50 protein-coding genes (1 of these 50 cut by a window edge) are annotated in these 57,358 nt (G+C 64.7%); 30 read left to right on the forward strand and 20 right to left on the reverse strand.

The genetic code is table 11. From position 1 onward, the window contains the following. Positions 1-1,303 precede the first annotated feature (1,303 nt). The 3 genes from U5805_RS24955 to U5805_RS24965 all read right to left on the reverse strand — a co-directional run bounded on the left by U5805_RS24955 (position 1,304) and on the right by U5805_RS24965 (position 3,902). Positions 1,304-2,104: a hypothetical protein gene (locus U5805_RS24955; RefSeq protein ID WP_322106183.1), complete on the reverse strand. Its 801-nt coding sequence runs from the start codon at positions 2,102-2,104 to the stop codon at positions 1,304-1,306. Then, positions 2,067-2,519, reverse strand: a complete 453-nt coding sequence (locus tag U5805_RS24960) for a zinc-finger-containing protein (protein WP_322106184.1) — start codon at positions 2,517-2,519, stop codon at positions 2,067-2,069. The genes U5805_RS24955 and U5805_RS24960 overlap by 38 nt, the downstream gene beginning before the upstream one ends. Before the next feature lie 126 nt (positions 2,520-2,645). Next, positions 2,646-3,902 carry an MFS transporter gene (locus tag U5805_RS24965; RefSeq protein WP_322106185.1) on the reverse strand — a complete coding sequence of 419 codons (1,257 nt, stop codon included), beginning with the start codon at positions 3,900-3,902 and terminating at the stop codon, positions 2,646-2,648. Between the two features lie 179 nt (positions 3,903-4,081). Here U5805_RS24965 and U5805_RS24970 point away from each other — a divergent pair, with 179 nt between their 5' ends. Next, positions 4,082-4,678, forward strand: a complete 597-nt coding sequence (locus U5805_RS24970; RefSeq protein WP_322106186.1) for a hypothetical protein — start codon at positions 4,082-4,084, stop codon at positions 4,676-4,678. 208 nt (positions 4,679-4,886) lie between these two features. Further along, positions 4,887-6,254 (forward strand): DUF2325 domain-containing protein, encoded by a 1,368-nt coding sequence (locus tag U5805_RS24975; RefSeq protein ID WP_322106187.1) that lies wholly within the window; start codon positions 4,887-4,889, stop codon positions 6,252-6,254. 13 nt (positions 6,255-6,267) lie between these two features. On the opposite strand, the gene U5805_RS24980 is transcribed toward U5805_RS24975, so the two are convergent. The 3 genes from U5805_RS24980 to U5805_RS24990 form a co-directional block, all read right to left on the reverse strand. Next, entirely contained in the window at positions 6,268-6,600 is a 333-nt protein-coding gene (locus tag U5805_RS24980; protein WP_322106238.1) for a winged helix-turn-helix domain-containing protein, read from the reverse strand. Positions 6,601-6,810: 210 nt separating this feature from the next. Further along, a complete protein-coding gene (locus U5805_RS24985) occupies positions 6,811-7,422 on the reverse strand; it encodes a nitrogen fixation protein NifQ (protein ID WP_322106188.1) in 612 nt (203 codons plus the stop codon). 47 nt (positions 7,423-7,469) lie between these two features. Next, the gene (locus U5805_RS24990) at positions 7,470-7,895 is read right to left on the reverse strand and encodes a TOBE domain-containing protein (protein WP_322106189.1); all 426 of its coding nucleotides are present in this window, start codon (positions 7,893-7,895) and stop codon (positions 7,470-7,472) included. 182 nt (positions 7,896-8,077) lie between these two features. On the opposite strand from U5805_RS24990, the gene U5805_RS24995 reads away from it, so the two are divergent. Then, positions 8,078-8,971, forward strand: coding sequence for an extracellular solute-binding protein (locus U5805_RS24995; protein ID WP_415914662.1), 894 nt, complete (start codon positions 8,078-8,080; stop codon positions 8,969-8,971). A gap of 8 nt (positions 8,972-8,979) precedes the next feature. Further along, positions 8,980-10,827, forward strand: a complete 1,848-nt coding sequence (locus tag U5805_RS25000) for an ATP-binding cassette domain-containing protein (protein WP_322106190.1) — start codon at positions 8,980-8,982, stop codon at positions 10,825-10,827. Positions 10,828-11,232: 405 nt separating this feature from the next. Here the strand turns inward: U5805_RS25000 and U5805_RS25005 are convergent, their stop codons facing one another. Beyond that, positions 11,233-12,255: a hypothetical protein gene (locus U5805_RS25005; RefSeq protein WP_322106191.1), complete on the reverse strand. Its 1,023-nt coding sequence runs from the start codon at positions 12,253-12,255 to the stop codon at positions 11,233-11,235. 706 nt (positions 12,256-12,961) lie between these two features. Here U5805_RS25005 and U5805_RS25010 point away from each other — a divergent pair. The 10 genes from U5805_RS25010 (at position 12,962) to U5805_RS25055 (ending at position 24,477) form a co-directional block, all read left to right on the forward strand. After that, complete coding sequence (locus U5805_RS25010) at positions 12,962-14,344, forward strand: DUF2957 domain-containing protein (protein ID WP_322106192.1); 1,383 nt, start codon at positions 12,962-12,964, stop codon at positions 14,342-14,344. A 132-nt stretch (positions 14,345-14,476) separates the two neighbouring features. After that, positions 14,477-15,736 (forward strand): DUF2957 domain-containing protein, encoded by a 1,260-nt coding sequence (locus U5805_RS25015; RefSeq protein ID WP_322106193.1) that lies wholly within the window; start codon positions 14,477-14,479, stop codon positions 15,734-15,736. Positions 15,737-15,891: 155 nt separating this feature from the next. Continuing rightward, entirely contained in the window at positions 15,892-16,716 is an 825-nt protein-coding gene (locus tag U5805_RS25020) for an OmpW/AlkL family protein (RefSeq protein ID WP_322106194.1), read from the forward strand. Positions 16,717-16,827: 111 nt separating this feature from the next. Further along, entirely contained in the window at positions 16,828-17,802 is a 975-nt protein-coding gene (locus U5805_RS25025) for a MerR family transcriptional regulator (protein WP_322106195.1), read from the forward strand. Between the two features lie 208 nt (positions 17,803-18,010). After that, positions 18,011-19,555: an NAD(P)/FAD-dependent oxidoreductase gene (locus tag U5805_RS25030; protein ID WP_322106196.1), complete on the forward strand. Its 1,545-nt coding sequence runs from the start codon at positions 18,011-18,013 to the stop codon at positions 19,553-19,555. A 45-nt stretch (positions 19,556-19,600) separates the two neighbouring features. Continuing rightward, the gene (locus tag U5805_RS25035; protein ID WP_322106197.1) at positions 19,601-20,479 is read left to right on the forward strand and encodes an SDR family NAD(P)-dependent oxidoreductase; all 879 of its coding nucleotides are present in this window, start codon (positions 19,601-19,603) and stop codon (positions 20,477-20,479) included. Positions 20,480-20,530: 51 nt separating this feature from the next. Further along, complete coding sequence (locus U5805_RS25040; RefSeq protein WP_322106198.1) at positions 20,531-21,430, forward strand: metal-dependent hydrolase; 900 nt, start codon at positions 20,531-20,533, stop codon at positions 21,428-21,430. Between the two features lie 8 nt (positions 21,431-21,438). Continuing rightward, positions 21,439-22,332 (forward strand): alpha/beta fold hydrolase, encoded by an 894-nt coding sequence (locus tag U5805_RS25045; RefSeq protein WP_322106240.1) that lies wholly within the window; start codon positions 21,439-21,441, stop codon positions 22,330-22,332. Then, positions 22,329-23,393 (forward strand): alpha/beta hydrolase, encoded by a 1,065-nt coding sequence (locus U5805_RS25050; protein WP_322106199.1) that lies wholly within the window; start codon positions 22,329-22,331, stop codon positions 23,391-23,393. Before U5805_RS25045 ends, U5805_RS25050 begins: the two co-directional genes overlap by 4 nt. A gap of 178 nt (positions 23,394-23,571) precedes the next feature. After that, positions 23,572-24,477, forward strand: coding sequence for a DUF1571 domain-containing protein (locus U5805_RS25055; protein ID WP_322106200.1), 906 nt, complete (start codon positions 23,572-23,574; stop codon positions 24,475-24,477). Positions 24,478-24,626: 149 nt separating this feature from the next. Here U5805_RS25055 and U5805_RS25060 read toward each other — a convergent pair whose 3' ends face one another. The 4 genes from U5805_RS25060 to U5805_RS25075 form a co-directional block, all read right to left on the reverse strand. After that, positions 24,627-25,241 carry a thioredoxin fold domain-containing protein gene (locus U5805_RS25060; protein ID WP_322106201.1) on the reverse strand — a complete coding sequence of 205 codons (615 nt, stop codon included), beginning with the start codon at positions 25,239-25,241 and terminating at the stop codon, positions 24,627-24,629. Between the two features lie 225 nt (positions 25,242-25,466). After that, a complete protein-coding gene (locus tag U5805_RS25065; RefSeq protein ID WP_322106202.1) occupies positions 25,467-26,039 on the reverse strand; it encodes a hypothetical protein in 573 nt (190 codons plus the stop codon). 221 nt (positions 26,040-26,260) lie between these two features. After that, complete coding sequence (locus tag U5805_RS25070) at positions 26,261-26,740, reverse strand: nuclear transport factor 2 family protein (protein ID WP_322106203.1); 480 nt, start codon at positions 26,738-26,740, stop codon at positions 26,261-26,263. Further along, complete coding sequence (locus tag U5805_RS25075; protein WP_322106204.1) at positions 26,733-27,410, reverse strand: TetR/AcrR family transcriptional regulator; 678 nt, start codon at positions 27,408-27,410, stop codon at positions 26,733-26,735. Before U5805_RS25075 ends, U5805_RS25070 begins: the two co-directional genes overlap by 8 nt. 265 nt (positions 27,411-27,675) lie before the next feature. Between U5805_RS25075 and U5805_RS25080 the strand changes: the two genes are divergently transcribed. Continuing rightward, entirely contained in the window at positions 27,676-28,299 is a 624-nt protein-coding gene (locus U5805_RS25080) for a YceI family protein (protein ID WP_322106241.1), read from the forward strand. 7 nt (positions 28,300-28,306) lie between these two features. Here the strand turns inward: U5805_RS25080 and tdh are convergent, their stop codons facing one another. Next, positions 28,307-29,335, reverse strand: a complete 1,029-nt coding sequence (tdh, locus tag U5805_RS25085; protein WP_322106205.1) for an L-threonine 3-dehydrogenase — start codon at positions 29,333-29,335, stop codon at positions 28,307-28,309. A gap of 16 nt (positions 29,336-29,351) precedes the next feature. Continuing rightward, entirely contained in the window at positions 29,352-30,551 is a 1,200-nt protein-coding gene (locus tag U5805_RS25090) for a glycine C-acetyltransferase (RefSeq protein ID WP_322106206.1), read from the reverse strand. Positions 30,552-30,674: 123 nt separating this feature from the next. Here U5805_RS25090 and U5805_RS25095 point away from each other — a divergent pair, with 123 nt between their 5' ends. The 3 genes from U5805_RS25095 (at position 30,675) to U5805_RS25105 (ending at position 32,874) form a co-directional block, all read left to right on the forward strand. Beyond that, positions 30,675-31,295, forward strand: coding sequence for an XRE family transcriptional regulator (locus U5805_RS25095; RefSeq protein ID WP_322106207.1), 621 nt, complete (start codon positions 30,675-30,677; stop codon positions 31,293-31,295). 107 nt (positions 31,296-31,402) lie between these two features. Next, positions 31,403-31,813, forward strand: a complete 411-nt coding sequence (locus tag U5805_RS25100; protein WP_322106208.1) for a DUF2471 family protein — start codon at positions 31,403-31,405, stop codon at positions 31,811-31,813. 71 nt (positions 31,814-31,884) lie between these two features. Then, complete coding sequence (locus tag U5805_RS25105) at positions 31,885-32,874, forward strand: tyrosine-type recombinase/integrase (protein ID WP_322106209.1); 990 nt, start codon at positions 31,885-31,887, stop codon at positions 32,872-32,874. A 94-nt stretch (positions 32,875-32,968) separates the two neighbouring features. On the opposite strand, the gene U5805_RS25110 is transcribed toward U5805_RS25105, so the two are convergent. After that, entirely contained in the window at positions 32,969-34,171 is a 1,203-nt protein-coding gene (locus U5805_RS25110; protein ID WP_322106210.1) for a DNA-binding protein, read from the reverse strand. A gap of 1,805 nt (positions 34,172-35,976) precedes the next feature. Here U5805_RS25110 and U5805_RS25115 point away from each other — a divergent pair. Next, the gene (locus U5805_RS25115; protein ID WP_322106211.1) at positions 35,977-37,332 is read left to right on the forward strand and encodes a replication initiation protein; all 1,356 of its coding nucleotides are present in this window, start codon (positions 35,977-35,979) and stop codon (positions 37,330-37,332) included. A 103-nt stretch (positions 37,333-37,435) separates the two neighbouring features. Here the strand turns inward: U5805_RS25115 and U5805_RS25120 are convergent, their stop codons facing one another. Together U5805_RS25120 and parA are read right to left on the reverse strand one after the other, a co-directional pair. Then, entirely contained in the window at positions 37,436-38,494 is a 1,059-nt protein-coding gene (locus U5805_RS25120; RefSeq protein WP_322106212.1) for a ParB/RepB/Spo0J family partition protein, read from the reverse strand. Positions 38,495-38,519: 25 nt separating this feature from the next. Next, positions 38,520-39,182 carry a ParA family partition ATPase gene (gene parA / locus U5805_RS25125; RefSeq protein ID WP_158952818.1) on the reverse strand — a complete coding sequence of 221 codons (663 nt, stop codon included), beginning with the start codon at positions 39,180-39,182 and terminating at the stop codon, positions 38,520-38,522. Between the two features lie 642 nt (positions 39,183-39,824). On the opposite strand from parA, the gene arsC reads away from it, so the two are divergent. The 3 genes from arsC (at position 39,825) to U5805_RS25140 (ending at position 42,505) form a co-directional block, all read left to right on the forward strand. Then, positions 39,825-40,178, forward strand: coding sequence for an arsenate reductase (glutaredoxin) (gene arsC / locus U5805_RS25130; RefSeq protein WP_322106213.1), 354 nt, complete (start codon positions 39,825-39,827; stop codon positions 40,176-40,178). Between the two features lie 68 nt (positions 40,179-40,246). Beyond that, entirely contained in the window at positions 40,247-41,623 is a 1,377-nt protein-coding gene (locus tag U5805_RS25135) for a gluconate:H+ symporter (RefSeq protein ID WP_322106214.1), read from the forward strand. Between the two features lie 327 nt (positions 41,624-41,950). Then, positions 41,951-42,505 carry an NAD(P)H-dependent oxidoreductase gene (locus tag U5805_RS25140; RefSeq protein ID WP_322106215.1) on the forward strand — a complete coding sequence of 185 codons (555 nt, stop codon included), beginning with the start codon at positions 41,951-41,953 and terminating at the stop codon, positions 42,503-42,505. Between the two features lie 45 nt (positions 42,506-42,550). On the opposite strand, the gene U5805_RS25145 is transcribed toward U5805_RS25140, so the two are convergent. Together U5805_RS25145 and U5805_RS25150 are read right to left on the reverse strand one after the other, a co-directional pair. Continuing rightward, positions 42,551-43,453: a hypothetical protein gene (locus tag U5805_RS25145; protein ID WP_322106216.1), complete on the reverse strand. Its 903-nt coding sequence runs from the start codon at positions 43,451-43,453 to the stop codon at positions 42,551-42,553. 67 nt (positions 43,454-43,520) lie between these two features. Further along, complete coding sequence (locus U5805_RS25150) at positions 43,521-45,785, reverse strand: hybrid sensor histidine kinase/response regulator (RefSeq protein ID WP_322106217.1); 2,265 nt, start codon at positions 45,783-45,785, stop codon at positions 43,521-43,523. A 634-nt stretch (positions 45,786-46,419) separates the two neighbouring features. Between U5805_RS25150 and U5805_RS25155 the strand changes: the two genes are divergently transcribed. The 8 genes from U5805_RS25155 (at position 46,420) to U5805_RS25190 (ending at position 54,187) form a co-directional block, all read left to right on the forward strand. Continuing rightward, complete coding sequence (locus U5805_RS25155) at positions 46,420-46,788, forward strand: response regulator (RefSeq protein ID WP_322106218.1); 369 nt, start codon at positions 46,420-46,422, stop codon at positions 46,786-46,788. Beyond that, entirely contained in the window at positions 46,781-47,404 is a 624-nt protein-coding gene (locus tag U5805_RS25160) for a chemotaxis protein CheC (protein ID WP_322106219.1), read from the forward strand. Before U5805_RS25155 ends, U5805_RS25160 begins: the two co-directional genes overlap by 8 nt. Next, on the forward strand, positions 47,401-48,345 hold the full coding sequence (locus tag U5805_RS25165) for a diguanylate cyclase (protein WP_322106220.1): 945 nt from the start codon (positions 47,401-47,403) through the stop codon (positions 48,343-48,345). Before U5805_RS25160 ends, U5805_RS25165 begins: the two co-directional genes overlap by 4 nt. Before the next feature lie 307 nt (positions 48,346-48,652). Continuing rightward, complete coding sequence (gene hpnD, locus U5805_RS25170) at positions 48,653-49,504, forward strand: presqualene diphosphate synthase HpnD (RefSeq protein WP_322106221.1); 852 nt, start codon at positions 48,653-48,655, stop codon at positions 49,502-49,504. After that, entirely contained in the window at positions 49,504-50,772 is a 1,269-nt protein-coding gene (hpnE, locus tag U5805_RS25175) for a hydroxysqualene dehydroxylase HpnE (RefSeq protein WP_322106222.1), read from the forward strand. Before hpnD ends, hpnE begins: the two co-directional genes overlap by 1 nt. Further along, complete coding sequence (gene shc, locus U5805_RS25180; RefSeq protein WP_322106223.1) at positions 50,769-52,874, forward strand: squalene--hopene cyclase; 2,106 nt, start codon at positions 50,769-50,771, stop codon at positions 52,872-52,874. Before hpnE ends, shc begins: the two co-directional genes overlap by 4 nt. Positions 52,875-52,879: 5 nt before the next feature. Then, positions 52,880-53,599, forward strand: a complete 720-nt coding sequence (locus U5805_RS25185; protein ID WP_322106224.1) for a phosphorylase — start codon at positions 52,880-52,882, stop codon at positions 53,597-53,599. A gap of 114 nt (positions 53,600-53,713) precedes the next feature. Continuing rightward, entirely contained in the window at positions 53,714-54,187 is a 474-nt protein-coding gene (locus U5805_RS25190) for an acyl-CoA thioesterase (RefSeq protein WP_322106225.1), read from the forward strand. A 165-nt stretch (positions 54,188-54,352) separates the two neighbouring features. Here U5805_RS25190 and U5805_RS25195 read toward each other — a convergent pair whose 3' ends face one another. Then, on the reverse strand, positions 54,353-55,372 hold the full coding sequence (locus tag U5805_RS25195; RefSeq protein ID WP_322106226.1) for a VacJ family lipoprotein: 1,020 nt from the start codon (positions 55,370-55,372) through the stop codon (positions 54,353-54,355). Continuing rightward, a protein-coding gene (locus tag U5805_RS25200; protein WP_322106227.1) for an MMPL family transporter crosses the window boundary here: on the reverse strand, positions 55,369-57,358 show its 3' portion. The gene runs 638 nt beyond the window's last position; 1,990 of the gene's 2,628 nt are visible here — the last part of the coding sequence; the start codon falls outside the window, past its right edge; its stop codon occupies positions 55,369-55,371. The genes U5805_RS25195 and U5805_RS25200 overlap by 4 nt, the downstream gene beginning before the upstream one ends.

Below are 57,358 nucleotides of genomic sequence, written 5' to 3' on the forward strand. Positions count from 1 at the left end.
TCTGAACTCCATTAGCGGCCTCCCGTGGCGATGAGCAAAACGGCGGCGAACGGAACGACGCGAATGCGCGCTGCGCGTCGGATCGTTCGCAAATTGCGGTTGAACTGTTTCATGTAAAGCACCGGCGATGAATGGTTGCGCGAAGCCCTCGCGCGGCGCGCACGGTCTGCTCGAAAGCGGAGCGGGCGCGCGGGGATCGGGTTGAGTCGATGCAGCTTCAGACGCGGAACACGCGCGCTCGCACGTCTCGCCAGCGCGCAGCGAGTCGCGAAGTTTCGCGGTTGGGCATCGTCGGCGCGGGCGTGCGGTCACGCGCGCCGATCACATCGGGATGGAGGGAGTGCTGCGTTTGCGGCAGGCGCGGCAGAAGAAGGCCGAAGTTCATGCTGATCTCCACGCGTCGAAAGCGACGCATTGGGAGGAAAGCCAGCAGACCCGGCGGCGCGCTTTCAGCTTATAGGCGGCGCGCCACGGCTCACGTCTGCCCGCTTTCCCCGTTTAAAGTCGAAAGGAAGCGGCATAACGGATAACTGTCACTGTCAGACACGGAACTCCTCCTTATCGTCACGGCGGAGCGCTTCGCGCGGCTCGCTCATTCGGAGCGAAGCGGCGCAGCGCGACGCATGTGTCGATCCGGCCGGCGCGCGCGAAACCGGAACGGAGACGCGGCACAACGATCGGACCGTGCCGCGAAGGCGCGACAAACGGCGGCCCACGGCGCGATATCGGCCGCGCGCTGCACCAGAAAGCCCGAGATGCGGACTGGCGCTGCGACGTCGGTCGACGCTAATTTGAGTGCACGAGGATTGACTGCTGGGCGCGCACCATCTGCCTGGCTGGCAAGACGGCGGCTGAGAGAAAGGGAGCGCGGACGTCCTGCCGGTCAGGCAGCGAAACTGTTCGAAGATCGACTACTGCTACTGTCCAAGGCGTCAGCCCCTTTTGTTAAGACCGGCGAATTTTAGTCACGCCGACTGTCCTAAGTCAACACGATTCGCGCCTGGCGTCAAATCTCGTGCCAATGCCGCCACAGCGCCGACTGGCCGGCTTTCCCGGCAAACCTTCAACGCCCTTTCACTTGCAATTCAATAGAAAGTACAGGACGCGATTCGGGGCGTGGTTTTTGTCGACATGCGTGTTCTTCGCGACTTTTAACGCGGTATTTCGCGCTGCGTTGACGACAACGGCCATCGACATCTCAGCGAAAGTAGCCGCGCCGATTGCGTGACGTTTGCAATCGCCGTGCCCGCTCCTGCGCTTTGGCGTTTGCATTTGCGTTGCGTTGCGTTGCGCTGCGTTGCGTTCAGGCGCGCTTGCACACGCGCTGCTGGCCGAATTCACCCGCGCTCATTCGCTCCAGCCGATCGCTCGCCTCGGCGAGCACCCACATCGGCGCGCTTTGCAACTGCGCGTCGTAGACCGAAATGATTTGCGCGAGCGCCGTGAACGCCGCGGCCTCCAGCCGCCACCCGCCGCCCGCATTGCCTCGGCTGAAGCATTCGAGCAGGGCGGCGTCGGCGGCCTGGATCTGCTCGGCTTCCAACCGGCCATAGCCGGCGTCCGCAATGGATTGCGCGAGGACGTGCGCGTGCAGCAGCGCGCGGGCGTCGTCGGCGCTGCCCCCCGTGCCGTCGGGTCGAACGGCCGCGAGCGCGAGATGCACTTGCAGCGCGAGCTCGTTGGCGGCGACGTGCAGCATCGGCAGCAACAGGGTTTTGCTGCGGCGGCCGCGCGCCTGCGCGCGTTGCGGGAAAGGAATCGGCTTGGCCATGAGGTCGGGCGCGTAAGAATCTGTTCCGTGCAATAACGGCACGACGCGCCGAAGGTTAAGCGGGAAACTTCGGACGAATGTAACTATCGGTGACAGGGATGCGGCGCGCATGGGGGCGGCGGTGCGACGGGTGTCGGTGCGGCGGTATCGGCTCGCCAGTTCGCCGGTTCGCCGGTTCGCCGGTTCGCCGGTTCGCCGATTCGCCGGTTCGCCGGTTCGCCGGTTCGCCGATTCGCCGATTCGCCAGTTCGCCAGTTCGCCGATTCCCCGCCCGCCGAAACGCCGGACGCCGACGTCAGCGCGGCTCGCTTTCCCCGCGCCGGGCGGCGACAAATGCGTCGATATGGCGAATCGCCTGCTCGCATTGGTCGAGCGTCAGCAAATGGATCGACGGATTGGGCAGATCGAAACCCAATTCGCCCGCGAGCCAGCGAATCGCCTTGCCGCGCGCCTCGAACGCGTTCACGTTGTCGCGGCGCATTTTTGCGGCGACAAGCGGCTCCAGCGCATCGTGCAGACGGCTTTTGGCCTCGCGCAATCCGGCGTTGGCAAGCCGGCCGAGCGGCACATTGCGCGTGCTGCGCGCGGGCACGCCGATCCACGCCTCGCACGGCGTGCAAACCCAGAGCGGGCCGTGATCGTCGCGATACGGATAGGTTTCGTCGCCGAAACGCGTGAGCAGCGCTTTCGCGCCGCAGTAATCGCATAGCGGCTGCGGCAGCGCCTTGACCGGCCGGCCTACACGCATGCGGCGCTCCTTTGGACGTGATTCGTCGATGACATGGCGAAGAACATGGCGAAGAGTGACGGCAAGCCGCCATTATCGACGATCGGCGTGCGGCGGTTCGTTGCGCGCGGTCGCGCGCGGCGCGCCCTAACCTGCGCCCGCCGTCGCGCGCGTTTCCTCGCGTTCGAGCGTGCGCGTATCGCGCAGCGCGGGAAAGAGCCGCATCCACAGCAGCGCGACGCAGATCGTCGCCACGCCGCCCACCAGCACGGCGCGCTGCGCGCCCCACCAGCCGGCCGTCAGCCCCGACTCGAATTCGCCCAATTGATTCGAAGTGCCGATGAATAGCGAATTCACGGCGCTCACACGGCCCAGCTTTTCGTCGGGCGTGCGCAACTGCACGAGCGACGTGCGCACGACCACGCTCACGACGTCGGACGCGCCGAGCATCGCGAGCGCGACCAGCGACACGCCGATATGGTGCGAAAGCCCGAACGCGATGGTCGCAAAACCGAACACGATCACGCCGCCGAACATCGCCATGCCGGGGCGGCGGCGCAACGGAAAGTGCGCAAGCCAGATCGAGCCCGCCAGCGCGCCCGCCGCCGACGCCGAGCGCAACAACCCGAGCGCGATCGGGCCCGCGTGCAGGATGTCGCGCGCGAACACGGGCAGCAGCGCCGTCGCCCCGCCGAACAGCACGGCGAACAGATCGAGCGAAAGCGCGCCCAGAATCACGGGCTGCGAGCGAATGAACGCGATCCCCGAAAACACCGATTCGAGCGTGACCGGCGCGCGCGAAGGCGGCTTGGCGCGCAGCGGAATCGTGCCGGAAAGCACGGCCGCCAGCGCGAACGCCACCGTGCAGGCGATGAACGCGTGCGACGGCCCGAGCCCGTACAGCAAGCCGCCGAACGCCGGCCCGACGATGTTCGCCGTCTGATTCGCCGAGGTCGACCACGCCGTGGCGTTCGGCAGTTGCGGACGCGGCACCACGCCCGGCAACAGCGACGAAACCGCCGGAGACTCGAACGCTCGCGCCGCGCCCACGCACGACGCGAGCGCATAAATGATCGGCGCGCTCAGCCAGCCGCCCACCGTGCCCGCCGCGAACATGAGCGCCGCCGCGCATTCGACGACCTGACACGTCGACGCAATGCGCCGCCGGTCATACCGATCCGCCACATGGCCGACGACCAGCGTCAGCAGAAACATCGGCAGAAACTGCGCGAGGCCGACCAGACCGAGCGCGAACGCGCTGTGCGTGAGCGCGTAGATGTGCCACCCCATCGCGACGGCCAGCATCTGAAACGCCAGCGACGACAGCACGCGCGTGCCGTAGAAACGCTGGAAGCCGCGGTTGCGCACGAGGTTGGGCGGAGCGTCGGGGGCGGAAGTGGTCATGAACGGCCGAAAGGGCGTGAAAACGGGCGCGCGATACGCAAGGCCGACAATTTTAGTGCATGCGACACAGCGCCACAGACCTGTCAGCTTTTCGAACACGCGCACGGCTCGCCCGACAACCCGAACCGGTCCGTTCGTTATATCCTATGGAATATAACGAATTGCGGGAACAAATCGGCATGAGCCAGGAAAGATGGGAATGGGCAGGAAGCCGGTGCCCTGCGGGCGCTGCTTCGACGCAAGCGACGAGCGGGGCGGACGGCCTCGCGGCCACGATCAGCACGTTGCGTCCGCTTTCGGGGCACGAACGCGATTACGAGCGGGCAGGGCTGATTCGCGACGTGATCGACGCGTTCCGGCGCTTGCGCAATAGCGTCGAGCGCTTCGAACGCATGCTCGCGCAAGGCGAAGCCACGACGGCGCAGCCGGCCGCTTCGCTGCAACCGCTGCTGCTGGCGCTGTCGAAACGTGCCGATGCCGCGCGTTTCGCGCGTCAGCGCGAACTCAAGCGTGCGATTCGCGACGCGCGCCGACTCGACAAAACGCGCGATGCGTTGTTCGGCGACGCGTTTTGCCTCGATACCGACGCGCTGCGGCGCACTGTCGGCGAGCTGGAGCGGCTCGATGCGGTTTTCGTCGGCCTGGGCGTCGGGCATGTGCTCGAGCAGCACGCCGCGCGCGCCGGCGCGGCCGAGGAAACCCGCGCTTCTACGCGTGAAACACAACGCCCTACTCGCGCGGACACCGCCTTGCGCATACGGGAACCGACCGTTTAAGCGCGCTTTTTTGGCGATTTTTGCCCATTTTTGGATTTTCGCGGTTCGGTCGCTTCGCGACATTCCGCCACCGAATCGGCGTTATATTCCGTGGTATATTGCGATGAGCCGTCGGCTCGCGGCCCTGCGCGGCATCAGGCAAACGCCAGCGCCGAAGCCGCTCCACGCGCATCGACGCTTTGCGTTCCGCAACGGATCAGAGGTCATCATGCACGCACCGCCGTTTCGACTCGCCCGCACGCCCACCGACGCGTCGCCGAACGAAGCCCATCTGCGCGCCTTCGCGCCCGCCGGCTGCTGCGGTCCTTCGCAGGCCGAAATCGCGCGCGCCTCGCGTCAGCGAACGCGCCTCGTCGAACTCGACGCCCATTTGCACTGCTCGATCATCGGCACCTGCCTGAGCACGCACGAACTGCGCAAGCTCGTGCCGAAATTCACTGCGCTCGACGGTCAGCGCGCCAGCGATCTCGACATTCACCACGCCGCCGTGGAACTCGCGATCGAAGGCGGCGCGGGCGGCAAGGCGCTGCAAAAGGCGCTGGACGCGCGTTACGCGGGCGCGGTGCGCCGCTTTTCCTCCGCGCGCGATGCAGAAGCCGTGCTCGCGCTCTGGAACGAAGCGCTCGCCAACGGCGACATTCCGCCCGCTTACTGGGCGCTGATGACGCATCCCGCCACGACGATGGAAGTGCGCCAATCCGCGTTCGGCGAGCTGCATATGCTTTCGCATCTCGTGGGCGCGGCCAATCGCGCGGACTTGCGGCGCCTCGTGGCGCTCGAGAAGGAAAACGCCGGGTTGCAGACCAAAATCGAGCGCCAGCAAACCCGCCTGCACGAGATGAGCCGCGAGCGCGACGCCGCCCGCGAAGCACTCGAAGCACTCGAAGCGCAGACGGCGCGCCACGCCGCGCAGCAGCAAGCCCGCGCGGCAACGCCCGCGCAGGCGCAGATCGACGCGCTTCAGGAAGCGCTGGCGGCGCGCGACGCGCGGGTGGCGCTGCAAACGAGCCGCCGCGAAGCCGCCGAGCAGCGCGCCAACGCCGACGCCGAGGCGCTCAAAACGTTGCGCGCGCAACTCGACGAAGCGCACGCGCTCATCGACGCGCTGCGCGCCGAGGCGCACGCGATGGAACAGGCCGCGCACAGCGAGGGCGACGCGGCAGGTCAGCGTTCGCTCGCGCAAGACGCGCTCAAGGACCGCCGCATCGTGTACGTGGGCGGACGGCCCGGCTCGAATCACGCGCTGCGGCGCTGGGTGTCCGCGGCCGGCGGCGAATTGACGATACACGACGGCGGCCTGGAAGACCGCAAAGGGCTGCTCGCGGCCGCGCTCGCCAATGCCGATCTCGCCGTGTTTCCCGTGGACTGCATCGACCACGATTCGATGAACATGCTCAAGCGCGTGTGCGAACGGCATCAGGTGACGTATCACCCGCTGCGCACTGCGAGCCTCGCCAGCTTCGTCGAACTGATGATGCGGCTCTACGCCGGTCAGGCCAGCGAAACGGGCGCGGCGAACGACGTGCCGGCTTTGAGCGCCGTGCCGCTTTCGCGCTTCTGCCTGCGGCACGGATAAGCGCGCACTCGGCTCATTCGGCCGGGCGCTTGATGAGTTTCGTGAGCGCTTCGATTTCCGTTGCGCATACCGCGGCGGCTTGCGCCTCGATGTTGCGGTACAGGCGAATGATTTCCTCGCCCACGGGCGTGAGCATGCTGCCGCCGCCGCTTTGGCCGCCATGCTCGGAGACCGTGGCCGGCGAAGCCAGCGCGCGATTGAGTTCGTCCATCAATAGCCACGCACGCCGGTACGACATATTCATGCTGCGCGCCGCCGCCGAAATCGACCCGTGTTCGCGCACCGCTTCGAGCAGCGACACCTTGCCCGGCCCGAGCGCGATCGTATCGTCTTGCGTGATGCGCATGCGAAAGCGCACCTGCGGCTCGCCCCTGGCGGCGGCGCCTTTCGCGCGGGCGGCGCCCGCCGTCTCCTGAACAGGCGCGCCCGCTGGCGTGGAGTCTTGAGTGGGTTTTGTCATGCGCGAAAGCATACACGATGGGTGCGGCGCGCCACACCCTGGCCAAACGGCTATAAACGGCTAACGTGGCCGGCCCGGACGGCGGCCGGGACAGCGCTAGCGCGGCGGTTCCGTGCGCGGAAAACAGAAGCCGAAGTCCTCGCAGCCGGGGCATCCTGGAGCGGGACCGGGCGCTTCGCCGCGCGCCCTGGCCAGCTCGCGCGCGAGCAGCTTTTTCCAGCGCAGTCCTTCCACGTTGCGCGCGACGATCGCGGGAAAGAAGCGCTCGAGCATGCGCGTGACGTCGTCGCGACCGCGCAGGCCCAGGTCGCGCCACAAATGATCGGGACGCAAGCACGCCTGCGCGACGATCGCGGCCAGACAGCATGCGTCGTCGGTATTGACTTGCGGCGCGGCGAGCGCGAGCAAAAACTCGCGCATGGCCGAGGCGAAGGCCGCGTGCGATGCGCCCTCGCTCATGTCGACGATGCCGATCATCGCGTCGCGCAGGGAATCAACGTGTATCGCGCTCACGAAATGCCGCGCCGCGAGCGCTTCGAGTTGCGCGCGCGAGACGCCGAGCAGCGCCAGTTCGCCGCGCACTTCGCGCGCCGCCACGAGCCGCGCGAACAGCCACGCGTCGGCGCTTCGAGCGGGCAACGGCGCGCCGGTCAGCGCGTCGCAACGCGCCGCCGCGAGCGCCGGGAGATCGGTGGATTCGGGGTTCATCGCGCGCCAATAGCAATAGATGAGCGGCGTGAATCAAACCGCCGCGCTTATTCCACGCCGACGATCACGCTCGACGCCTTGAACAGCGCCGCCGCCGCCGTGCCCGCCGCGAGGCCGAGCCGGTCCACGCTGTCGTTGGTCACGATGGCCGCGATTTGCGCGCCGCCCGGCGCCGCCAGCACGACTTCCGCGTTCACCGCGCCTTTGGTTACGGAGGAAACCGTGCCTTCGATCACGTTGCGCGTGGACACCTTGCTCGCGTCGCCGCCGACCATGAGGATCACCGACGAAGCCTTTACGAGCGCGAAAGCGGGCTTGCCCGCCGCGAGGCCGAGCGACGCGGCGCTGCCGTGCGTGATGATGGCGACGATCTCCAGGCCGCCTTCCACGCTGAGCGCGACTTCGTCGTTGACCGCGCCGGCCTTGATCGCGCTGATCTGGCCGGAGAAATGATTACGGGCGCTGGTGCGCATGAGGATCTCCGCAAGTGACCGGCATGTGACACGCCGGCGTCGTTCGTGAATGGAGCCCCAGTTTAGCCGCGCGAGCGGGACGCGCACAGCCGGGCCGCCGAAAATTGGCCATTCGGATGAGTACATGAATGCCGCAGTCCATCGTAATATATGGGCCTTTATAACGGTACGGGGTATCGAACATGTTTATCCGTAAGCTGCTTGCCTCAGTCGTCGTGATGACCGGTGTCATCGGTATGAGCGGCGTGAGCGCCAACGCGTTCGCCGACGAAAACGACGTCGACGTGCTCTACGCGGGTTCGCTCGTGAATCTCATGGAAAAAAGCGTCGGCCCCGCGTTCGAGAAGGAAACGGGTCTGCATTTCAAGGGCTACGCGGCCGGCTCGAACAAGATCGCCAACGAAGTGAAAGGCAAGCTGCGCCGCGGCGACGTGTTCATCAGCGCGAGCCCGAAGGTCAATTCGAGCCTCATGGGCGAAGCCAACGGCAATCACGTTTCGTGGTACGTCAATTTCGCCGAATCCCCGCTCCTGATCGGCTACAACCCCAAGAGCCGTTTCGCGAACGACTTCAAGACGAAGAAGTGGGATCAGGTGTTGCAGGAGCCGGGCATTCGCCTTGGCCGCACCGACCCGAAGCTCGATCCGAAGGGCGCATTCACGGTCGAACTGATGACCAAAGCCGCGCAGGCGTACAACCAGCCGGATCTGGTCCAGAAAACGCTCGGCGCGCCTGAAAATCCCGAGCAGGTGCTGCCGGAGGAAACGCTGGTGGGTCGCTTGCAGTCGGGCCAGCTCGACGCGGGCTTCTTCTATTCCACCGAAACCTCGGACCTGAAAATTCCGGCGATTCACCCCGCGCCCGAATTGAAGATCAAGGCCAACTACACGCTGACGATCCTCAACGACGCGCCCAACAGCGCCGGCGCCGCGCGCTTCGTGAACTTCCTGCTTTCCGCCGAAGGCCGCAAGCTGCTCGCGCAACACGGCGTGGACGTGACGAAGCCCAGCGTAAGCGGCCAGGCCTCGGCCATTCCGCCTTCGGTGCAAGCCGTGATCGACGCGGCACAGCAGTAAGCGCAACCATGAAGCAACCCGCGCAGCGCGCCGCCAGGCCGCTCTGGTGGCTCGGCGCGCTGCTCGCGTTGTATCTGTGCGCGCCGTTTCTCGCCGGCATTCCGCAAATCGGTCAGGCCGACTGGGCTGGCGTCGACTGGCATCAAACCTGGTCGGCGGTCGGTGTTTCGGCGGCCAGCGCGAGCGTTGCCGCCGTCGTCATTCTTGCGGGCGGCGTGCCGCTCGGTTACTGGCTCGCGCGCTCGCGGTCGCGCGCGGTCGCGCTGCTCGGCTTCGTCGTGCAATTGCCGCTCGCGTTGCCGCCGCTCACGAGCGGCGTGCTGCTGCTGTTTCTGGTCGGTCCGTATAGCGGCATCGGCCAGCTATTCGACGGCGCGCTCACCGATTCTTTCACGGGCGTCGTGCTCGCCGAAACCTTCGTGGCCGCGCCCTTTCTGATCGTCGCGGCGCGCTCGGCGTTCACGGCCGTCGATCCCGTCTACGACGACGTGGCCGCCACGCTCGGTCATCACGCCGCAAGCCGCTTTTTCCGCGTCACCTTGCCTATCGCGTGGCCCGCCATTCGCGCGGGACTCGCGCTCGCCTGGCTGCGCGCGTTCGGCGAATTCGGCGCGACGGTGATGGTCGCGTATCACCCGTATTCACTGCCCGTGTACACGTATGTCGTGTTCGGCGGACAAGGCTTGCCCGCGATGATGCCGTTGCTGCTGCCCACGCTCGCCATCGCCATCCTCTGCGCGGCGCTCTCGGTGTATCGCCGCGGCGCGCGCGCTTCGCAAGCCGTGAGCCAGGACAACGGCGACGAACTCGCCGCGCTCACGCCCGCCGCCGCCGTTGCCGAAACCGCCGGCTTGCGGCTCGCTTTCGCGGCGCGGCGGCATCTGGGCGCGTTCACGCTCGACGTCGCCTGGCAGCCGCAAACGCGCCGCCTCGCGATCATCGGGCCTTCCGGCTCGGGCAAGTCGCTGGTGTTGCGCATCGTCGCGGGGCTCGAACCCAACGAAGCCGGCCCGGTCACGCTCGGCACGACCGACCTTGGCGCGCTGCCGCCCGAGCGGCGTCAGATCGGGTATATGCCGCAGGACTACGGTCTTTTTCCGCACATGACGGTCGCGCAGCAACTGGCGTTTCCCGTCGACGCCGACGCCGCGAGCGCGCGTTACTGGCTCGCGCATCTCGGTCTCGACGCGCTCACGCAGCGCTTGCCGCGTCAGCTTTCGTTCGGCCAGCGCCAGCGCGTCGCGCTCGCTCGCGCGCTCACGCGCCACACGCAGTTGCTGCTGTTCGACGAGCCGTTCGCCGCACTCGACACGCCGCGCCGCCGCCGTTTGCAGCAGTCGCTGCGCACGTTGCAACGCGAGATCGGCGCGGTGACGGTGATCGTCACGCACGATCCCGACGAAGCCGCATTGCTCGCCGACGAAGTCCTCGTGATCGAGCATGGCCGCGCGCTCCAGGCGGGCGCAATCGACGAAGTATTCCAGCGCCCCGCCACCTCGCGCGTGGCCGAATTGCTCGGCCTGCACAACGTGGGCGAAGGCACCGTGACCGCCAGCGGCACGATCGAAACGCACGGCGGTTTGCATCTGCCGTGTACGCAGGCGGGACTCGCCGCCGGCGCGCGCGTGATGTGGCGCGTGCAGCCGCGCGCGCTCGTGGCAGCGCCTGCCGGGCATTGGCATGCGCGCATCGGCGGCACGTCGCTGCGTCACGGCGACCGTTACGTGTCGATCGAACTCGAAGGCGAAACGTTCGACATTGCCGCCGACGACTGGCCGGCCGCCAAACCCGGCGACGCGTTGCGCTTCGAAATCGACGCGAGCGGCGTTTCGGCATGGCCTCTAGTTGAGTCCTGAAAAAGCTCACCTTTGGCGATAGCGGCTCGGACAAGCTGGATTGAGGCGCTTCTAAAGGACCGCTTTTTCAAGGGCTTTTTGCGTTCTTCGTTCGCTTGTTGCCTGCCTTTTTTACGCGCAGACTGTGCGTTCCCGAAAAGGCTCACCTTAAGGTCGAGTTCACGCGCGCGAGGCGATGCTTGAGGCAAGCAGCGTACGCGGGAAATGAATCGCATCGAATAAACCTGGGAATCCCAGGAAAATGTTTTAGCGCGCATGTAGCGCTTTTCACGTACCTGGGATTACGAAACAGCGAGCCGCTCTCTCATTTGCGGTGAGGCGCAGGCGGTTTGCGCACGAACCGTTCGCACTCCCGACGCTTGCTCCCGAATTCCCTCACCTTTACGCTTTCGCGCTTTCGCGGGCTCAAATAACGATACGGCTGTGCTCGTCGAACAAGCGCGGCAGCGGTTGCAGGTCGGCGCGCGCGAAGCGCACGAGCGAGAACGCGCGCTTGCCCTGCGGGCTAGCAGGCAAATGCGCAAGCGGAAAAACCAGCGGCGTGCCGCCACGCGCCGCGCCGTCTTCGATCACGACGTTCATCGGTGTCAGAAAGACCCGGCGCATCTCCACGTTCGCATGTTGCGCGGAATTCGACAGCACGTTGCAGATCACGTCGAGTTCATGTTCGAGCGCCTCGCTCTTGAGGCCGAGCGCCGCGAGTTCGCGTTCATTTTCGGCGATCTCCGCGTCCACGCGCGCGACTTCGGCCACGTTCGCATTCGACTCCGCGCCCAGCATCGTGTGCGTGCCCGCGCCGCGACGCGTGAGCAACTGGCGGCGCGTGCGCAGCAGCGCGCGCTCCTGTTCCAGTGCATCGCGACGCGATTCGTCGGCGCTGATCTGCGCGAGCGCTTCGAGCGCGATTTGCTCGACCACGCGTTGCACGATCTGATTGCGCAAATCGGCTTCGCTTTCGCCGCATACGCGCACCTGATGATCGTCGAAACTCAGCGTGGTTTGCGCCACGTCGGTATGCACCTGATCGCCGTGTTGCGCCACCCCGAAGCCGCGCCGCTCGACCATCGCCATGCCGAGCACCGTGTATGCTTCGCGCGCGAGCGGGTGCGCGTCGAACCAGGCGTGCAATTCCGGCGAGCGGCTCATGATGTGAGCGACTTCTTCCGGCGCGGCAAAAAACGCGTGAACGTAGGGGTCGGTCATCCATGTGGCCGCACTCGCCTCGCGCGCGGCGGGCAAGCCGTTCACGATGCCGCTCACGTACTCGATCGAGCGTTCGAGCGCGGGCGCAAGCCGCTCGCGCCATTGCGGCACGAGATTGAGCGTGGGGCTGAGCACGAGCAGCCTGCCGATCAAGGCTTGCAATTGCGGCGATTCGGGGGCGTGCTGCGTGCGAGCGCGCGGCCACAGCTTGTCGAAAAGACTCATTGGAAACTCCATCGCGAATGGGCGACAAAGACGCGTCAATCGACTATATCGCCAAACGTGCGGCAACGCAGCAATACGCTCGCGCGTTACGTGTTCCCGGAAACCCTCACCTTTTTGTTACGTAACGCGCGAGGGATTGGGTCCACACGTAACATGAAGCTGGGTAACAGTGCAGAGGATTTTTATTTTTGATCACGCCGCAACGCGTAGCAGTATCCCGCAAGCCCTCACCTTTCATTTCATAAAAGGCGCTTTTCTCGTGTCGACGGAATTACGTCGGGCTCGCGCAGGCGTCCATCGCCTTGCGTGCCATGCGCTCCCCGCAAAGGCTCACCTTTCCTGCGTTTTCCGCAAAAACGCTCCTGAATTCCCTCACCTTGCCGGCGAAGTCGTTGCATCCGAAAATCATCGAAATTTAGTTCGCATTCCCAATCAATTGCGGTCCGAACGCGGCATCGAAAGATCGTTTCCTACGCAACGATTACGACACGGACTGAAGCCTTGCATTTCGGGCACGTTGCTTGCACAGGCTTCGCGCGTTCGCCGTGCGGCACATCGGGATAAACCCGTCTCCCGTTCCCGCTAAGCGTGAAGGCACAAGCAAACAACACAAAACCGCGCGTTTTTAGACGGTTCGTTCAATTGACAGCGGCTGATGTCATGATCCAATCTTCTGCGCATAATTAAGACATAGAGAGGCAGACACATGTTGGAGAGCATTGTCCGCAGTATGGTGCTGGCCGCCGCGGCGACCCCCTTGCTGGTTGCATGTGGCGGCGGCAACGCCAGTGACCCGGCGCCGATCAATCCCGCGCAATGCTCGGGTTCCACGTGCGCGAATCAAGGTCCGCCTCCCAGCGCTACCGCCGCCACCGCGCTATGCCCATCGGCTGCGGATATCGCCGCCAACACGTATCTTGGCGGCGCGGGCAGCGGCGAAGTCGTGAGCCTCAAGATCGACCCCACGGCCATGACGTACTCGCTCACGTTCCTCACGTCGCCGATCCCGGTGGCCGCAAGCTCCGTGCAGAACACGCGTGCCGGGCTAACGATCACAGGCGCGGTGCAGCACCCGCCCACGGGCGCGCTGCCCACCGCCGCGCAACTTGCGTGTGCGTTCCAGCTTCAGGCCGGCACGGGCACGATCAACGGCAGCACGTACACCACCGCGTACAACGCCAACAATCCGCCCACGGTGTATGTGGGCTTCGGCGTGGCGGGCGGCGGCATTCCGGGCGCAACGGTGAACATCGACGGCGACCCCACCGCCAACTTGTTCTTCAGCGGCCGCCAGGCGCGCACGTTCGACTTTTATCCGTTCATCGGCTTTTCGTCGGTCAGCACGAATATCGCGGATTTGCAGGGCTCTTATAACGCGCTCTCGTATCACATTCTGCCCACGAGCAGCTTCGCGCCCGCCGCCACCGTCACGCAGGAACAGTACGACGCAAGCGGCAATTGCAGCGTACCGAGCGGCGCGACCAACACGAGTTGCGCCACGGCCGCGAACCCCTGGACCGCAAGCGCGAGCGGCAACTACTTCGACTCCGCGAGCGCTCCGCATATCGAAACGCCCACGCCGTTCCTCGCCGGCGCGCTGGCCAACCGCAGCGCGGGCAAAGCGCATCTCATCATCGGCAAGCTCAACGGCGCGACGGTGCCGGTGGTCGTGCGCACGGGCTACGTGAACGAGAACCTGACGTCGCTCGCCGTGGACGACGAATCGGGCATCGCGCTGCTCGCCCCCGCCACGAAGCTGGCTTCGGGCGCGTTCGACGGCAGCTACATCGGCGCCGATTCCAATTTCAACTACACGGCCACGCTCATCAACGGCCAGCAAGGCGGCTTCCTCAAGCCGTCGACGATGGTCACGCAGAGCCAGTTCTCGCTCGATTACACGCAAACGCATCCGGGCCTGATCGGCGTGACCGACGCGCAGGGCAATGCGGGCAACGTGATCGCCGTGGGCGGCCTCTACGGCATCTTCATCAACGGCGAGGAAAACGGCGGCGTGGTCTCCACCTCGGCCAACAGCGCCACGCCCAACCAGCCGTACTTCGGTGTTGAAGCGCTGATCCAGCCTCAGTGACGCAAACCGCGGTCGCGACGCCTCAGCGCGTCGCGATCGCCAGTATTTCGCACTACGAATCAAAACCGTGAAGGTCGCGCGGGCCGCGCTGCTCGCGCGCGCCTGCTCACAACAATACTCTGGAGACGCGGTATGAAATGGAAGCTTTTTGCGGCGCTCTCGGTCGCCGTTGCAACGGCCGGCGCATTGAGCGCATGCGGCGGCGGAGGCGGCAGCAGCCCGCCGCTCGTCGAAACCGCGCTGTGCCCCACCTCGCTCGATTACAACACCGTGTACACCGGCGGCGGCGGCGACGGCGAACTCGTGAAATTGCAACTCGACACCGCGAAGAAGACGTGGCAGATCACCTACGTCGAATCGCCGATTCCGCAAACCACGGGCACGGTCACGCCCACGCGCAAAGGACAGGTGGCCAGCGGCACGCTCACGCAGGAAACCGGGCTGCCCACTGCCAAGCTCAATCAGTGCGCGTTCCAGCTCAACGGCGCGAGCCTCGATCCGGCGCGGCCGGCGCGCGTGTTCATCGGCGAAGGCGTGGCGGGCGGCACGATTCCCGGCGCGGAAATCCAGTTCGCGGGCTCGGGCGGCATCGGCGTGGTGCCCGACACCAAGTTCCCGTACTACCCATTCATCGGCTTCTCGTCGATCGAAACGAACATCGCGAACGTGGCGGGCACGTGGAATCAGCTCGGCTATCACCAGGTGCCGTCGCAGAACTTCCTGCCAACCGCCGTCGACGCGAAGATCACCATCAACGCCGACGGCACGTGGAGCGAATGCGACAACACCGGCGTGAATGCGGGCAAATGCCAGCAGCCGGGCACCAACCTCGTGCAGTCGGCGGACGGCAGCGGCGCGTTCGAAACCGATCACTTCCAGGGGCAGGTCAAGCCGACGCTCGTCACCACGCAGCCGGCCGCGAAGGGCTTCATGATCGTCGGCAAGCTGCGCAACCAGCTCGTGCCCGTGCTGATTCGCACCGGCGTGGCGTATCCCACGATCGGCGTCGATCCGCAAAGCGGCGCAACGGGTCCGGTCGCCGACGACGAATCGGGCATTTCCGTTCTCGCGCCGCAAACGGCCGTGGCGCAGGGCTCGCAGGACGGCGAATACATCAGCGTGGACAGTCAGTTCGACTATCGCACGCTCGCGCTGACCGGCGCGCAAGCCACGCTGCTCGATCCGTTCAACGCCTCGCAGGCCGCACTCGCGACGGCGCTCGATCTCAACTTCGCGCAGGCGGTGCCCGGCATCGTCACGACCACGCACGTCGGTGCGTCGACCGGCAGCACACCCACCGGCAAGATGATGTTCACGGGCGGCGTGTTCGGCTTCCTCGACATGACGACGCCTTCGGCGCCGTACTTCACCGCCGGCGCATTCGTGCAGTAAGCATAACTAACTAACACGGTGGCGGCGTCTTTCGAGGCGTCCGCGACGAGGTGAGCCGCTCCCGGCCGTCGCGCGGCAAGGCAAGCGTGACGGCGGGGCAGCAAGGCGCGCAACGAAGCGCACGAACGAGGCACACCCGCATCTGGGAGGACATCATGAGACGCATAGCAGTGGCGGCGCTGGCCGCCGGGCTGTCGATGAGCGCGCACGCACAGCACGCCGGCGACAACGTGGTTGCATTGGGCTGGTTTCACGTCATGCCGCAGGATTCGAGCACGCCGCTCACCACGCACGTCGCGCCGGTGCCGATCAACACGCCGCTGCGGCTGCCCAATTCGTTTACTTCGGCCGGCACGGGGCTTTCCACGTCGAACGCGGACACGGCGGGCCTCGTCATCAGCCATTTCTTCACGGACCATATCGCCGTGACGTCGGTGGCGGGCGTGCCGCCGACCTTCAAGCTCTACGGTCGCGGCACGATTCGCCCGCCCGGCCCCGCGGGCGCGCTCGGCAATCAGGATCTGGGCGATCCGGCGACCAATCCCCTCGTCAAGAGCGTGCGGCAGTGGAGTCCGGCCGTGATCTTTCAGTACTATTTCCGCGACGCCGACGCGAAGTTCCGCCCGTTCGTGGGTATCGGCGTGTCATATAACTGGTTTTCGGACATTCAGCTCAACCCGAACTTCGTGAAGGCCACGCAGGACGATCTGGGCGCGGTGCTCGCGGCGGGCGCGGGCAAGCCTGGGCAAACGCAGATCAGCGCGAAGGCGTCGTCGTCGTGGCAGCCGGTGTTCAACCTCGGCGCGACCTACAACATCACGTCGCATCTCGGCCTCGTGGCGTCGCTCACGTACATTCCGCTGAAAACCACGTCTTCGGTGATCGTGAAGGCCGCCGACGGCAGCGAGCTTGGCGTGAGCAAGGCCGATCTCAAGGCCGATCCTCTCATCACGTTCCTGGCGCTGTCTTACCGGTTCTGAGGCGCGCCGTGGCCGCGCGCAACGACGCGGCGCGCGGGCGCGCCCGCAAGCGCACGGTCGTGCGAAGGCGCGCGCTCGCGCCTTTCCCGCCGCTCGCGCTAGAATCGCTGCATGCCGAAATCGCCCAAATCCGCAGCCGGCGCCGCCGTGAACGACACGGCGCCCGTGAGCGAATACACCGTCGACGAACTCGCCCGCGTGGCGAACACGACGGTGCGCAACGTGCGCGCGTACCAGGACCGCGATCTGTTGATGGCGCCCGAGAAACGCGGGCGCGTGGGCATTTACAACGACTCGCACGTCGCGCGGCTCAAGCTCATCAATCACCTGCTCGCGCGCGGCTACACGCTCGCCAACATTCAGGATCTCATCAAGGCGATCGACGACGGTGGCGATCTGCGTTCGATTCTCGGGCTCGAAAACGCCATTGGCGGGCCGTGGACGCACGCGCGGCCCAAGACATATTCGCTGCCGCAACTGATCAAGCTGTTTGGGCCGCAAGCGCCCAGCAGTCTCGTGCGTCTCGCCGAATTCGGGCTGCTCGAGCGCCAGGGCCTGTCGTTCGTGACGCGCAATCCCGCCATGCTCGATGCGGCCGCCGCAACGGTGCGCGAAGGCATTCCCGCGCGCGAACTGCTGGACGTGCTGGAAGAAACGCGCCCGCATTTCGACGCCATTGCGCGCGTGCTCGTGGCGATGGTGGTGCGTCACCTCGACCGCTACGATCAGGGCGCGCTGCCGCCGGCCACCGACATGCCCGCCCTCGTGGACGCGATCTGGCGCTTGCGGCCGCTTTCCACGGTGTTCGTCGAGCACGAGATCGTGCGGGCGCTCGAAGCGCAATCGAGCGATTACCTAGGCGGCCGCGTGGCGACGATTCTCGACCAGACGCTCAGAACGCGCGCCAACGCCGCGGCTTCAGCGACGGCTCCTCCGGCGACAACGCCCGCGCGTCCCGCACGTCCCAGTCGCGCGACCGCGCAATCCGCTCAATCCGCGCCGCGCAAAAGCCCGGCGCGCGCCACCGCGCCAACCGCCAAAGCCACCGCGCGGCCCGCCAAGAAAACCACGCTCAAGAAGCGCTGATTCTTCGCTCCCTCGCCTTTCCGCGCGCGCATAGGTTGCGCGCGCAGGCGCCGCCGCACGCCGCTTTCAGGCATACGCACCCCTTTATTCGCCTTAGACGATTTGCGATTAGAACGCTTCGTCTAGCCGCTTGCGAAATGGCGTATCACGAACTATCTTTACATCCATCAATGTCACAGTAAAAGATGGTTAAACGGAGACGTCACGCATGAACGCACCTGCCGGCCTACCGGATTCAGTCGGCATCGCCATCATCGGCACCGGTTTTGCCGGTCTGGGCATGGCAATCCGGTTGCTGCAAAGCGGCAACGAGGACTTCGCGGTGTTCGAGAAGGCCGATTCGCCCGGCGGCACGTGGCGCGACAACCATTACCCCGGTTGCGCGTGCGATGTGCAGTCGCATGTTTATTCGTTCTCCTTCGCGCCCAATGCACGCTGGACGCGCATGTTCGCGCCGCAGCCCGAGATTCGCGCTTATCTCGATCGTTGCGTCGACACATACCGTCTCTCGCCGTGGCTCAATTTTGGCCACGAACTCACGAACGCGACCTGGGACGAGCGCGCGCACTGCTGGCGTCTGCGCTTCGCGAACGGCAAGCGTCTCAGCGCGCGCGTGCTGATCTCGGCGATGGGCGGCCTGTCGCGGCCCGCGCTGCCGAACATCGCCGGACTCGGCACCTTCGAAGGCAAAGCGTTTCACTCGCAGCACTGGGACCATGCGTATGCGCTCGAAGGCAAGCGCGTGGCCGTGATCGGCACGGGCGCGAGTGCGATTCAGTTCGTGCCGCAAATCGCGCCGCGCGCAGCGAAGCTCACGCTGTTCCAGCGCACGCCGCCGTGGATCATGCCCAAGCCCGATCGCGCGCTTACGCCGTTCGAGCAATGGATGTTTCGCACGCTGCCGTTCACGCAAAAGCTCGCGCGAACGGGGCTGTACTGGATGCTGGAATCGCGCGTGCTCGGCTTCGCGGTGCATCCCGGGTTGATGAAGCATGTGCAGAAGCTGGCGCTGCGTCACATTCGCCGTCAAATTGCCGATCCCGCCTTGCGCAAGACCGTCACGCCCGACTACACGATCGGCTGCAAGCGCGTGCTGATTTCGAACGACTACTACCCGGCGCTCTCGCGCGACAACGTGCGCGTGGAGACGAACGCCATCGAACGCGTCGACCGCAGCGGCGTCATCACCGCCGACGGCACGCATCACGAAGTGGATTGCCTGATCTACGGCACCGGGTTTCAGGTGGCCGATCCCTTCGCGCCGGACACGATCGTCGGGCGCGGCGGCATGGATATCGTCGATACGTGGCGCAACGGCGCGCATGCCTACCTCGGCACGAGCCTGCCTGGTTATCCTAACTTTTTCATGCTGGTGGGGCCGAATACCGGCCTGGGCCATAACTCGATGGTATTCATGATCGAGTCGCAGATCGAATATGTCCTGGGCGCGCTCGCGGCCATGAAAGCCGACAAGGCCGATTCGATCGAAGTGCGCCCGCAGGTCGAAGCGCGCTACAACGAACGCATTCAGCAAAAGCTGGGCCGTGCGGTCTGGTCGGTGGGCGGATGCAAGAGCTGGTACATCGACCCGCGAAACGGCAAGAACACGACCTTGTGGCCGGGCTTTACCTGGCGTTTTCGCCGTGCCACCGCGCGCTTTTCCATCGCCGATTACCAGGTGTTTCGCGCACCCCATGCCGGCGAGACCGAGCCGGCATTCGCAGTGGCAGCGCAATCCACCGAAGCCGCCTGAATGCAGCTTACGCACGCACCCTACCGACGCACACGGAGCCGCCCCATGAAACGATTCGACAACAAGGTTGCCGCCATCACCGGAGCCGGTTCCGGCATGGGCCGCGCGCTCGCGCTCCAGCTCGCCGCCTCCGGTTGCCATCTTTCGCTCGCGGACCGCAATGCGCCCGCGCTCGAAGAAACGGCACGTATCGTCGGCACGCTTTCGCCCGCGGTGCGCGTAAGCACGTGCGTGCTGGACGTGAGCGACCGCGAGGCCGTGTTCGCATGGGCCGCGCAAACCGTCGCCGAGCATGGCGGCGTGAATCTTGTGTTCAACAACGCGGGCGTGGCGCTTTCCAGCACGATCGAAGGCATGTCGTACAGCGATCTCGAATGGATCGTGAACATCAACTTCTGGGGCGTCGTACACGGCACGAAGGCGTTCTTGCCGCATCTGAAAGCCGCGCGCGACGGCCATATCGTCAATACGTCCAGCGTATTCGGATTGTTCGCACAACCAGGCATGAGCGGCTACAACGCCACCAAATACGCCGTGCGCGGTTTCACCGAATCGCTGCGCCAGGAACTCGACATGATGCGCTGCGGCGTTTCGGCAACCTGCGTGCATCCGGGCGGTATCCGCACGAACATCGCGCAGTCTAGCCGCGTCGCGCAAAACATGGTCGGCTTCATGGTGGAAAGCGAGCAGCAAGGCAAGGACGACTTCGAGAAGTTTTTCATCACGAGCGCCGACGACGCCGCACGCGCCATTCTCAACGGCGTAAAGCGCAACGCCCGGCGCGTGCTGATCGGCCGCGACGCGCGCGCCGCCGACTGGCTCGCGCGCACGCTGCCCGCCGCCTACCAGGCGCTCGTCGTCATGAGCGCGCGGCGCGAGGCCGCCAAGGCTCGCCAACGCGCCACGCGCGCGGCCACGCCGTAACCGCATAACCAGGCAGGCGAACTACGCAGGCGCAAAACAGGGAGCAACATCATGATGCCGATCCGACGCGACATCCGCTTCGCGTTACCGCCCGAACGGGCTTGCGACTGGCACGTCGAAGGCGTGCCGGTCACTCACTTCTTCAACGCGCTTTCGCTGCTGTTTCCGGCGGGCGAGCGCTTTTTCATGGACTCGGTGCGCCACTATCGCGACCGCATCGAGAACCCAGAACTCAAGCGCCAGGTAATGGGCTTCATCGGCCAGGAAGCCATGCATACGCGCGAGCACGTCGAATACAACGATCTGCTGCAAGCCTCCGGCTTGCCCGCGCACAAGCTCGACAAGCGGCTTTGGGCAATCCTCAACTTCGCACGCAAGGTCTTGCCGCCTTCGCTGCAACTCGCGCAAACCGTCGCGCTCGAACACTACACGGCCATGCTCGCCGACTTGCTGCTCGACGAATCGAGCCCGCGCATCGAAGGCTCCGTGGACGGCTACAAGCAGATGTGGCTTTGGCACGCGCTCGAGGAAACCGAGCATAAATCGGTATCCTTCGACGTGTGGAATGTCGTGATCGAGCCTGGCGTGAAGCGTTATTTGATGCGCACCGGTACGATGCTCGTCACCACGGCGCTGTTTTGGCTCATCGTGTTCGACTATCACTGTGCGTTGCTGCGCGCGCATCGGCGCGGCCGCGGCAAGGTACGAGGCATGGGGAAGCTCGTGAAATTTCTCTACGGCCCGCGTCATGGCGTGTTTCCCGGCATCGCGCTCGAATGGCTGCGCTTTTTCAAGCCCGGCTTCCATCCGTGGGATCACGACAATCGACGTCATCTCGCGCGCATCGACCCGCTCGTCGAACAGATCGACGCGACCAATGCCGAATATGCCGCGCAGGCCGCACCGCGCCGCGTGCCGTTGCATGCGGCGGCCACGCCGCGCGCCGTATGAGCGCCGCGATGCACGACGCGTATGAAACCGTGTTCGTGCAGTCCGGCGACGTGCGCCTCGCGGCGTATGTCAGCGGCCCCGCCGACGCGCCGCGCGTCATCCTCGTGCATGGCTATCCCGACTCGGCGCGCGTGTGGCAAGCGTTGCGCGCCGAACTCGACACGCGCTATCGCGTGGTGGCCTACGACGTTCGCGGCATGGGCGCTTCGCAGGCGCCCGATTGCGGTCGTGCGGGTTATGCGCTCGCCCATCTCGAACGCGACTTGATGGCGGTTGCCAACGCGACTTGCGGCGCGCAGCCTTTTCATCTGCTTGCGCACGACTGGGGCTCGATTCAAAGCTGGGAAGCCGTGACCGACCCCGCGTTCGAATCGCGCATTATTTCGTACACCTCCCTATCTGGGCCTTGCCTCGATCATGTGTTCAGCAAGCCGCGCAACGTCAGTCAGTTGCTGAAGTCGTGGTACATCGGCTTTTTTCACCTGCCGCTGTTGCCCGAACTCGTGTGGCAACTCGGCGGCGCGAAACTGTGGCCGTGGTGGGTGCGCAGAACGGAGCGCGTGCGTCTCGAACGCGATCCTCAGCAACTGCGCAACGCCATCAACGGATTACAGCTTTATCGCACGAATTTTCGCGCCTGTGCGCAGAGTCCGCGCGAGCGCAGTACGCGCGTTCCGGTGCAATTCATCGTGCCGCGCTTCGACCGCTACGTCACGCCCGCCATGTCGGAAGGTCTCGAACGCTGGCTTGGCGCCTATGAAAGCGAGGTCATCGCCGCGCCGCATTGGGCCGTGGTTAGCGAAGCGCCGCAAATCGCCGCGCGTTTCATGCGTTTCGCCGAACGTTGCGCGCAACGGGGCCTGCGCAACGAATCTTCCCTGCACACCGAGGTGAGTCCGTGAATCCACTCGTTCTGGCAGTCGTGAGTGCCGCTGCGGTTGTCTTGGTGGCCGTGTTGGTTATCGTGGCGCTCGCCCTGTTCACGAAACGCGCCGCACGCGCGATCGAAGCGTCCGTGCCGATGGATGGCAAGCTTGTCGATATCGACGGCGACCGCATTCATTACGTCGAATACGGCAGCGGGCCGCCCGTCGTGTTCGTACACGGCTTGAGCGGACAAATGCGCAATTTCGCGTGGCTGCCGATCGCTACGCTCGCGCGCGAATATCGCGTGATTCTCATCGACCGTCCCGGCTCCGGTTATTCGATACGTGGCGCGCAATCGCAGGCGAATATCCGGGCGCAGGCAAAAACGGTGGCGCGCTTTATCGAAACGCTGCAACTCGAAGCGCCCGTGCTGGTGGGGCACTCGCTCGGCGGCGCGATTGCGTTGGCCGTGGCGCTCGATCATGCGCGCACCGTTGAGCGCGTCGCGCTCATTGCGCCGCTCACGCACGTGCAAACCGACGTGCCGGCGGCATTTCGCGCGCTCGTGTTGCGCTCGAAGGCGGTGCGCCGCTTTGTTTCGAACACGTTCGCCACGCCCATCGGGCTAGCGACAAGTGCGGCCGTGCTCAAACAGGTGTTCGCGCCCGAGGCCGTGCCCGAGGACTTCCCCACGCGCGGCGGCGGCCTGTTGAGCTTGCGCCCGAGCGGTTTCTACAACGCGTCCGCCGATCTCGTGGCGATAGAAGACGCCGACGATCTCGCGCAGATGGAACAACGCTACGGACAACTGACGATTCCTGTCGACACTCTGTTCGGCAGCGAAGACGCCGTGCTGAATTGGCGGCGTCATGGCGATGCCTTGCGCAGAAAGTCCGAGCTGGTCACGCTCAAGGTCGTGCGCGGCGGGCACATGTTGCCCGTTACCGCGCCAGGCACGACGTTCGACTGGCTGCTTTCCGCGATCTCCGGCACGTCGCACGCGAGCAGTGCGCGCGAAATTCGCGTCGATCAACCCGTGAGCGAAGCGCCGTTGCGCGGCGTGCCGGGCGGCGCCAGAGCGTCTGCTCGATACTGAAGCGGGCAATCGCGGCGTTGCGCTGCTATCGTCGATAGAACCGCGCAACAGCGGCACTCGACACGTCAGGAGACGCAGACGAATGTCGGCAAGATTTTGCGGCGCGCGTTGCGCGACGAAGAAATGGCGAGGCTCAGGCCAGGCTCAAGCCGCGCGAGTATTCATAAGGGAGACCATCATGAAAGCCCCGGCAACACGACATCTGATTGCATGCGCGGTCGTTGCGTTCGCAACCCTATCGGCGTTCGCGCAGGACGAAACGCCCGCTGCCGATGCGGAATCGACCGCGCACGCGTCGGCCATGACCTCTGCCGCCGACGTCGCGAAGCTCGGCCCCGAACAGCAGGTGAAATGGCTGCAACGCGCGCAAAAGAGCGGCGCGCTCGTGAAGATGGACGATGCGCAACTCACCGCATTATTCACGGCGCTCGATCCCGTGGTGGTGCCCACGCTCATCAAGCTCGGGCCTTCGGGATATCCGTCGTATGAATTCACGCTTTCGCGTTGGGAACGGCTCAACGGCAAATGGCCCGGCAAGCCCGCGCATATGCTCGTGAAACTGGAGCACGACCCGTTGCGCATCTACGCGAAATGGCTGCCCGACGGCGATCACTCGGGCGAAGAAGTGATTTACGACGCGTCCAAACGCAGCGACGAAATGTACGGCCACCTGGGCGGCCTGCTCGGCGTCATGCCGATGTGGACCGCGCTCGACGGCACGCTCGCGCGCTCGCAATCGAATCACAAGATCACGGACCTGGGCACGGAGTTTATCGTGAGCCAGTTCATCACCGACGCGAAGAAGTACGTGGCGGCGGGCACCGACTACAAACCGCAAGTGGAAGTGAAAACGATCAGCGGCGTGCGCGTGGTGGCGCTCACGTATGTATCGCCGAGCGGCAAGCCGCAGTTCTACGCGAAGAAGCAAACGCTCGGTCTCGACTTGCGGCACCCGTATTTCCGCACTGTCGAAGCCTATGACGACGACGGCGAAATCTTCGAGAAGATCGTGATCGACAGCATCACGCCGAAGCAATTCGACGACGAAGCCTTCGATCCGAAAAACCCCGGCTACAAGTTCTAACGCGTTTGCGCAGGCAAAGGTGAGGGTTTCCGGGAAGGTGCGTTCATTGCGCAGTCAAGTTTCACCCCGACCGCGCCTCCTGGAACGTCTCACCTTATCGGCATGGGCGGTGAGACAACGATGCTTCGGTGAACTCACCGCCTCGCGGTTCAGCGATAGCGTTGCAGTTCGGGATCGGTGATCGGTTGCGCGGGCAGGTTCAGCATGCCGGGCAATTGACTCAGTTTCGGCAAGCCGCTGATATCGGCCCAACGTCCGCCCGAGCCGCGATAAATCAGCGTGGGCGTGCCGTCGAAACCCAGATCCTGAAACAGTTGCGCGTTGGCGTTCAAACGCGTTTGATCGTTGAACGAAATGTTTGCGAGCGGCGCAATGCCGCCCGATTCGTCCTTCTCCGAATAGTGCGTTTCGAGCTGCTTGAGCAGCGCGGCGCCGTCCTTCGCTTCGAGCAGCGCGGCCGCTTTACCCGGCGAATCGGGCTTCAAAAAGCCCATCGGAATCCAATGCACCTGCAAACCCGCAGCTTCATACGGTTGCAGCGCTTTCCACACCAGGTGGCAATAAATGCAGTTAGGGTCCATGAAGACATAAAGCGTCGACTTGACGTTCGCGCCGCTCGCGCCTTCCACAATCGCACTTGCACCTTGAAAACGCGTGGCGGCGGTGGCGGGCAGCCACGAAGGCTCGGGACCGTCGGCAGCCATCGCCGAAACCGTCATCGACACCGCAGCAGCGGCGATCAAGGTGCGTATCAACGTCTTCATGCTTTTCCTTTGACTTGCAGCGAGCGCGACGTGACGCGCGCTAGAACGCGAAGCCCAGTATGTTAGGGCCAGGGCGTGACGCGTTGCTGGCGTGAACATGGCGCGCATGACAGGTTCGCGCCTGCACGCGTTGATCGCGTTTGTTCGCGCTGATCACGTGGGATCGGATCGATCGCGCCGACGCGGCGTCAATCGCAAAGGTGAGAGTTTGCGGGAATGGTTCGTTCAGAACCTGAACCGTAACTGGAAGCCGATGGTAAACGGCAGGTCGTCGGAAGGAATCGGCGGCACGACGATGAAATTGATGCCCACGCGCTTGTACGCGACCATCACGAGCGGCGCGGCCACTGGCCCGATCGTGTGATTGCGCCCGAGGCCCCAGTCGCCGTAGTTGTAGCCGGTGATGATGCCGCCCATTGCCGCGAGCCGCACGAAGCCCCAATGCAAGAACTCCGGCGCCCACACGCCGCCCGCGTACCACGACGGCCGACGCAGCGAATTGCGGAAGCCGCCGCCCGTTACGGCCCATTGATCGTTGATCCAGCACTCGACGCCGAGACCCGGATTGAACTGCTCGAAATCTTTGTCGGGGTTGATGTGATACGACGCCACCATCGCGTCGAGCCACACGCCCGAGGCGCACCAGTCCGCCGCGCGCGCCGGCTGCGCGGCGCCCAAGGCCAGCAACGAAGCAAGCAGTGATGCCGCCGCCCAGCCCCGTGTTCTTTTTCGTGCCTGATTTTTCGGCCTGGATACGACCGCCGTTGCCGCGCCGCCTTGCTTCTGCCAAAACCGCATGGGCTCTCCGTCCGTTCTTGCGCCGGGCCGCGCGGGCCCGTTGTTGTTGTCGGGGTACTGGTACAGGTGAAGCGCAAACTGTACCGCAACCCGATGCGGACGCAATGGAAGCGGTGCTCGGAATGAGCGCTCGTTCGCACCATCGCGCGCCGCCGCCATGATGCCAGCGGCGTGAGTCGGCGCGATGAACGTGCGGGCGCGACCGTGCCCGGAACCGCGGCTTAAAGACCGAGATCGCTGAGGCTCGCGTGATCGTCGGGGCGGCGGCCGAGCGGCCAGTGATAAAGACGGTCGGCTTCGCGAATCGGCAGATCGTTGATGCACGCGAAACGGCGCGCCATCAAGCCGTTTTCGTCGAATTCCCAGTTCTCGTTGCCGTACGAGCGAAACCAGTTGCCCGAATCGTCATGCCATTCATAGGCAAAGCGCACCGCAATGCGGTTGTCCGTGTATGCCCACAGTTCCTTGATCAAGCGGTAATCGAGTTCGCGCGCCCACTTGCGCGCGAGAAAGCCGACGATCGCCTCGCGGCCCGTCACGAATTCCGCACGATTGCGCCACACGCTTTGCGGCGTATAAGCGAGCGCCACGCGTTGCGGGTCGCGCGTGTTCCAGCCGTCTTCGGCGGCACGCACTTTCTGAATCGCGGTTTCGCGCGTGAACGGGGGCAACGGCGGACGCACTTCGGTCGAATCACTCATGGTCTTTCTCCTTGCGTTGGACGACGCGCCGGGCTGGCGCATTCCGGTTTGAGTCTTGCGGCGCGAGCGCCTCGAGCAGATGACGGCCTGCCGTGCGCGCGTCGAGCGCCGCGTCGGCTTCACCGCTCACGAGCGCCACGCCAATGGCGCCGTCGATCAGGATGAGCCACTGGCGTGCGAGGCGCGCGGCCACGCGAGGGTCGGCGCCCACGGCGGCGGCCCAGGCATCGCTTTGTTCGCGCACGAATTCGAGCAAACGTTCCTTGTGAAAACGCGCGACCTTGCGAATGGGATCGTCGGGCGAAGCGATCTCGCCCGCCGCGTTGAGAAACGCGCAGCCGTGAAAGCCATCCGACACGAACCATTCGCGCAGCACGTCGAACATGGCGAGCAGGCGCGTATGCGGCGTGCGCCCACGCGCCAGGGTGCCGGCGACGAACCAGCGCATCCAGCGTTCGTCGCGGCGTTCGAGCGCGGCGGCCACGAGCGCGTCTTTCGATTCGAAGTACGTATAAAAGCTCTTGCGCGCGGCACCCGCGGCACGCACGATGGCGTCGACGCCCGTGGCGTGGATGCCGCCCGCGTAAATCAGCGCTTCGGCGGCTTCGAGCAAACGCTCTCGCACATCGGCTTGCGGCGCGGTGGAATCGGCGGTTTCGGGCGGGGTCATCGGTTTCTCTTTGCGGTCGTGCCTGGCAACTTTGGGAGAATGATCGTTCTCCATGCGCGCAGAGTAGAACGATCATTCTCCCGCGTCAAGCGTTTTTCTCGCGGGCGTGCGATGCGGGGAAAATGTCGATCGAGCGGGAAGAAAGCGGGCGCGCCGCCCGTTATGATTTGATAGCGGCGTTGCCGCGCGCGATTGGAGAGCAATGATGAAGCAACAGCGACAACGATTCACGTCATTCGCATTCGCGAAGCGCCGCGCGTTGTGCATGGCGATCTGCGCGGCCAGTCTCGCCGCCTGCACGCCGTTGCGCGTGGTCACGCACAGCGTGAGCCGCACCGAAGCCGACGTGCCGCCGGGACATTACGTGATGGATGCGCACCACTGGAGCGTGACTTTCGACGTCGATCACTTTCACTATTCGCGCTTCGTCATGCGCTTCGATCGCGCGCAGGCGCAACTCGACTGGCGCGCGGGCGGACTCGATTCAGCTTCGGTGGACGCGACTATCGACGCAACCAGCCTCGACACCAATGTGAGCGCGCTCGACTCGATGGTCAAAGGCACGCAGATGCTCGACGCGGCGCGCTATCCGCAGATCCGCTTCACGAGCACGCATTTCGAGCGCACCGGCGAAGCGCGCGGCACACTCACGGGCAACCTGACGATACGCGGCGTGACGCAGCCGGTCACGCTGGACGTCACGCTCAACGGCTACGCGCCGAATCCGCTCACGAAGCAACCGACTATCGGCTTCTCGGCGAGCGGTCATTTCAGCCGCGCGAAGTTCGGCTTGTCGACGTGGTATCCCGCCGTGGGCGACGATATCGACGTGCGTATTCAGGCCGAATTCGCGCAGCCCGCGCCGGGCGAAACGGCGCCGAAGTCGTAGTGGAAAATCAGGCGGCCCAGTCGAGAATGACCTTGCCGCTTTCGCCGGAAAGCATCGCCGCAAAGCCTTTTTCGTAATCGTCCACGTTGAAGCGGTGCGTGATAATCGGCGAAAGATCGAGGCCGCTTTGCAGCATCGCGACCATCTTGTACCAGGTCTCGAACATCTCGCGGCCATAAATGCCCTTGATTTCGAGTCCCTTGAAAATAACCTGATTCCAGTCGATCGCGGTTTGCGCAGGCGGAATGCCGAGCAACGCGACCTTGCCGCCGTGATTCATCGACTCGAGCAGCGCCGTGAATGCGCTCGGCACGCCCGACATTTCCAGGCCCACGTCAAAGCCTTCGGCCATGTGCAATTCCTGCATCACCTCGCGCAGCGATTCGCGCGCGACGTTCACGGCGCGCGTCGCGCCCATCTTGCGCGCGAGTTCCAGGCGGTAATCGTTGACGTCGGTGATGACGACGTTGCGCGCGCCCACGTGCTTCGCAATGGCCACGGCCATGATGCCGATCGGCCCCGCACCGGTAATCAGCACGTCTTCGCCCACGAGATTGAACGAGAGCGCCGTATGCGTGGCGTTGCCGAAAGGATCGAAGATCGCGGCCAGATCGTCGCTGATTTCAGGCGGAATCTTGAACGCGTTGAAGGCCGGAATCACGAGATATTCGGCAAACGCGCCTTCGCGATTCACGCCCACGCCCGTCGTATTGCGGCAAAGGTGGCGCCGCCCTGCGCGGCAGTTGCGACAAAAACCGCAGGTGATATGCCCTTCGCCCGACACGCGGTCGCCAATTTCGAAGCCGCGCACTTCCTGGCCCATTTCGACGATTTCGCCCACGTATTCGTGGCCTACGTGCATGGGAACGGGAATCGTTTTTTGCGCCCAGTCGTCCCACTTCCAGATGTGAATGTCGGTGCCGCAAATCGCGGTCTTGCGGATCTTGATCATCACGTCGTTGTGACCGACTTCGGGCTTCTTCACGCGCGTGAGCGTGAGCCCGGGACCGCGTTCGAGTTTGGCGAGTGCCTTCATTATTTCGGATTCCCTATCAAATCACGCCGAGCTGCTTGCCCACGCGCGCGAACGCGTCCACCGCGCGCGCGATCTGTTCGGGCGTGTGCGCAGCGCTCATTTGCGTGCGAATGCGCGCGCGGCCCTTCGGCACGACGGGATACGAAAAGCCGATCACGTACACGCCTTCGTGCAACAACGCATCGGCCATCTTCGATGCAACTTGCGCGTCGCCGAGCATGACCGGAATGATCGGATGTTCGCCGGGCACGAGCGTGAAGCCGAGCGCACTCATGTCGCGGCGAAATTGCGCGCCGTTCTCACGCACGCGGCGGCGCAGTTGCGCGCCTTCGTCGCTCGCGATCAGTTCGAGCACGGCCAGCGAGGCGGCCGCGATGCTCGGCGTGAGCGTGTTCGAAAACAGATACGGGCGCGAGCGCTGGCGCAGCAATTCGACCACTTCCTTTTTCGCCGCGACATAGCCGCCCGACGCGCCGCCGAGCGCCTTGCCGAGCGTGCCCGTCACGATGTCGACGCGCTGCGCGACGCCGCAATGTTCAGGCGTGCCGCGGCCGTTTTCGCCGATGAAACCCACGGCGTGCGAGTCGTCGACCATCACGAGCGCGTCGTAGCGGTCGGCGAGATCGCAAATGCCTTTGAGGTCGGCGATGATGCCGTCCATCGAGAACACGCCGTCCGTCGCAATCAGCTTGTAGCGGGCGCCCGCTGCATCGGCTTCGCGCAGTTTCGCTTCGAGATCGGCGAGATCGTTGTTCTTGTAGCGATAGCGGCGCGCCTTCGAAAGCCGCACGCCGTCGATGATGCTCGCGTGATTGAGTTCGTCGCTGATGATGGCGTCCTCGTCGCCGAGCAGCGTTTCAAACAGACCGCCGTTGGCGTCGAAACAACTCGAATAGAGAATGCAATCCTCGGTTTGCAGAAACGCGGAAAGCGCGCTTTCGAGCTGCTTGTGTACGGTTTGCGTGCCGCAGATGAAACGCACCGACGCCATGCCGAAGCCGTCGCGATCGAGCCCGTCTTTCGCGGCGGCAACAAGGCGCGCGTCGTTGGCGAGACCGAGGTAGTTGTTGGCGCAGAAGTTGAGCACGTCGCTGCCGTTCGCGAGCCGGATGCCGGCGGATTGCGGCGTGGCGATCACGCGCTCGTGCTTGTAGAAGCCATCGGCGCGAATCTGGTCGAGCGTGGCGCGCAGATGATCGATGTACGGGGTAGGCATGAATCGGGCTCCTGACAGGGAGGGCCGCGGCTGCTATAGTCGCCGTCAGCCTTGAGCGAACATTTTCTTTATTTCGAACCTGTGTTCGATATGTCGAACGAACTCTAAACGATGAGGCCGTGAATGGCAAGCACTCGCAAACCGCGCGCTGCGTTGGCGGCAACGCATTCCGACACGCCGGTCGCGGCAACGGCCGTGCCGCCGCGCGTCGGCGAGCAGATTCAGCGTCTGCGCGCCGAACGCAAAATGACGCTGGACGATCTTTCGCGCGCGGCGGGCGTCTCGAAATCAATGCTATCGGAAATCGAGCGGGACAAAGCGAACCCGACCATCGCCGTGGCGTGGCGGCTGACCAACGCGCTGGGCGTGAAACTCGACTCGTTGTTCGCCGCGCCCAAGGCGCCCGAAGCGATTGCCGTGGCCGGGCCGCACGATATTCCGACGCTTCATGGGCAGGACGGGGGTTATCAACTGCGTGTTTGGGGTCCCATTGATCTCGCCGGCAGTTTCGAGTGGTACGAACTGACGCTGAAACCCGGCGGCGCGCTGGTGTCGAACGCGCACGAGCCGGGCACGCGCGAACATTTGACCGTGCTGCAAGGCAGCCTGGAAGTGGAGGCGGGCGGCGCGACGCAGCGCGTCCGGGCCGCCGACACCGCACGTTATATTGCCGATCAACCACATGCGATCCGCAACGTGGGCAAGGGGGAGGCGCGCGCGCTTCTGGTGGTGATTCACGGCTGAGCGCACCGCACGCGGCGGGGACGCGCCAATCTGGCCGAACGGATGAGGCTGCGCGTTTGGCCCGACTACTGTATATTCATACAGTAAAAGCCCGACCGGAGCCGTCGATGCCTCTCTCGCCCCCAACAGCATTGCAAACCGAACAGGAACTGGCCGCCTTGCGCTTTCAGGCGGCCGCGCGCGACCTCGAACGTATCGTTCGCAACGTCGCGCAGCGTTACATCTCGCAGCACGTTCCGCTTACGTGGCGGCTGCTCCATGCCATCGAAGCCGAGGCGCTCGCGGATCTTGGCTTTGCCAGCCGTCACGATGCGCTGATGCTCGGGCTGTTTCAGCGGCCCAACGATCTCGCGTTCCCCGAAACCGATGAAACGGTGGATTTCGGCCAGTCCAATGCGCTGCCTGCGGTGTTCGCGTTTGCCGTCTCCGCCTATGAGCGGGCTGCACGAAGCATGGAGGCGGCACAACAGCAAAAGCCCCGCGAGGCAATCCGACCGGCGCGAGCTTGGGGCGGTTAGTTGCACCTATTTGGCCGGTGGCGATTGCGGCCGGTATAATCACTTGCAACGCAACTAACGGAATGATAGAGATGACATCCTCTCCATCCCCACGCGACCTGTTCGATCAAAAGCGCGCCGACTGGCAACGCGATCCCGCCGGCGCCTTCGGCGCATGGCTGGTTTCGCAGGATTTACGCCGCTCGTCCGCCGACGTTTATCGCGTGCAGTGGGGGCGCTTTCTCGAATGGCTTGCGCTCAAGCGCAAAACCATCATGACCGTGGACACGGGCACAATCGCGGAATTTGTCGCGAGTCTCGATGTAAAGAAGCCGCAACGGCTGCGCTATTTGCGGCTCATCGAACGCGTGCTCGACCATGTTCGCGAAATCGAACTCGCTTCGACCAATCCCGCGCGCTTCATCGCACAGGATGGCGAAGCGGCTTGGCGCAATGCGCGCGAGAACGAGCCAACGGGATTTCTGAACGCGGCCGAGCGCGCGGCGATCATCGGCCGGCTGTTTTCCCCGCTCGTCGAGCAATCCGCCGCGAAGCGATGGCGCGAACGGCGCGACCGCGCGCTGGTCGCCATTTTCCTTGGCGGTGGATTGAAAACCGGCGACGCAATCGCGTTGACGCTCGACTGCGTGGCCATCGGTTCGGAGTGGGTCACGATCGAAGCGGCTAATCCGGTGTTCACTCGCGTCACCCGTCTCGCGCCATTTGCCGTGGACGTGCTGGGCGCGTGGCTCGAGGCGCGCCGCCTGGCAAATCTGCCGGGGCAACTCGTGTTTCCCGGATCGCCTTCGGGTCGGCCAATGCATAAGGCCACCGTGCTGCGCGCCATCGACGCCTTGATGGAAGAAGTCGGTATCACGCAAACCCGATCCGAACGGGCAAGCCCGCAAACATTGCGCAATACGTTCGCGGCCGAATTGTTCGAGCGCGGCGTGGAAACCGACCAGGTGGGGCAATGGCTAGGATTTCTGCAACCGATTTCGGCCGGCCGCCTTCATCGCTCGTGGCAAGCGTGGACCGAGCGAAACGCGTTGCCGCCTGCCGCGGAAAACACCGAATCCTAAGAACGCAAATCAAAGCCCAATGCGTATTCTGTCGGACTGGCTTCCTGCAAAGCCTCACCGCAGCGCGCTGCTGCCGCTCCTGTAAATTCTCACCTCACGCTTTGGCGCGCAGCCGCGTGCCGGCCATGAACCGGGCCAGCGTTTCGAGGCGGGAGGCACCCGCGCCTGACGTGTATTCGCATTCCGGGCAGGACAGTTCGAAGCCGTCGTCCACTTCGGCAAGTTCCGGCTCGCCTTCTTCGCAATTTGGGCAACGCGACGGTAATTCAACGTGGCCATCGACCACTTTGCCGAGTTGCGCAAGTTCGTCGTCGGTCAGACGGCCGGCTTGCGCGAGCGAGCACAGCACGGCGGCCACCGAAGCGTCGACGCCCCGCTGGTTGCGCAGCGCCGACACCTGACGCGTCAGCACATCCACTTCGTCCGAGCGTTCTCGCAACACGATGTCGAGGCGATCGGCGCGCGCCTTGGCCGTCGCGATCTGCTGGATGAAATCGAATTCCTTCTTGCTCGCGTCGCGCTGCGCGGCCTGCCACGTCGACGACATCGAGCGCAGCGAATCCAGTTCCACGAGCATCGGCTTGACGCGCCGCTCGGCTTCGGCCAGCGCGTCCTTGATCTGTTGCGCGTAATGTTCGGTGCTCTTGCGCATCTCCTCGTGCAACCCGTCGATGCGGTCGCGCAGCCCGGCATTCGTGGCTTGCTCGGCTTCGATCCGCTGGCGCAGCGATGCGTTTTCCGCTTCCAGCCGCGCTAGCAACACGTCGCGATTGCCCTGATGAAGCGCACCTTGCGCGGACGTGGCTGCGAGCTGGCTTTCGAGTTCACTCACGCGGACATAAGCGGCTTCCGTGCGGGCTTCGCTGCGCTGGAGCATTTCGTCTGCGGCAGCGCGGCGCGCTTCGGCTTCGCGGATCTTGTGCTCGGCTTCGCGCTGGCCTGCTTCGAATTCGGCGCGCTCGGTTTGCAACGCGTCGCGCGCGAGCGTCAGCGCTTCTTCGAACAGCGCGCCCAGCAATTCACCGGCGCGTTCCTCGAGCGCGGGCGGAATCGCTCCAGTACCGACGCGCACTTTCGACGTACTGCGAATACGTTGCCAAAACAGCTCGATATCTTTGGGGATGTCGCTGGCGCTGCCGGTTTGCGTCAGATCGCGAACCGTCGCCATCGACGGCCGGATCTCGAAATCGAAGAACAGTCGCTTGCAGGCATGCAGAGACAGTTCCTGCCGACGTGCTCCGTTTTTGCGTAGCGCGTCGATTTCTTCGCGAATGGTTTGACGATCCTGATCACGCATGTTGGTATTCTCGGCCGGGATATGGCCGAATAATAACAAATTACGTATTTTTCGCTACGGATTTTCGAAGAACTGTGCGGAACCGCCTTTTTCTATCGTGTAGGAAGCAAACTTGCCTCTGTGCGTCAATGACAAAGGCAATCTCTTTGTGAAACAAAGCGAGGTTTGTTTCTTAAGGGACTGATTTAACAGGCGATTTTGTAACGATTGTACTTCGAACGGTTGTTTCACGGAAGCCGTTGTGTTTGCATCGGCGGTTTCGGGGGATATCTCCAGAGGCTCGGGGAAGGAAAGTGTTTGAGAGTAATAAAAGTAAACACCTTGATACTTTGTTAAAGACGTTAACGCCACGGCAAACCCTTGCCTGGCGTGGGTTTCGGCGCACTCAGGTGAAGCTTTACGGGAATCGTGGTGAGGCTATGCGGGACACGCCGGTGGAGGGGTTCGGGATGGCCGGTGAGCCGCGGCGGGACCGGTGGTGAGCGGGTTCGGGAACGCCTGATTCTTGACTCCGCAGCAAGGGTGAGGCGATTCGGGAGCATGTCCTCGGCGCCATAAGCAGCAGAGGCCAAATATCGGGCTGTTGCGGAAAATGTAACGGTGATGGGATTCAGGAAGCGGTATCGTGGCTGTTTTTCGCCCGCAACCGGGTGCAGAAAACCCTCCGGTGAGATGAACCGGGATCGGAACGGGATGTGGGGTGAGTTTTTACGGGGATGGAGGCCTCGAAGTCGGGGTTTTGGCGGGTTTTGGTGCTTCAGGTGAGGATATTCGGGAGGCGCAAACGCCGCGTTTAATGGCGGCGAGCCCATCCCCCGGAAATACCTTTGCAACGCCAAGCGTATTGGTGAGGATTTACGGGACATAGGCGCGATGGTGCGATTTATGCGTTCGTACCACGCGAAAATCGCCGCTAAGGTGAGCCTTTGCAGGGGCGAGATGAGCCCGATGACGGCCGAAAGGTGAGGAGATTCGGGATTCAAGTGGACGGCCACTGCTCTGGAAGCCCGGTATTGGCAGGTGTCTGGTGTCCCGACGATGTAGTCGGTCGATATAACCGGTGAGAGTTTTCGGGAGCGTGATCGGAACGTTATGTATCACTTGAAACCATAGTGATTCGTCCTTGAGGTGAGCGTTTCCGGGAGCGGCCAATGTCGCTTGATTGCCTGCACCGGTGTGGGTAAGTGACGGAATCTATTGATTTTTCGAACTTCGCATTTTATAGGTGATGCTTTTCGGGAGCCGCCATTGCCGTGGAGGAATTTGGAGCGGCGCGGCAAAGGTGAGCTTTTTCGGGGCTGTTTTTTAACTTCAGTGTGTATTGGCAAGGCCGCGAGCGCGATCAAGATCGTTGGCAGGTGAGCAAAAGCGTGAGCTTTTTCAGGAGGCGGCCGTAATCTGAACGGGAAAAATCACAAAAAGTGCGCTTTCTGCGCTGCAATGCACTTTCGCCGCGAATTGTTTCGCTCGAGCCGAATAGAGCATCGCAGGCGAGCCGACCAAAGGCCTCCTCGACTAAATCGTCGCCTTGGCTGGGCAACCCTCGAAAAATTTTAAGGTGAGGCAATACGGGATGCTGATCCGACCTTTGCGTCGCCGCGCAAAAAAGCCGTTTTCTCGGGAAGCTCGAATGCGTAAAGCGCCAGGCTGGATGGGCGTTTGCCGTGAGGTGAGACTTTCCGGGACCGTCTCGCGGTGAGCCGGTAGCTAGGACGGCGCTTCACCAGGAATGGTGAGATCCGCCCTATAGACGCCTATCACCCCAGACGGTATGCTTTCGCAAAATTCCCTTCTCGACCCGACGTATGGCCACGAAGCGCGTGAAAAAAACCGATGTGGTGAGCCCCAGCTCGGCGGAATTGCGCAAGGCCGTCGAGGCGATTGCAATCCAGCCGAAAAGCGGCAAGATCACGCTCCTGACTCGCAAGCTGTTCAACGTGCTGCTTGCCGTTGCCCAGCAAGCCGACGAGTCGGGGGATACGTATCGGGCGCTGCTTTCCGACATCGTTGCGAATTCCGCTTTCGATTCGAACGATACCGCGCTCGTCAAGGAACACTTGCGCCGCATGGTGTCGGTGCAGGTCGAGTGGAGTCAAGGCACATCGAGCCAGAAGCCCGGCCGCAAATGGGGCATTTCCACGCTGATCGCCGATGCCGAAATTCTCGAAGATCCGACAACGCGCCGCGTGTGGGTCGAGTTTTCGTTCGCGCCGAAGATCAAGAAAAAGCTGCTCGACCCCGTGCAGTATGCGCGTCTTAGCCTGCAGTTTCAGAGCCAGTTGCGCAGCAGCGCGGGGCTCGCGCTCTATGAAATCTGCGTGCGCTATCTGACGAATCCGAGTCATTTGACGATGCGCGAAACGTGGGAATGGTGGCGCCCGATTCTTTCCGGCACGCCCGACACCGAAGCCGGCGATGAAGCCAAACGCGAGTACAAGTATTTCAAGCGCGATTACCTGCGTCCGGCCATTGCGGAGGTCAATGCCGTCACGAACATCTTCGTCGAGCTGATCGAGCATCGCGAAGGGCGGCGTGTCGCGGAAATCCAGTTTCGCGTCACCGAGCGCAAGCAGCCGATGCTTGCGCTCGACGAACATCCGAACGTTTTCGACAGCACGCTGGTCGACCGCATGGTCAAGATCGGCATTCCGCTCAAGGAAGCGCAGTCGCTCTACGCCGACAGCGAGGAAAATCGCATTCGTGCGGCCTTGCAGTTGACGGAGCAGCGCATGCGCAGCACGAGCCTGCCGCCCGTGCGTAGCGCCGCGGCACTTTTCAAGGATGCGCTCAAGAAGGGTTACGCACCGCCTGTCGAAACCCAGGCGGGCACGGCGGCGGTCGGGCGCGGGGCGGCGGCGTCGATCACGGCCGACGATCCGAAGGCGCGGCTGCTCGACGAATACGCTGCGTGGCGGCGCAAGGAAGCGCGCGCGCTCTACGACGAGCAGGGCGAAGCGGAACGCGACGTCGCGCGTCAATCGTTCGAATCGGACGAATTGCCGGGCCTCGGCGCGCACATGCGTGACGATTGGCGCCGCCGCGGGCTGGAGTCGAAGCTGGCGGATTCCGCGTTCTTTGACTGGCTCGCCCGAAAGACGTGGGGCGAGCCGACCGACGGCGATCTGCTGGCGTTTACGTTGAGCCAGACGCGCGCCGCCTGATTGCGGCTGAGGGTGTGCTCCGGCGCAATGCCGGAGCTATTCTGCGAGTGCTTGTGGCGTCCTCGGTTTAATCCCGCGCGGACGCCATGCAATATTCCCCAACTTATTTCGCGCTGAGAATCTGCTCGATCTGCTGAAGAATGTCGTCGCGACGTTCCTTCGAGAGTCCCTTTAGACGCAGTTCGAGCCGGTCGTCGCCATATGACTTGAGATCGCCGACCGCTACGCCGTCGAGCTTGATTTCGAGCCTTTTCGCATAGCGCTGGCGGCCTGCTGGTTTCGGGGTTTCCTGCGCGCTTGCGCGACCCTTGACGATGTCGGCAACCTGCCGCGTGCTCAGATCGTCCGCAACGATGCGATTGATGAGGCGCAGCGTGGCCTCAGTGCCGCGTGCGCCGTGATAGCGCCCGACCTGATACGCCATGTTCGAGCCAAACCGGTCAGGGCGCGCGACCATCTCCTGCATCACCGACTCGGGCAGTTTGCCGATAGAAAGTGCGACCGCAACCGTCGATTCGTCGAGACCGAGATGATCCGCAAGCTCGCGTTGGCTCTGGAAGTGGTTGTCGTCGATGAAGCGCTTCCACACGACGGCGTTGTCGAACACCGTTTGCGAATCGCGCTGCACGTTCAGATCGTAGCCAAGCTTGTAGCTTTGAATGCCGATCGGCAGATCGACCACGATTGCGTTCACGACTTCCTTATTGGCTTCCTTCAACGCGCGAACGCGGCGTCCACCGTCGCTCACATAGTAGGTGCCGGGCGCCTGATAGTCGGGAATGACGTGAATCGCCTGTTGTTGTCCCTGTTTGGCGAGATTGACGGCGAGTTCGGCAATCGACGCTTTCAGATAAAAGTGGCGCGGATTGAACGGACTGGGCTTGATGGCCTTCAGCGGCAATTCGATGATCTGCCCAGGACGATAAGCATGCTCGACGCGCCAGGCATGGTATTCGGCCGATTCGTTTTCCATGGCCGGGGTCGCGTCGATAGCGTCGATCACCGGCTGGCTCGCTCGGCCCGTCACTTCGCGCGCCGCCGCCTTCGGTGTGTCCTGGACGAGCCCGTCGATGGCATTGAGACGGTCCAGCGCGGTGCGCTTCTCGCTGCTCGTTGTGTCCGGCCGAGCTTGAAAGCCTTTGGCGAATTGAGAGGGTTTCATTCCGGGGTCCTTTATGCGCATAAAGTCAGGGGAGCATGGCCGCGATTTCATCGGCACATGCGCGCACTTCCATCGCGGCGAGTCTTGCCCCGCGATCGTTCATTTGCAGCACCGTCTGGCCGAGCGCCATTGCCTGCTTATAAGCCTCACGCGTAGGAATCTGAGTCTTTAGGAGCGGAAAGCCGAGTTCTTCAAGCGCGCGTTTGAGCTCGCGCGTCAGCATCCGCTTCTCTTCGGTTTTGTTCAGAAGGAAAACCGCGCGCAGATCCTCGTTCATTACCTGCGCTTGCTGGATCAGTTTGACTAGACCCACGCTCGACCAGTAATCGGCAGGCGATGAAGACGTGGGAATCACCGCGACAGTCGCGGCGAGCAACACGACGCCGGAGACTTTTTCTGTGATCGAGGGTGGGCAGTCGACCACGATGATGTCGTAGTCGCCTATGAATTTTTTGATCTCACGGTGGATCTGGCCGCCGGCTTCAGAGAGGTTCACCACAGGGAACGGAATGCCGGCTTCGCCGTCAGCGGAGGCGCTGGCCCAATGAACGAGCGTATTTTGGCCATCGGCATCCACGACAAGAACGCGCTTCCCTTTTTCATGGAACGCCGCACCGAGATGCATCGCGATCGTGCTCTTGCCGACCCCGCCCTTTTGCTGCGTGACTGCGATGATCTCTGCTGCCACTGAAGTTCTCCTTTTTGCTATTGGATTTGGATTTTACCTGGAATGTTTTTCGATTCAATGATTTTTACGAAATCACGAAGAGATTCAGCCATTCGGATGAGGTTTATGCGCATAAAGGTCGGGAGGGGCTATTCCTCGCTATGAGCAAGTCGGCCGACCGGGAAAGGAACCGAGGCGTCAGGCGAGTAACCGAATTTCCCGTAGCACCATTTGGGCCGGCTGTTGGGCGTCGGCACGCCGCCGGACCGCACGCCGACAGGGGACGAGTGCCTGTAATGCGCTGTTTGCTAATAAAGGTGATGCGCCGCCTCGCAACAAAGCTTTATGCGCATAAAGCTTGTCGGTGCTGCTCTTGCTACTAAGGCGCTACTCAACAGTGTCAAAAGCCACAGCGAAAATGTCGGCGAACGCGCTTGAAGGCGTGGATTTTATTCACGCAAGGACGACCGGCCTACGGGATGCGAGCCACACGCCGAATGATTGGCGAGACGGTGGCAGCGCCATGAACGACCAGGAGCGACAGGGCTTTATGCGCATAAAGCTCCATGTGGCTGGGCTGCGTGCCAGCCCCTGCTGTCCAAGACTTGCCCGGTAGAATCGCGGTGTCTCCCCTGCGTCAACACGCCTCTACCCCGCCCGCCCATGATCACGATCTACCACAATCCCCGCTGCTCAAAATCCCGTGCTGCCTGCACATGGATTTCAGAAAGCCATGCCGATGAACCCACGGAAATCGTCGAATACCTGAAGCGTCCGCTTACGGTTTCTCAACTCAAGGCGTTGCGCGAATTACTCGATGTTCCGTTGCGCGAGATGGTTCGCACCGGCGAAACGGAATACGCCGACCTCGGCCTCGGCGCGGCAGGCGTCACCGATGAAGCCATCTACGAAGCTATCGCGCGTCATCCGAGCCTGTTGCAGCGTCCGATCGTCGTCCGCGACGGTCGTGCGGTTATCGGCCGGCCCACCGAAAACATCGCCGCGCTGTTCGAGTAAGCCTATCGAAGCGTTTCTGCCAAACCCTCGCCTCTTTCCGCCAATCATCACAACAACACGAGAATTCAGTGGAGCACGTCACTACCCTTTCTGCCTGGTCGTTTCACGATACGCAGCTCATCCTGTCCTGCGTACTCGGCCTTGCGCTCATCGTCATTCTTATTAGTGCGCTGAAGTTAGCGCCGTTTCTTTCCATTCTCGTCGGTACGTTCGCGGCGGGTTTTGCGGCCGGATTGCCGCTCGAAACCATCGCCAGCGCATTCAGCAAAGGCGCGGGCGCATTGCTTGGCGACGTCGGCATCATCATCGCGCTCGGTGCCATGCTCGGTGCCTTGATGGCTGAATCGGGCGCCGCGGACCGGCTCGTTACCACCCTGCTCGAACATTCGACGCCGCGCCTATTGCCCTGGATGATGGCACTCGTCGCCGTCATCATCGGCTTGCCACTGTTTTTCGAAGTCGGCCTCGTGATGATGGTGCCGATCATCTTCGTGATGGCGCGCCGCTCGCAGCAGCCCATTCTGCGTATCGCGATTCCGGCGCTTGCCGGCATGACGACGTTGCACGCGTTATTGCCGCCGCATCCGGGACCGCTCATCGCCGTTAGCGCCTTGCACGCAGACCTAGGCATCACGCTCGGTTTGGGGTTGATCGTCGCGCTTCCCGCCGTCGTACTCGCGGGTCCGCTTTATGGCTCGTGGCTCTCGCATCGCATGCATGTCGCGGAACCCGAAGATCTCGGTAAACTTTTTACAAGTCATGATCCTCAACTTGCGGCGCCGGGTTTCGGCGTTGCGTTGCTGACGATCCTGTTGCCCGCGCTGCTGATGCTCGGCCGCACCGTCGCACGTCTGATGCTCACGCCTAAATCGTTCGCATACGAAGCGCTCGATTTTCTCGGTGAGCCGCTTATCGCGCTGGGCCTCACCGTTCTGTTCGCAATCGTCGCGCTTGGCTGGTCGCGTGGCATGCCGCGCGAGCGCGTCGGCGGCATTTTGCGCAAGAGCTTGCCGCCCATCGCGGGCCTGCTACTGACGATCGGTGCAGGCGGTGGTCTGAAGCAGGCGCTCGTGCTGGCCGGCATCAGCACGACGATCAGCAAGATCGCCGTCGGCGCGCATATGCCGCTGCTGCTGCTCGCGTGGCTGATCGCCGTGGCCTTGCGTCAGGCAACCGGTTCCGCCACGGTCGCGACCACGGCCACTGCGGGTATCGTCGCGCCTGTCGTCACGGGGTTGAGCGCGCCGCACAGTTCGTTGATGGCGCTCGCTATTGGCGCGGGCTCGGTGTTCTTCTGCCAGGTCAACGACGCGGGCTTCTGGATGGTGCGCGAATATTTCGGCCTGCAACTCAAGCAAACCGTGTTCGTGTGGTCGATTCTTCAAACCATCGTTTCCGTCGTCGGACTCGTGCTGACACTCGTGCTTTGGAACGTGCTTGCCTGAGCGCACGACGCCAGCCGCCACGCGCGGCGCTTCATCGAATCTGTAAAACCGAAGCGCCGCGCGGCCGCCTATCGCGCAAATCCGGCGCGCCATGAAAACGTGCGGCCGGATCCCAAGCGATGCCCGAGCCCATCGGTGCTGCGGGTAAGTTGTGCACAAGCTTATGCCCAGAATCTGTGGATAAGCTTACCCCACCCTTAGTTATCCACAACCCAATCTCCTCGCGGCATCCTCTTACCCGACGCAGGAATTCGCTCGCGCCTATGATGGTGTTTTCTTTCGCAGCGCATCGTGCGCATCATCGAGAACACTGACGAGGGCATTGAGATGGCTTACAAAATTGCGGTCGTGGTCGGCAGTCTGCGCAAGGACTCGTTCAACCGGCAGCTCGCGCATGCGGTAACGTCGCTCGCGCCCGCCGATTTCAGTTTCGAGTATCTCGATATCGGTGCGCTGCCGCTCTATTCGCAGGACTACGACGCCGATTACCCGGAGGTCGCGCGCCGCTTCAAGCAGCAGATCGAAGCCGCTGACGCGCTCCTCTTCGTCACGCCCGAATACAACCGCTCGATTCCGGGCGTGCTCAAGAACGCGCTCGATTGGGGTTCGCGCCCGTGGGGCACGAATTCCTGGCGCGCCAAGCCGGGCGCGGTCCTCGGCACGTCGCCGGGCGCGGTCGGCACCGCGCTGGCGCAGCAGCATCTGCGTAACGTGCTGGCGTATCTCGATGTCGCGCTGCTGGGTCAGCCCGAGATGTTCATCAAGCACGACGCCTCGCGCATCAACGAGAAAGGCGAAATCGTCAGCGACGACACGCGCAAGTTCCTGCAAGGTTTCGTCGATGCCTACGTCACGTGGGTCAAGCGCCAGCTCGCACGCTAACGCCTGACCGTTCCCAGGCGACCCGGCGACCGGAACCGCCCGCGCTCAGTGGAACGTGCGCGGCGGCTGACCGGCAGGCTGTTCCGGCGCCGCTTCGTGGTGTTCCGACGAATCCTCTTCGTACTCCAGGAATTCGTTCGGAATCTGCGGCGCGACGCCTTGCGCGGGACGCGTCGCCTCGGGCGCGGCCGGCACGTCCACGCGAGGCGCGGCGTCGGGCTGAACGTAAGGCTGGGATGCCGCGTGAAGCCCGGCGTCAGGTGCGACGCGAGTTTCGACAGGCGTTTCGACATGAGGCGCGCCCATTACCGCGCCCGCGCCGGGAGCGCTGGCCGCCGTGAGGACGCTCGCTTCGGCTTCGTTGATCGGATCGACGGGATTGAGCGTGTCCACGACGGGCGTGGTCGCGGCCAGGGGCGTTTCGTCGATGGGCGACGGCGACGGCGGCACCGCCGCGCGGCGGCGCATCGCATCGGCGATATCGCCCAAGCCCAGTTCGTCGAGCGCCGAATGCTCGCGCTGTTCCGCCGGCGTGCCCGGCACTGCCGAAGCGGCGCCTGATGCACCAGCAGCGGCACCCACAGCACCAGCCGCACCGGCGGCCGGCCACGTCCACGGCGAGCCGCGCCGCGCGATTTCGAGCGCATGTTCCTCGCGCAGCGTTTCGGCGGCGAGTTCCGCGCGCACTTCATCGTCCACGCGCACGCCGATCCGCACCGTCTCGCCCGGCGGCGGCGTCATTTCGCCTTGCTGGGCGGCCGTGGTCTGACGCACGTCGCCCGTGGTCGAGAAAAAGCTCGTCACGAGACGCTCGATGCCGGCCAGCACGCCTTCGTGGTGCGCGGGCAATTCGATGTCGGTCGCGGCGAAACCGCGTTGCAGCAGCGCGGCCTGCGCATGCCGCGCGTCGTCGTAGGTCTTGAAAAGGCCGGTTACGGTCTGCTTCATGGCGCTCTCCTTCCAATGGCTATGCTGGAAATCAACGCTCGCAACCGCGCAAGCCATGTGCCGCACCTCAGTGCGTCGCGTTTCGTTCCTGGCGTGCGCGCGCCGGCCGGCCGCTGCGGATCGCGTCGAGCATTTTCTCCAGCAGTGCGATGTCGAACGGCTTGGAAAGCACGCGCACGTCCACGTTGCGCGCGCGCTCCAGCTCCTCGGCGTAACCGGTGACCAGAATCACGGGCAGCGCGGGTTCGAGCCCTTGCAGCGCTTCGGCGAGGTCGATACCGTTCATCGGGCCCGGCATGTGGATGTCCGAGAGCACGAGGTCGAAGCGCGGCGCGTGTTCGTCCTCGCCGAGCGGCGCTTCGATGCGCGCCAGCGCGCTCGCCGCATCGCTCGCGCAGGTCACGCGGTGGCCCATCATCTGCAACAGCGCCTCGGTGCCGGCGGCGACTTCGTCGTTATCTTCGACGAGCAGAATGTCGAGCCCTTGCCGCGCTTCGGCACGGGCTTCGCTCGGCTCGCTCGGACGCTGCGCGGGCGGCTCCTCGAGCGAGCGCGGCAGATACAGATGCACCGTCGTGCCCGCGCCGATCGCGCTGTCGATGGCCGCGAGGCCGCCCGAGCGCTCGCAGAACGCGAACACCTGCGGCAGACCGAGGCCGGTGCCCGTGCCCTTCGACTTCGTGGTGTAGAGCGGCTCGAACGCGCGCGCGAGCACCTCGGGCGGCATGCCCGTGCCCGTGTCCTCCAGCGAGAGATGCACGAAGTCGCCGTCGAGCGGGAAGCCTTCGTTGGGGCGGAAGCTGATGTTGCGCGCGTTCACGGCGAAGCGGCCGCCGTTGGGCATCGCGTCGCGCGCGTTGACGGCGAGGTTGATGAGCGCGAGTTCGAATTCGGCGACGTCGACGAGCACCGGCCACACGTCGTCGGCGACATCGACCACGAGCGACACCTTCGCGCCCAGCGAGGCGCCGAGCAAATCGCGGCACGCCGGCAGCCAGCGCCCGACGTGGATCGTTTCGTTGCGCAGCGGCTGCTTGCGCGCGACGCCCAGCAATTGGCGCGTGAGCGACTGGCCGCTTTTGAGGGCGCGCTCCATCGCCGAAAGCTCGCGGTCGAGACCGGCCGCGCCGCGCCGCCGCGCGATCTGCACGTTGGCGGAAACGATCATCAGCAGATTGTTGAAGTCGTGCGCGACGCTGCCCACGAGATTGCCGAGCGCCTCCATCTTGCGCGACTGCCGGTACGCGGATTCGATCGAGCGGCGCATCGACGCTTCGGCCTGCCAGCGCTCCCAAGCTTCCTCTTCGGCGGCGAGGCGGCGCAGCGAAAGCCAGATCACGCACCAGAGCACGATCGACGGCATGAACATCGAAATGATGAGCACGCTCAGGTGCTGATACCACGCGGCCCAGATCGCGGGCGTGCGATACGCGCAGGTCACGTAGACGGGATACGCCCCCACGCGCCGGTACGCGACGATCGCATTGCTGCCGAGCAGCGCGGAATGCATGTGTACGACGCCGCTTTCGCTGCCGCGCATGAGCGCCGCGTGCAGCGGCGACATCGGCGTGATGGACTGCGCGCCGGTGCGCGACGGCGGATCGAGCGCGAGAATCGCGCCGTCGCTGCGCACGAGCGCGAGGTTCATCGGCGAATCGGGGCCGAGCAGTTCGCGATAGAACTTGCTGAAATAGCTGGGCCGCAGCGCGACGGAAACGATGCCGGCGAAGGCGTCGCCGTCGTCGCGGCGCGCGACCCCGGTGTTGAACACCGTTTCGCCGCTCACTTGCGCCTGCATGACGCGCGAAACGTGGTCGATCACCCGGCCGTCGCGAATGCCCATGAAGTCGTCGCGCGTCACGATCGAAACGGGCGGCGGTTCGGCGTAGCGGCTGCTCGCGAGCAGGTCGCCGTCCTGACCGAAGATCGACACGGCCGCGACCTGCGGGTAGCCGCCGCCCACGGCCGTGAGCTTTTCGTGAATCTGCGCTTCGTTCGCGCGAATGCCGTCGTCGTTCAGGCCGTGCACGAGTTCGACGACGCGCGCGTCGAGCGCCTCGTTCATGTCGAAGACCTTGAGCGCGTGTTCTTCGGCCACGCGCACGGTGCGCAGCGTGATGTCGGTGGCGTCGGCTTCGCGCGTGCGCAAATCGCTCCACGCCATCGCGGCCACATAAATGCAAGGCAGCACGATGGCCGCGATCAGCAGCGCGAGCAAGGTGCGGCGGCGCACCGTGAAGTCGTGTCCGGGCGCAGCCGGAAACGGCACGTCCTCGGTGCGTGGCGGCGTGAGAGGGCGATCGTCGGGCCGCTCGGGCCGGTCAGCAGTCATCGTACGGAAAAGGGGCAGGAAAAAGCGGCAACGCCTCTACATCATAAACGACGGCGTGAACACGCCGGTAACGGGTGCGCGGGCGCGGCGCTTTCGGCCGCCCAGGGCAAATATTCCCGAAAGAAACCTCGAAAGATAATTTTCCTTCGACAGATGACGAATTCGCGAAAATCGGCGAAGCGCAAACGTACACAAAAGGATAATCGACGGTATTTAATTAAGGGATGGATCGTTTATTTCGTGAAATTCGTAAGATGGAGTTAATTCTGTTCGGGGATCGATTATCGGCGAGTTGCATTTGATTCCATTTGATTCGAGAATCGCGAGCACGATAAATAACGTTCGCATGTGCGCCGCGCCGGTTTTTGCGCGCAGCCGTGCTTCGGGGTAGCTGCATCCATGCAGAAGCAGGTCTTGCCGGCCGACCGCCCGATTTCCGGGGCCGTCGGCGTTCGCCGCACATCCGCCTGGCCGCGTGCTTTCGTCGGCGCGCCTCATTCCGGCTGCCCGCCGTTCCTTTCATTCGTTATGCATATCGCGCGACGCCCGTCCATTTTTTTCTAAAGTTCGCGCGCGCGCAGCCGTTAATACGCCAAAACGCACTCCGTCCAACGCACACTCATTCAGCATATCCATGTCCTTGCCCATCGTGATCGCCGATGACTCGCTGTTAGCCCGCAAGGTGCTCACGAAGGCGCTGCCCGAGGGCTGGGACGTCGAGATTTCGTACGCGTCGAACGGGCGCGAAGCGCTTGCGCTTTACCGGGAGGGTCGAGCGGCGGTCATGTTCCTCGACCTGACCATGCCCGACATGACGGGGTTTCAGGTGCTCGAAGCCTTGCAGCACGAGGATCTGAACACGTTCGTGATCGTCGTTTCGGCGGACGTCCAGCCGCGCGCCCGCGAGCGCGTACACGCGCTCGGCGCGGCGGCGTTCGTCGCGAAGCCGGTAACCCAGGAGGCGTTGCTGCCCATCCTGAAGGAGTACGGGTTGTATGCCTGATCGAGTGTTCACTGAGATACAGCGCGACGCGCTACAGGAAATCGCCAATCTCGGCATGGGCCAGGCGGCGACGCGCCTGTCCGGGCTGCTCAACGCCTTTATCGAGCTTTCGGTGCCGCGCGTGCGCGTGGTGGCCGTTTCCGAGGCGGCGGCCGCATTGCGCGAGATGACCGGCATCGACGGTCCCGTGGCCGCCGTGCGCCAGGGGTTCCGCTCGGAGATCAAGGGCGAGGCGCTGGTGATCTGCCGCAGCGGCGAGATCGCTTCGCTGGGCAGCCTCGTGGGCGGCGCCTACGCGCACGGCGAGGACGACAACCTCACCGAAGAAGAGTTGATGTTCGACGTCGCCAACGTGCTCACGGGCGCGTGCGTTTCGTCGATGCTCGATCAGCTCGGGCGCCTGCCGGTGTTCTCGCAGCCGGGTTTGCTCGGCGAGGCGATCATGCTCGACGAAGTGTTCCAGCCGGGCTTGCTGGCGTGGGACGTGGCGCTGCTCGTCGAAGTCAATTTCGCGCTGGAAGATCACCGGTTTCGCGCTCACCTCGTCATGCTGATGGCGGAGGAATCGATCCACGTCGTGAGCCGGGCCATCGACGCGCTGCTGCACAGCCTATGAACGACCAAGCCGGGTTGCCTTCTCTGTCGGATCTCGTCGTCGAGCGGGTGGGTTTCGGCATTTTCGTGGTCGACCGCGAACTCAACGTGCTGATGTGGAACCGCTTCATGCAGGACCACAGCGGCATTCCGTCCGAGGAAGTCATCGGCCGGCCGATTTTCAACCGCTTTCCCGAACTGCCGCGTGCGTGGTTCACGCGCAAGGTGGAAAGCGTGTTCCAGCTTGGCAGTTTCGCGTTCAGCTCGTGGGAGCAGCGCCCGTATCTGTTCCAGTTCGATCACGACCGGCCAATCACGGGCGGCGTCGACTACATGCAGCAGGACTGCACCTTCATGCCGCTCATGCGCGGGCGCGAAGTGGTGGCCGTGTGCGTGACGATTTCGGACGTGACGCACGTGAGCGTGATGCAGCGCGAGCGCGAGGAGGCCGTGGCGAAGCTGCGCGAATACGCCGACCGCGACGGCCTGACGGGCATTCCCAACCGGCGCTATTTCGAGGCGCGGCTCGCCGACGAATTCTCGCGCTGGCAGCGTTACGGCGGCGAGCTTTCGATGCTGTTGTTCGATCTCGACCACTTCAAGCGCATCAACGACGAATTCGGCCACGTTGCCGGCGACACGGTGCTGCGCTCGATGGCGCAGCGCGTTGCCGAAGTGGTGCGCAACACCGACGTGTTCGGCCGCTTCGGCGGCGAGGAATTCGCGCTGCTGCTGCCCTGCACGCCGCTCGACGACGCGCTCTACGTCGCCGAAAAAATCCGCCGCACGATCGGCGACGAGCCGGTCGAAGTGCAGGGCGTGATCGTGCCGGTCACGGCCAGCGTGGGCGCCGCCACGGCGCGGCCCGGCTCGCCCGACTACGAAGGCATGATCAACGAAGCCGACGCGGCGCTCTACGCCGCCAAGCGCCAGGGGCGCAACCGCTCGGTCGCGCTGGCCTGAGCGCGGGCGGCGCGCGACTTGGCGCGCATCCTCGCTGAAAACGCCCGCGAACGCCGCGCAAATTCCACGCAAATCCTACGAAAAGCGCCGCCTTGCGCAAGCTTTGCACCCGCCCTGCCGCCGTGGACTGCGGGGCTTCTCAAAGGTTGCTATACTTTTGGCCGTTTCCGGCCTGCCGTCTGACTGGTTTGCAAGACGATTCCAGGGCCGGGTGCCTCGCGCGTGTCCGCGCGCGCGGGCGACCCGCCGCCGTGCGGGCCCGAATTGTCGCAACGCCCCGTCGAGGGCGCCCCCAGCGGAGATCGTCTTGGCCGTTTCCAACCTCGTCGTGGACGATACACAACAAACCGACGCCGCCGCCGCTTCGTCGGGCAGCTCGTTTTATCTGGCGATGCGGATTCTGCCTGCCGCGCAGCGCGACGCCATGTATCAGGTCTACGCTTTTTGCCGCGCTGTCGACGACATCGCGGACAGCGACCTGCCGCGCGCCGAGCGCGCGGCGGCGCTCGACCAGTGGCGCGCCGACATCGACGCGTGCTACGCCGGCACGCCGCGCGCCTCGCTCGCGGCGCTCACGCGTCACATCCATACGTTCGGGCTTCAGCGCGAGGACTTCCACGCGATGATCGACGGCATGGCCATGGACGCGGCCGAAGACATCTGCGCGCCCGACGAAGCCACGCTCGACCTGTATTGCGATCGCGTGGCCAGCGCGGCGGGCCGCCTGTCGGTGAGAATTTTCGGGATGCAGGAAGCGCCGGGCCGCGCGCTGTCGCACCATCTGGGGCGCGCGCTGCAACTCACGAACATCCTGCGCGATATCGACGAAGACGCCGATATCAACCGCTGCTATCTGCCGCGCGAACTGCTGGCGCGCGAGGGTATCGGCGCGTCGAATCCGCACCAGATCGCCGCGGACGCCAAGCTGCCGCGCGTGTGCGACACGCTGGTCGCCCGCGCGCGCGCGCATTTCGCCGAAGCCGACGCGATCATGAACGCCTCGCCGCGCGCCGAAGTGAAGGCGCCGCGCATCATGTCGGGCGTGTATCGCGTACTGCTCGAACGCACGGTCGATCGCGGCTTCGACCTGCCGCGCACGAAAGTCAGCAAGCCGCGCGCGCGGCTGATGTGGATCGTCGCGCGCTACTGGCTGTTCTGATGCCGCGGCTCGTCCACGTGATCGGCGCGGGGCTGGCGGGTCTCGCCGCGTCCGCCCGGTTGCAGCGGCGTGGCGTGCAGGTCGCGCTCTACGAGGCGGCCAGTCAGGCGGGCGGGCGCTGCCGTTCGTACTACGACCGCACGCTTTCGGCCACGCTGGACAGCGGCAATCATCTGGTGCTCGCGAGCCACGCGCAAACGCTCGAATACGTGCGCGCGATCGGCGCCGCCGAGGCGCTTTCGGGTTCCCGCGAGCAGGGCTTCGCGTTCATGGATCTCGCGGCGCGCTCGCGCTGGACCGTGCGTTTCGCGCGCTCGCGCATGCCGTTCTGGATCGGCGACGCGCGCGCCCGCGTGCCCGGCACCCGCGCCGCCGACTATCTCGCGCTGCTGCCGCTGCTGTTCGCGAGGCCGGGCCGCACGATGGAGCAGACGATGCGCTGCGACGGCCCGCTATGGGACCGCCTGCTGCGGCCGTTTTTCGTTTCGGCGCTCAATGTCGAGCCGCGCGACGGCAGCGCGGAACTGGCCGGCGCGATGCTGCGCGAGGCGCTGGCGGCGGGCGGCGAGGCGCTGCGCCCGCTGGCGGCGCGCGGCGGCCTGTCCAGCGCGTTCGTCGATCCGGCGTTGCGCATGCTTCAGCACGGCGGCGCGGCGATTCGGCTCGATTCGCCGCTCAAGGAGATCGTGTACGACGGCGCGTCGCAGCGTGTCGCCGCCCTCGATTTCGCCGATGGACGCGTCGCGCTCGCGCCCGACGAAGCCGTGGTGCTTGCCGTGCCCGGCGCGACGGCGGCGACGCTCGTGCCCACGCTGCAAACGCCGCAACGCCACACCGCCATCGTCGCGGTGCATTTCGCGGTGCAGGCGCCGCCCGGGCTCGCCACGCCGATGGCGCTCGTCAACGGCACGGCCAACTGGCTGTGCGCGGGCGACGGCCGGCTTTCGGCGACAATCCACGACGCGCGCGACGTGCTCGACCTCGATCCCGAGGTGCTGGCGCGGCGCGTCTGGGGCGAGGTGGCCGCGGCCGCTTCGCTGCCGCTCGAACCGATGCCCGCGTGGCGCGTGGCCGCCGACGCCCGCGCGACCTTCGCGGCGGTGCCCGAAGAAGAGTGGCGCCGCCCCGCGACGCGCACTCGCTGGAACAACTTGATGCTCGCGGGCGACTGGACGGCTACCGGTCTGCCCGCAACGATCGAAGGCGCGATCCGCTCCGGCCGCAAGGCCGCGGATCTTCTGCTGACGGAGAATATGGAACGCCGATGAACGATTTATCCCACGCCCTGCCGACCGAAGACGAGCTTGTCAGCCGCCCTGCCAGCGCCGACACCGTCACGCCGACTTCCTCGCCCACGCCGCCTACGCTGTCCACGCCGCTCGCGCCGCTGCCCGGTTTCGCCGACGCGGCGCCCGCGCTGCCGCTGGTCGCTCACGACGCGGCCGGCACGCTCGACGCCAGCGTTGCGCGCGCCACCGAAGCCATTCTTGCCGACCAGCGCGCCGACGGCCACTGGGTCTACGAACTCGAAGCCGACGCCACGATTCCCGCCGAATACGTGCTGCTCGTGCATTACCTCGGCGAAGAAGCGAACCTCGAACTCGAGCAGAAGATCGGCCGCTACCTGCGCCGTATCCAGCAGCCGGGCGGCGGCTGGCCGCTGTTCACCGACGGCGCGATGGACGTGAGCGCGAGCGTGAAGGCCTACTTCGCGCTCAAGATGATCGGCGACGCCGAAAACGCCGAGCACATGGTGCGCGCGCGCGAGGCAATCCTGGCGGCGGGCGGCGCGGAACAGGTCAACGTGTTCACGCGCATCCTGCTCGCGCTGTTCGGCGTGGTGACGTGGTATGCCGTGCCGGTGATGCCGGTGGAAATCACGCTGCTGCCGCAGTGGTTCCCGTTCCATCTCACGAAGGTTTCGTACTGGGCGCGCACCGTGATCGTGCCGCTGCTCGTGCTGGGCGCGAAACGGCCGGTGGCGAAGAACCCGCGCGGCGTGCGTATCGACGAACTGTTCCGCGGCGCGCCCGTGAGCGTGGGGATGAACGCGCGCGCGCCGCATCAAAGCAAGGGCTGGTTCGGCTTTTTCCGCACCGTGGACGGCCTGCTGCGCGTGGTCGAGCCGCTCTTTCCGTCGTATCTGCGCCAGCGCGCGATCGACGCGGCCGTGGCTTTCGTCGACGAACGCCTGAACGGCGAGGACGGCCTGGGCGCAATTTTCCCGGCAATGGCGAACGCCGTGATGATGTACGAGGTGCTCGGCTATCCCGCCGACCATCCGCATCGCGCGATCGCCCGCCAGTCGCTCGAAAAGCTCGTCACCGAGCACACCGAGGAAGCGTACGTGCAGCCGTGTCTCTCGCCCGTGTGGGACACCTCGCTGGCCGCGCACGCGCTGCTCGAAACCGGCGAGCCGCGCGCCGAAGAAGCGGCGCGGCGCGGGCTCGAATGGCTGCGCCCGTTGCAGATTCTGGATGTGCGCGGCGACTGGATCTCGCGCCGTCCCGAGGTGCGCCCCGGCGGCTGGGCGTTCCAGTACGCGAACCCGCATTATCCCGATGTCGACGACACGGCCGTGGTCGTGGCCGCGATGGACCGCATGGACAAGGTCGACGGCGCGCATGCCTACGACACGCCCATCGCGCGCGCGCGCGAGTGGGTGGTCGGCATGCAGAGCGGCAACGGCGGCTGGGGGGCGTTCGAGCCGGAAAACACGCACGAGTATCTGAACAACATTCCGTTTTCGGACCACGGCGCGCTGCTCGACCCGCCTACGGCCGACGTCTCGGGCCGCTGCCTTTCCATGCTCGCGCAGCTTGGCGAACTGCCGGCCACGAGCGAGCCGGCGCGGCGCGCGTACCACTACCTCCTCGACGAGCAGGAAGCCGACGGAAGCTGGTACGGCCGCTGGGGCATGAACTACATCTACGGCACGTGGACGGCGCTGTGCGCGCTCAACGCCGCCGGCCTCGAACACGACGACCCGCGCATGCAGCGCGCCGCGAACTGGCTGATCCAGATCCAGAACGACGACGGCGGCTGGGGCGAGGACGGCGCGAGCTACAAGCTCGACTACCGCGGCTACGAGCGCGCCGCGAGCACCGCGTCGCAAACGGCGTGGGCGCTGCTCGGGCTGATGGCGGCGGGCAAGGTCGGCCATCCGGCCGTGGCGCGCGGCATCGAGTGGTTGCAGAACACGCAGCGCGAACACGGCCTGTGGGACGAAACGCGTTTCACGGCAACGGGCTTCCCGCGCGTGTTCTATCTGCGTTATCACGGTTATCGCAAATTTTTCCCGCTGTGGGCGCTCGCGCGTTACCGCAATCTCACGCGTGCGGGCCAAACGCGCGTGACGGTGGGGCTGTAAGCGCGATGCCGATATCGCGCGGTTCCACGCGGGCGCTGCCCGTGATCGCGGTGGCGGGCATGGCGTTCGAGGCGCGCGTGGCGGCGGGCTCGGGCGACGAGGGCGTGCGCGCCGTCTACGCCGCGCGCGCCGACCTGCTGCAAGCCGCGCTGGCCGCCGCGCTCGAAGGCGGCGCGGCGGGCATCGTGAGCTTCGGCACGGCGGGCGGGCTTGGCCCGGATCTGGAGCCGGGCACGCTGGTGATCGCGGACGCAGTGGACGGTCCGTTCGGGCGCGTGGCCACCGACGCCGCCTGGCGCGCGCGCATGGCCGACGCGCTGATGGCCTCGCCATTGGCCGCGAAAGTGCGGCGCGGCGTGGAAGCGGCCGTGGCGGCGCCGCTCACGGGTGCGGCGGAAAAGGCGGCGCTGCACCGCGCGAACGGCGCGCTCGCCGTCGACATGGAATCGCATCTGGCCGCCGCGGCCGCCGCCGCGCACGGCGTGCCGTTCGCGGTGTGCCGCGCCATCGTCGATCCGGCCTGGCGCAGCTTGCCCAAAGCCGCCATGGCGGGGTTGCGCGACGACGGCACCACGGCGGTTTTTCCCGTTATCCGCGAACTGGCGCGCGATCCGGCGCAACTGGGCGGCTTGTTGCGCATCGCAGCCGACGCCAAGGCCGCGCGGCAGACGCTGGCGGCCGCGCGCCGCATTCTGACGGAATCTGGCGCTTTTTTCCCGGTTTAATTTCGCGCGAATATTGAAAGATTAGGGAAAACCCTTATCTCTGATACCATCTCGGTGTTAACCCCAGGTTCTGCTCGAGCCTCGGGGCGGATCACATGCAGGGAGGGATCAGCCATGAATTTTCATACTCGCAAATGGGTCAAGCCTGAAGACCTGAACCCCAACGGCACGCTGTTCGGCGGCAGTCTGCTGCGCTGGATCGACGAAGAAGCGGCCATCTACGCGATTTGTCAGCTCGACAACCAGCGCGTCGTGACCAAGTTCATCTCGGAGATCAACTTCGTCAGCTCGGCGCGCCAAGGCGACATCATCGAACTGGGCATGACGGCCACGCATTTCGGCCGCACGTCCATCACGCTGCGCGCCGAAGTGCGCAACAAGATAACGCGCAAGAGCATTCTGACGATCGAGAAGATGGTGTTCGTGAACCTGGGCGCGGACGGCCAGCCCGCGCCGCACCACCGCGATCAAATTCGTTACGCCGACGAAGCCTACGAGCGTTATCGCCTGACCGTGCAGACCGCCGCCGACGCGACGGCGCTGGCGGCGGCGCGCGAAGCCGAGCGCGAGGGCGCGCAAACGCATTGAGCGTCGCGGGCCAACGGTTGCGCATGCTTTCTGTGCCGATAAAAAACCCGCCGGGTCTTGCGACTGGCGGGTTTTGATTTTCCGGCTCCGAATGTGGCGAAGGCCCGGCCGTGCGCTACAGCGACACGGTCTTGCTCGTGTCGGCGAGCGAACCCGGTTCGCGTGTCAAGGCGCCGACGCCGCCGAAGCCGGCACGGCCTGGGTCGCCTTCGCCGCCGAAGCCCCGCGAGGCGCCGACGCCGCCGGTACGCCCGCCGTTCCCGCCGCCGCCGCCGCGCCCGGACCCGCACCGCCCGCCGCGCCCGCGCCCGCCGTGCCGGTTGCGGCGCTCGTGCCGCTCGTTCCCGTCGCCGTTGCACCGCTCGCCGCCGCGCCCGAAGCCGCGCCGCTCGACTCGCCCGGATCTTCGTAATTCGGCAAGCCGTTCTCGCCGTTCGACTTCCCGCCGTCGCCGGTGTCGCCCGGATCGCCGTAATCGGGCAGCGGCGCGTTGTTGCTTTGCGAGCCGCGAATCATCGACTGGCGCTGCTGGCGGTACGCGTCGCGCACGAACGAATACTTGTCGAGCGCGGCCTGTTGCAGCAGGTCGGTCGCGCCCAGCAAGTCGGCGCGTGCGCTCACGAACTGCGTCACGTACATCGGGTTGCGCACCGCCGGCTCGATGTAGTTGAGGATGTTGAACTTGGTTTCGACGCCCATGCCGATGCCGTCGCGCACCGAACTCGGCCCGAACAGCGGCAAGACCAGATACGGGCCGGCCGGCACGCCGTAGTGGCCCATCGTCAGGCCGAAGTCCTGGTGATGCTTGGGCAGCCCCGCCGCCGTCGCGAAGTCGATCAGACCGCCCAGGCCGAAGGTGGAGTTCATGGCGATGCGCATGAGGTCTTCGGTGGCGTCGGTGACTTTCAGTTGCAGAACGTCGTTGGCGAAGTTGCTCACGTCGCCGATATTCGAAAAGAAGTTCGTGATCGCCTGACGCAGCGGCTGCGGCGTCACCTTCTGGTAGCCCTTTGCGATCGGCTGCGCGATGTGCGTGTCGAGCGCGTCGTTGAACTTGAAGATCGCGCGATTCGCGGGTTCGAATGGGTCGCCCGGCTTGCGGTCGGGGCCCGTGGCGCAACCCGACGTCGCGAGGAGCGTCAGGCTGGCCGCCGCCATGGTGAGCGCGGCGCGTTTTTTCTTCATCGGTCGATCCCCTGAATGTCCGATCGTGCGCGCTTGGCGCGCGGCTTGCCCATCAGCACCGGCTGGAACACCACGGCGCCGATCAGCGTGCAGAACAAGGACAGCGCGAGCAGTTTGCCCATGCTCGACGTGCCCGGATGATGCGAAAGCCACAGGCTGCCGAACGCCGTGGCCGTGGTCGCGGCGGAAAACAGCACCGCGTGCGTCAGGCTCGAATGGAGCAGCCCGGTTTGACCCGCGCGCCACGCCATCACGAAATAGATCTTGAACGCCACGCCCACCCCGAGCATCAGGGGAAGCGCAATGATGTTCGCGAAATTGAGCTGGATGCCGAACACCACGCATAGCTCCAGCGTGACGAGCGCCGAAACCAGCAGCGGAATCAGCGTGCGCAGCACGTCGCCGAAATGGCGCAGCGTGATCCACAGCAGCACCGTGATGAGCAGCACCGACCACGCCGCCGCTTGCAGGAACGCAAGAATGATGACGTTGGCCGAATGCAGGATCGAGATCGGGCCGCCGATCGCGCGCGGCTCGGCCTTCTTCACGGCGTGCGAGAAGCGCGCGAGCATCGCGTCGTCGTTGGCGTCGACGCCCGGCGGCACGCGCGGCGCGACGTCCACGATCGCCTGGCCGCCCGGCGCCACCCAGTCGCGCACCATCTCGGGCGGCAGATTTTCGCGCGTGATCGGCGTGGGCTGCAACAGGCGTTCCAGTTGCGCGAACGCGAGCGTGAGCGGCAAGCTGAACGCGCGCTCGGCGCGCTCGCGCGTGGCGGGGCTCGCGGCGGCGAGCTTCATCAGCGAATCGGAAAGATGCTTCGCTTCGGCGGCGCCCGGTCCCGGATGGTCGCCGGCCGCGAGCGCGAGCTGGTTGGCCGCGCGCTTGAGCGTGTCGGCGCGAACCTGGTCGGTGACGGGCGAGGCGGGCCGCTGCGTGAGCGCGGGCATCAACTGCTGCGCGGCGCTCGAAATCAGCATGAGCTTTTGCTGCTGATCCTCGGGAATCAGCGAGCTGAGCGTCACCGCGCGCGCCACTTCGGGCAGCTTCGCGAGCTTGACGGCGATCTGGTCGGCTTCGGCAAGCGAAGGCGCGAGCACGCTCACGTCGTTGATGGAAATGACGGGCGAATTCTTCAGCGCGATGAGCGTGGCCATCGACTCCGTATGCGGGTCTTTCAGATGCAGCGGATTGAAGTCGAAGCGCAGATGCAGCAGCAGCGGCGACGCGCCCAGCACGACCACGAGCGTGCCGATCAGCACCGGCTTGCGATGTTCGGCGAGCCAGGTGTCCACGGGCGCGAGAAACGCGAAGCCCGGCGAGGCGCGCTCGCCCTTCGGCTTGAACACGCTGATGAGCGCGGGCAGCAAGGTCATGTTGGCGAAGTACGCGACGAACATGCCCACGCCCGCGATCTGCCCGAGTTCGGAAAGGCCGCGGTACGCGGTCGGCATGAACGAGAAAAAGCTTTCGGCGACGGCGATGGCGGCCAGCGTCAGCGGCAGGCCGATCAGCCGCGCCGTTTTGAGGATCGCGGCGTCGAGCCGGTTGTCCTGGAAACGCTCCTCCCGATACTTCACGCCGAACTGCACGCCGAAGTCCACGCCCAGGCCGACGAACAGCACCATGAACGCGACCGAAAGCATGTTGAGCGAGCCGATCATCATGAGCCCGAGCGCCGCCGTGACGACGAGGCCCACGACGAGCGTGACGAGCACCGCGCCGATCAGGCGGCCCGAGCGCAGCGCGAGCCACAGGATCACGAGCACGACGATCGCCGTGATGATGCCGTTGAGCGCGGCGCCTTGCTGCACCGAGGCGAATTCGTCGTCGGCGAGCGGTTGTTCGCCCGTCAGGCGGATATGCGCGCCGTATTCGGCGTCGAGGTGCAGCGAGGCGGCGGCCGCGCGAATGGCTTCGTCGGCGTTCGCACCGGCCTTGAGCGCGGCGAAGTTCAGCACGGGCTGCACGGTCACGAACGCGAAC

Origin of the sequence: Paraburkholderia sp. J41, from assembly GCF_905220235.1 — a bacterium.
Lineage (GTDB): Bacteria > Pseudomonadota > Gammaproteobacteria > Burkholderiales > Burkholderiaceae > Paraburkholderia.

Bases quoted from the DNA above. Each gene is read 5' to 3' on its own strand.
- U5805_RS24960 (WP_322106184.1), bottom strand. From the start codon at position 2,519: ATGCGTGTAGGCCGGCCGGTCAAGGCGCTGCCGCAGCCGCTATGCGAT.
- U5805_RS24965 (WP_322106185.1), bottom strand. From the start codon at position 3,902: ATGACCACTTCCGCCCCCGACGCTCCGCCCAACCTCGTGCGCAACCGC.
- U5805_RS24970 (WP_322106186.1), top strand. From the start codon at position 4,082: ATGAGCCAGGAAAGATGGGAATGGGCAGGAAGCCGGTGCCCTGCGGGC.
- U5805_RS24975 (WP_322106187.1), top strand. From the start codon at position 4,887: ATGCACGCACCGCCGTTTCGACTCGCCCGCACGCCCACCGACGCGTCG.
- U5805_RS24980 (WP_322106238.1), bottom strand. From the start codon at position 6,600: ATGCGCATCACGCAAGACGATACGATCGCGCTCGGGCCGGGCAAGGTG.
- U5805_RS24985 (WP_322106188.1), bottom strand. From the start codon at position 7,422: ATGAACCCCGAATCCACCGATCTCCCGGCGCTCGCGGCGGCGCGTTGC.
- U5805_RS24990 (WP_322106189.1), bottom strand. From the start codon at position 7,895: ATGCGCACCAGCGCCCGTAATCATTTCTCCGGCCAGATCAGCGCGATC.
- U5805_RS24995 (WP_415914662.1), top strand. From the start codon at position 8,078: ATGTTTATCCGTAAGCTGCTTGCCTCAGTCGTCGTGATGACCGGTGTC.
- U5805_RS25000 (WP_322106190.1), top strand. From the start codon at position 8,980: ATGAAGCAACCCGCGCAGCGCGCCGCCAGGCCGCTCTGGTGGCTCGGC.
- U5805_RS25005 (WP_322106191.1), bottom strand. From the start codon at position 12,255: ATGAGTCTTTTCGACAAGCTGTGGCCGCGCGCTCGCACGCAGCACGCC.
- U5805_RS25010 (WP_322106192.1), top strand. From the start codon at position 12,962: ATGTTGGAGAGCATTGTCCGCAGTATGGTGCTGGCCGCCGCGGCGACC.
- U5805_RS25015 (WP_322106193.1), top strand. From the start codon at position 14,477: ATGAAATGGAAGCTTTTTGCGGCGCTCTCGGTCGCCGTTGCAACGGCC.
- U5805_RS25020 (WP_322106194.1), top strand. From the start codon at position 15,892: ATGAGACGCATAGCAGTGGCGGCGCTGGCCGCCGGGCTGTCGATGAGC.
- U5805_RS25025 (WP_322106195.1), top strand. From the start codon at position 16,828: ATGCCGAAATCGCCCAAATCCGCAGCCGGCGCCGCCGTGAACGACACG.
- U5805_RS25030 (WP_322106196.1), top strand. From the start codon at position 18,011: ATGAACGCACCTGCCGGCCTACCGGATTCAGTCGGCATCGCCATCATC.
- U5805_RS25035 (WP_322106197.1), top strand. From the start codon at position 19,601: ATGAAACGATTCGACAACAAGGTTGCCGCCATCACCGGAGCCGGTTCC.
- U5805_RS25040 (WP_322106198.1), top strand. From the start codon at position 20,531: ATGATGCCGATCCGACGCGACATCCGCTTCGCGTTACCGCCCGAACGG.
- U5805_RS25045 (WP_322106240.1), top strand. From the start codon at position 21,439: ATGCACGACGCGTATGAAACCGTGTTCGTGCAGTCCGGCGACGTGCGC.
- U5805_RS25055 (WP_322106200.1), top strand. From the start codon at position 23,572: ATGAAAGCCCCGGCAACACGACATCTGATTGCATGCGCGGTCGTTGCG.
- U5805_RS25060 (WP_322106201.1), bottom strand. From the start codon at position 25,241: ATGAAGACGTTGATACGCACCTTGATCGCCGCTGCTGCGGTGTCGATG.
- U5805_RS25065 (WP_322106202.1), bottom strand. From the start codon at position 26,039: ATGCGGTTTTGGCAGAAGCAAGGCGGCGCGGCAACGGCGGTCGTATCC.
- U5805_RS25070 (WP_322106203.1), bottom strand. From the start codon at position 26,740: ATGAGTGATTCGACCGAAGTGCGTCCGCCGTTGCCCCCGTTCACGCGC.
- U5805_RS25075 (WP_322106204.1), bottom strand. From the start codon at position 27,410: ATGACCCCGCCCGAAACCGCCGATTCCACCGCGCCGCAAGCCGATGTG.
- U5805_RS25080 (WP_322106241.1), top strand. From the start codon at position 27,676: ATGGCGATCTGCGCGGCCAGTCTCGCCGCCTGCACGCCGTTGCGCGTG.
- tdh (WP_322106205.1), bottom strand. From the start codon at position 29,335: ATGAAGGCACTCGCCAAACTCGAACGCGGTCCCGGGCTCACGCTCACG.
- U5805_RS25090 (WP_322106206.1), bottom strand. From the start codon at position 30,551: ATGCCTACCCCGTACATCGATCATCTGCGCGCCACGCTCGACCAGATT.
- U5805_RS25095 (WP_322106207.1), top strand. From the start codon at position 30,675: ATGGCAAGCACTCGCAAACCGCGCGCTGCGTTGGCGGCAACGCATTCC.
- U5805_RS25100 (WP_322106208.1), top strand. From the start codon at position 31,403: ATGCCTCTCTCGCCCCCAACAGCATTGCAAACCGAACAGGAACTGGCC.
- U5805_RS25105 (WP_322106209.1), top strand. From the start codon at position 31,885: ATGACATCCTCTCCATCCCCACGCGACCTGTTCGATCAAAAGCGCGCC.
- U5805_RS25110 (WP_322106210.1), bottom strand. From the start codon at position 34,171: ATGCGTGATCAGGATCGTCAAACCATTCGCGAAGAAATCGACGCGCTA.
- U5805_RS25115 (WP_322106211.1), top strand. From the start codon at position 35,977: ATGGCCACGAAGCGCGTGAAAAAAACCGATGTGGTGAGCCCCAGCTCG.
- U5805_RS25120 (WP_322106212.1), bottom strand. From the start codon at position 38,494: ATGAAACCCTCTCAATTCGCCAAAGGCTTTCAAGCTCGGCCGGACACA.
- arsC (WP_322106213.1), top strand. From the start codon at position 39,825: ATGATCACGATCTACCACAATCCCCGCTGCTCAAAATCCCGTGCTGCC.
- U5805_RS25140 (WP_322106215.1), top strand. From the start codon at position 41,951: ATGGCTTACAAAATTGCGGTCGTGGTCGGCAGTCTGCGCAAGGACTCG.
- U5805_RS25145 (WP_322106216.1), bottom strand. From the start codon at position 43,453: ATGAAGCAGACCGTAACCGGCCTTTTCAAGACCTACGACGACGCGCGG.
- U5805_RS25150 (WP_322106217.1), bottom strand. From the start codon at position 45,785: ATGACTGCTGACCGGCCCGAGCGGCCCGACGATCGCCCTCTCACGCCG.
- U5805_RS25155 (WP_322106218.1), top strand. From the start codon at position 46,420: ATGTCCTTGCCCATCGTGATCGCCGATGACTCGCTGTTAGCCCGCAAG.
- U5805_RS25160 (WP_322106219.1), top strand. From the start codon at position 46,781: ATGCCTGATCGAGTGTTCACTGAGATACAGCGCGACGCGCTACAGGAA.
- U5805_RS25165 (WP_322106220.1), top strand. From the start codon at position 47,401: ATGAACGACCAAGCCGGGTTGCCTTCTCTGTCGGATCTCGTCGTCGAG.
- hpnE (WP_322106222.1), top strand. From the start codon at position 49,504: ATGCCGCGGCTCGTCCACGTGATCGGCGCGGGGCTGGCGGGTCTCGCC.
- shc (WP_322106223.1), top strand. From the start codon at position 50,769: ATGAACGATTTATCCCACGCCCTGCCGACCGAAGACGAGCTTGTCAGC.
- U5805_RS25185 (WP_322106224.1), top strand. From the start codon at position 52,880: ATGCCGATATCGCGCGGTTCCACGCGGGCGCTGCCCGTGATCGCGGTG.
- U5805_RS25190 (WP_322106225.1), top strand. From the start codon at position 53,714: ATGAATTTTCATACTCGCAAATGGGTCAAGCCTGAAGACCTGAACCCC.
- U5805_RS25195 (WP_322106226.1), bottom strand. From the start codon at position 55,372: ATGAAGAAAAAACGCGCCGCGCTCACCATGGCGGCGGCCAGCCTGACG.